Source organism: Allobosea minatitlanensis, from assembly GCF_964020775.1.
The window spans coordinates 1,512,583-1,568,904 of record NZ_OZ224509.1 but is presented as its reverse complement, the minus strand read 5'-3'; the positions used below and the strand labels follow the sequence as shown (position 1 = coordinate 1,568,904).

The window sequence follows — 56,322 nt, the reverse complement described above, 5'->3', positions numbered from 1 at the left end:
GCGCGATGTCGAGACGCCCGACGCGATCTTTACGGACTACGCCTATTTCTCCGGCTTTTCGCCGAGCTGGCTCGCCCATAGCGAGCGCTACGCGGCCGGAATGATCGGCCGTTTCGGCCTGTCGCAGGCGAGCAAGGTCGTCGAGGTCGCGAGCAATGACGGCTATCTGCTGCAGTTCTTCCAGCGCGCCGGCATTCCCGTGCTGGGCGTCGAGCCCGCGGCCAATGTCGCAGCGGCGGCGGAGCGCTGCGGAATCCCGACGCAGGTCCGCTTCTTCGGACGCGCCGCGGCGCGCGAGCTTGCCGCACAGGGCCACCGGGCCGATCTGATCGCGGCCAACAACGTCGTCGCCCATGTGCCCGACCTGAACGATTTCGTCGCCGGCTTCGAGATATTGCTCAAGCCGGACGGCGTCCTGACGCTGGAATTCCCGCATCTCCTGCGGATGCTGGCCGAGAACCAGTTCGACACGATCTATCACGAGCACTTCTCCTATTTCTCCTTCCTGGTGATCGAGCGCGTGCTCGCAGCCCATGGCCTCGCCGTCTTCGACGTCGAGCGCCTGCCGACGCATGGCGGCTCGCTGCGCGTCTATGCCGGCCATGCGAACGCCGGCGGCCGGCAGGCTTCCGAGGCGGTGGCCGCCTTGCGCAGCCAGGAGAAGGCGGAAGGCTGCGATGAGCTCGATGTCTACACCCGCTTCGCGCAGCGCATCGCCCAGACCAAATTCGCCCTTCTGGAATTCCTGATCGGCGCCAGGCGGGCCGGCAAGCGGGTTGCCGCCTATGGCGCCCCGGCCAAGGGCAACACCCTGCTCAATTACTGTGGCGTCGGACCGGAGCTGATCGATTTCACCGTCGATCGCAGCCCGCACAAGCAGGGCCGGCTCCTGCCCGGCACGCGCATCCCGGTGAAGGCGCCGGACGAGATCCTGAAGGCGAAGCCGGACTACCTGCTGATCCTGCCGTGGAATCTCAAGAACGAGATCATGGAGCAGATGGCGCCGCTGCGGAGCTGGGGCGGGCGCTTCGTCGTCCCGATCCCGGAGGTGGAGATCCTGGCGTGATCCTGACCGAGAGCCGCATCGCCGGCGTCTTCGTCGTCGACATCGCGCCGCAGGCGGATGAGCGCGGGCATTTCGCCCGCTGCTACTGCGCCGAGGTCTTCGGCCGGCATGGCATCCGCTTCGCGCCCGTGCAGTGCAACCTGTCCTTCAACCCGTATCGCGGCACGCTGCGCGGCCTGCATTACCAGGCCCCGCCGGTTCCCGATGCGAAGCTCGTCCGCTGCACGCGCGGCGCGATCTTCGATGTCGTGGTGGATCTGCGCCCCGGCTCGCCGACGCGGGGGGAATGGATCGGCGTCGAGCTCTCCGCGGATGACGGCCGGGCCCTCTTCGTTCCCGAAGGCTGCGCTCACGGCTTCCAGACGCTGCGTCCCGAGAGCGAGGTCTTCTACATGATGGGCGCTCCCTATCGCGCCGAGCTGGCCCGCGGGGCCCGCTGGAACGATCCGGCCTTCGGCATCGCCTGGCCCGAGCCGGCGCCGCGCCTGAACGCGCGGGACGCCGCCTACCCTAACCATCGCGCCTGACCTTCCTCCATCAGCGGCAATGCGAGACATGACGGAAATCCAGAACGCCGGAGCGAGCGACGCCGATGCCGGCCCCGCGACGCCCGGACATCCCGGCATCCTGCGCGCGCTCCTCGGGCGCCAGGCCGGGGTCCCCTTCTACCCGGCGGGGAAGCTGCGGCCGGACGTGACGGCCGGCCATTGGCGAAGCGACGGCTTCGATTGCTATTTCTACGCTCCGCTGCGCGCTCCGGCCGGCCTTCTTTCGATCCGCTTCGCGGCGACCCTGCCCGACGCCGGCGAAGACCATCACGATCGCTGGCGTCTGTATTTCGACATCGGCGAAGGGTTTCGCGAGGAGGACAGCCTCGCCATCCCCTTCAGCGGCGGCCGCATCGAGATCGCGACGATCATCGACCTGCCCGCCCCGGCGCGGGCCTTCCGGATCGACCCTTGCGAGACCCCCTGCCGTTTCGTGCTGCACGCGCTGGGGCTGTCCCCGCTCGCCGCGGCACCCTCCCATTCGCCGACGGTCCTCAACCAGATCGCGGATCTCCACCGCCGCGGCGTGCTCGGGCAAAAGCTGCTGCGGGCCGGCGGAATGCTGCTGCGGGGCGACTGGTCGGGCTTGCGGCAGCGGCTGGCGCCGGGCCGTCTGGGAGAGGCGGCCGCCTATGGCGATTGGCTGCAGCAGCGGGTGATGACGGAGGATCTGCGCTGGCGCTTCGTCGCCAAGAGCGCAGGGTTTCCGCTCAGGCCGTGCTTTTCCGTCATCATGCCGACCTTCAATTCGCCGCCGGCCTTTCTCGAAATGGCGATCGAATCCGTGCTGGCCCAGACCTATCCGGATTGGGAGCTGCTGGCCGTCGACGACGGCTCGACCGACCGGACCACCCGCCGCATCCTGGACAGGTTTTCCGCGCGCGATCCGCGGATCCGGCCGATCTTCCTGCCGGAGAACGGCGGCATAGCCCGCGCCAGCAACGCCGCCCTCGCACAGGCGGGCGGCGACTATGTCGCCTTGCTCGACCATGACGACCTGCTCGCCCCGCACGCCCTGCACGCCTTCGCCGCTGCGATCAACCGCGATCCGCGCGCCGACTGGCTCTATTCCGACGAAGACAAGATCGACGAGAAGGGCCGCCGCTCGGCCCCCTTCTTCAAGCCGGACTGGTCGCCGGCCTATTTCCTCTCCTGCATGTATAGCTGCCATCTCGGCGTCTACCGCACCAGCCTCGCCAAGAGCCTCGGCGGCTTCCGCCCGGACTATGATTTCGCGCAGGATTACGATCTGGCCCTGCGCTTCGCCGCGGCGACGCGGCATGTCGTCCACATCCCGGACATTCTCTATCACTGGCGGACGCTGCCCCAGTCGACCGCCTCCGGCAGCCAGGCCAAGCCCCGGGCCGAGCTGGCGGCCCGCAGGGCGGTGCAGGATTTCGTCGATCGCAGCCGCTATGGCGGCAGCGTCGTCGCCGGCCCGCTGCCGGGCACGCATCGCGTCCGCTTCGGCATCGTCGGCCAGCCGCTGGTCTCGATCGCCATTCCGACGGCGGGCCATCGCAGCGGGACCGCCGGCGAAAGCTGGTACGTGCTCGATCTCGTCCGCTCGATCCGCGAGAGGAGCACCTATCCCAACATCGAGATCGTGGTCGCCGAGAACGGCGATCTCGCGCCGGATCTGGAGCGCGCCCTCCGCAGCGAGAACGTGCGGCTCGTCCGCTACGAGAGCCAGCTCTTCAACCTCTCCGACAAGATGAACCTCCTGGCCGAGGCGGCGCGGGGCGACTATCTGCTCCTGCTCAACGACGACATCCGCGTCATCTCGCGCGGCTGGCTCGAGGAGATGCTGATGTGGTGCCAGCAGGACGGCATCTCCGGCGCCGGCGCAAAGCTGTTCTTTCCCGACGGGCGCATCCAGCATGCCGGCGTGCTGCTTCTCGGCCAGGGCCCCTCGCATCCCTATTACCTGCACCCCGCCTCGGAGATCGGCCAGGTTTGCTCGGCGGTCGTTCCGCGCGACTACAGCGCCGTCACGGGCGCCTGCGTAATGGTGAGGCGCGCGGATTTCCTTGCCATCGGCGGTTTCGATCCCGCCTACCGGATCAACTACAACGATATCGATTTCTGCCTGCGGTTGAACGTCCATACCGGCGGGCATTTCGTCTTCACGCCCTATGCCTGCCTGGAGCACCACGAGTCGGTCAGCCGCCCGGAACCCGCGCCGGACGAGCTGCGCAGGTTCAACCGGCAATGGGCGCATCTCGTCGGGCTGGACCCCTTCTACAATATCAACCTGTCGCAGAATGCGGCCTGCTTTCGGGTGAATCACCAGAGCCCGCCGCTCGAGGCCCTGTACGATCTGTAGGACGGGAACGGGCCCGCTCCGCAACCGATGCCCCGGCGGGCCGGCTCCCGGGAGGAGAGCATCGGAGCGGCCTGGATTACGGGCGCAGCCGGGCCTTTTGTCGCGCGCGCGGGCGACAGCCGCGACCGCGGTTTCGGCATGTCCCGGCCGCGCCGGATCTGGCGGACCGGATCAGGGCGACGCTCGGCGGCCCGCGCACCGTCGAGCCTGGCGAAGCCGAGGCTCCGGGCCGATCAGAACTGCGTGCCGCCGGAGAAGCGGAAGGCCTGCAGCTTGTCGCCGCCGTAGCGGATGCCGGTCGCCGGGTCTTTCCAGCCATCGTCCTTGGTCAGCGCATAGGCATAGTCGAAGCGGATCGGACCCAGCGGCGACTGCCAGAGGATGGAAGCGCCGATCGAGGATCGGATCGTCTTGCTGTCGCGCACGCAGGCGACGCTGGACTGATAGCTCGAATTCGTCGTGACATTGAACTGGCGGGCCTGGGAGCCGCTCGGACAGCCGGCATAGCTGGAGCTCGAGCCGCCGTCGTAATCGAACAGCGTGCCGGCATCGGCGAAGATCGCGCCGCGCAGGCCGATGTCGCGCGGCAGGCCCCAGATCGGAAACTGCACCTCCAGCGTGCCGCCGACATAGGTCGTGCCGCCGAGCGCCGTGCCGGTCAGGACATCGCGCGGCCCGATACCGCTCGACGCGAAGCCGCGCACCAGGGACGGCCCCATGGAATAGTGGTCGACCATCCGCAGATTGCCGCTCGTCGCCTGGACATGACCGCCCTGCAGCCGGACGAAGCCGACGACGTCGTCCATCAGCTCGCGGTAATAGCGGGCATCCGCTGCGACGCGCAGGAACTTGGAATCGCCGCCGAGGCCGGCATATTCCGGCTTCAGCTCGGCGATGAAGCCGTTGCGCGGGTTCAGCCGGTTGTCGAGCGAATTGTAGTTCAGGTTGAGGCCGACGAGCGAGGTCAGGGAACTGCCCTGCGCTTCCTTGATCGCGACCGAGGCCTCGCCATTGGTCACGCAGTTGTAGACCGAGCTTTCCGCGGTCGCCCCCGCGGTGCCCGGGGTGATGCCCGTCAGCGCATTGGTGCAGTCGTTATAGGGATAGCTGCTGGTATTCGGCACCTTGATCTGCGTGGTGTAGAGCGCATAGCGCGGCGTGATCGAGAACTCTTCCGTGATCGGGAAGGTGAAGCGAACCTGACCGCCGGTCACGCGGCTGGCATAGCGGTTGGTGCTGTAATAATCGTTGTATTTCGAGAACAGGTCGATGCCCGCCGCCACGCGGTAGCCGAGGAAATACGGCTCGGTGAAGGAGAAATCGATGCCCTTGGTCCGTTCGCCCAGCGTCCCGGCGATGCGGACGAACTGACCGCGGCCGAGGAAGTTCGATTCCGACAGCGAGACCTCGCCGATGATGCCGTCCGAGGTCGAGTAGCCGCCGGCGATCGAGAAGGAGCCGGTCGCCTTGTCCTCGACGTCGATGTCGATCACGACGCGGTCGGGCGCCGAGCCCGGCTCGTTGGTGATGCGGACCTTGCTGAAGAAGCCGAGATTGTTCAGGCGCCGCTCGGCGCGGTCGATCATCACCTTGTTGTAGGCATCGCCCTCGCCGAGATCGAGTTCGCGGCGGATGACGTCGTCGCGCGTCCGCGTATTGCCGCGGACATTGATGCGCTCGACGAAAACCCGCGGGCCCTCGTCGACGACATAGGTGATGCCGATCAGGTGGCCGGCCGCGTCGCGGTCGCCGCGCGGGCGGACCTGCGCGAAGGGGTGGCCGCGGCGGGAGAGGTCCGTCGTGATCGCGACGAGCGATTTCTCGACCGCCTCGTTGTCGTAGATGTCCCCGCCGGAGGTCGCGACGTAACGGCGCAGGGCCTTGTCGTCGACGCCCGGCACCGAGGACACCACGCTGACCTCGCCGACCTTGTATTGCGGGCCTTCCTCGACCTGGATGTCGACCACCCAGCCGCCGGCCGCCTCGTCGAAGCGGGCGCTGCTGTTGACGATCTGGAAGTCGGCATAGCCGTTCTTCAGGTAGAAGCGGCGGATCAGGTCGAGATCGGAATTGATCCGGTCCGGATCGTAGACGTCGGAGGTCTTGACCCAGCTCAGGAAGTTCGACTCCGTCGAGCTCATCAACCCACGCAGGCGCCCCGCCGAATAGGCGCTGTTGCCGGTGAAGTTGATCGACTTGATGCCGGTCTTGCCGCTCTCGCTGATGGTGAAGACCACGTCCTGGCGGCCGTTCGGCAGCGGGACGGTGCGGCCGCTGACGGAGGACAGACCGTAGCCGGCGCGGCGATAGGCCTCGTGCAGGCGCTCGACGTCCGAATTGATGAGGTCCTGGCTGAGCGGGCCGCCGGCCTTGGACTGCACCAGCGGCGCAAGCTGGTCGCCCTTCAGGCGCCGGTTGCCCTCGAAGGCGACGCGGTTGATCCTGTTGTGCTCGCTGATCGTGACGACGGTCCGGCTGCCCTGCCGCTTCACCTCGACGCTGCCGAACAGGCCGGTCGCGTTCAAGCGTTCCCGGATCTGGTCAGGCGTCTCCGCCTGCCAGTCCCCCGCCATCTGGCGGATGGCTTCGGCATCGACGGTGCGGTTGCCCCGAACGACGATCGACTGCGCCGACGCCGCGGCAGGCCCGCAAACGGCCAGGATGCCGGCGAGGCCGCAGCGCGGAAGGCCGGGATAACGGTGTTTGCGCGGAGCGGAGGATGTCATCGGCAAGGCCCACGTATCGGCGACGTTGGCCTCTGCTAATATACCGAGCAGGTCGGGATGATGGCAGGCTCATTTCCATTTGTATCCCGATAAAATACATATCAATCTGAGTTTTCATAAATCAGAGCATTCCGTTACTCTATTGATCGCACGATATCGAAGCCGGTCTCGGCGCATTGCGCCACCGGGGTCGCCCTTCAACCATTTTCCCGGCGGCGTAACCGTTGCGAAACAAATCGACACAGCCGCGAAACCTTTACCCGCTACGCCAGAAACACATCGCGGCTATCAGGCATCCTGCGGTCGCCGGTCTCAACGGCGATGCCCGCCGCCATGCCGGGTTCGATGGTCCCGCCGGGGCCGGAAACGGGGCATCGGCGTTGTGCCTGTTGCGGCGAACGGCCTTGGCGTTGCCTGTCCTGCAATTCCTTGATGACGAGCGACCCTGTTTCACGGTGAGATTGCGAGATTGATCGAGCTTTTGGACAGGACAGTGAGCACAACCGCGCATATCCTCATCGTCGAGGACGACCACGAGATCAGCGCGCTGGTCTCGCGCTATCTCTCCCAGAACGATCTGCGCAGCGCGATCGCGCGCGACGGCGCCGAGATGGACCGTGCCCTTCAGGCCAATCGCTTCGACCTGATCGTCCTCGACCTCAACCTGCCCGGCGAGGACGGGCTGTCGATATGCCGGCGGCTGCGGGCGAGCCATTCCGTGCCGATCATCATGCTGACCGCGCGCAGCGAGGATGTCGATCGCATCATCGGCCTCGAAATGGGCGCGGACGACTATCTCGGCAAGCCCTTCAACCCGCGCGAGCTGCTGGCGCGGATCCGCGCGGTGCTGCGCCGCCGGCAGGGCGGCCGGACGGAACCGGACGAGCATCCCGGCAGCTTCGTCTTCCAGGGCTGGACGCTCAACGCCGGCAGCCGGCAATTGACCAATCCCGACAATGTCCGCGTCGCCGTCACCGGGGCGGAGTTCGACCTGCTGCGCGTCTTCTGCGAGCGGCCCGGGCGGGTTCTGTCGCGCGACATCCTGCTCGACCTGACGCAGGGGCGGACCGCCGCGCCCTTCGAACGCAGCATCGACATCCTGATCAGCCGCCTGCGGCAGAAGATCGAGAAGGAGCCGCGCGACCCCGAGCTGATCCGCACGATCCGCTCGGGCGGCTACCTGTTCACCCCTGCGGTCGAGCGGCGATGAGGCGATTTCTCCGCCTGCCGGGACGCATCGGCAGCCAGATCGCGCTGCTCGTGGTCTGCATCATCGCCGTGCTCCACCTGATCCTCGGCGTCACGCTGTTCCTGCAGGCGCCGCGCGAAAGGCCCGGACCGCCAATACTGGAGACGATGTCGACCATCGTCCGGGTCATCGCCCGGACCGCGCCGGAGCAGCGCCCGGACGTGATCGCCTCCGCCAACGCGGCCGATGCGCGCTTCCGCTTCGGGCTCGACGGGCAGGGCCGGCCCGAAGCGGCGGAAGGCACGTTTCGTCCCGAGGACGACGCCTTCGCCCGAAGGCTCGGCCCCGGCTTCAGCGTGGCGCTGCGGGAGGCTCCGGCGCCCGGCAGCCCGCCGCGCCGCTTCCTGATCGGGCTGCCCGACGGCGCGGCGCTGAACGCCGAGATCGCCGCGGGCGAGGCGGAGATGCTGCCGCCCCGCCCCGTCTCGATCCTGCTCGTCGCGACCGTCATCCTGATCGGCCTCAATGTCGGCGCGCTGTCGCTCTGGGCCTCGCGCGGGATCACGGCGCCGCTCGCCCGCTTCGCCGCGGCCGCGGAAGAGTTCTCGATCGACCGCGACCCCTCCCCCCTGCGCGAGGAGGGGCCGGAGGAGGTCCGCACCGCCGCCCGCGCTCTGAACCGCCTGCGCGACCGCATCCATGCGATGTTCGCCGACCGCACGCGCATGCTGGCCGCGGTGGGCCACGACCTGCGCACGCCGATCACGCGGATGCGGCTGCGCGTCGAGTTCATCGAGGACGAGGCGCTGCGCGCCCAGTTCACCCGCGACCTCGAGCATATGGACGCCATGGTGCAGGGCGCGCTCTCCTATCTGCGCGATGCCAACCACAGCGAGCAGCACGCGGCCTTCGATCTTTCGAGCCTGCTGCAGACCGTCGCCGACGAATTCGCCGATATGGGACACGACATCCGCTACGAGGGGCCGCGGCAGGTCGTCGCCATCGGGCATCCGCAGCAATTCGAGCGGGCTCTGACCAATCTCGCGGAGAACGCGGTCCGCTACGGGCGGGAAGCCGTCATCCGGCTGCGCCGGGAGGACGGCGCGACCGTGATCGAGGTGGCCGATGACGGGCCGGGCATTCCGGAAGCGGACCGGCAGCGGCTGCTCGAACCCTTCATGCGCGGCGACGATGCGCGCGGACGGGTCGATTCCGAGGGATTCGGCCTCGGCCTCTCGATCGCCCAGGCCGTCGTCGCCGGGCACCGGGGCAGCCTGACGCTGACGCAGAACCAGCCGCGCGGCCTGCTCGTGCGCATCACCCTGCCGCAGCCCGAAGGCTGATCCGGCGGAACCGCGCCGGCATTCCGGGGCGATGCGCGGGCTCCGAGGCCTACAACTTTCTATACACCCGAAACATTCGGCAACATTGGCGCCGGCATTTCGCCGAACAGCCTCTGCACGGTCCCGCCCATCACAACGGGAATGCCATGCTTGCCATCCTTCGCAACCCCCGCGGGCCGGTCCCTGCCGCGGCGTCCGCCGCCATGCTCGCGGCGCCCGGCCGGGCCGCCATGAGCCGTGCGGAGGCTCCTGAAACCCGCGAGCCTACGATGCCGGCCGCGCCGCAGGACGGCGCCTCGGGAAAGCGCGCGGCGACCCGATGACTCCGATCTCCGCCGCCTTTTCCTGCCGCTGCGCGGCACAGCCGCGCGTTGCCGCCCGCTCGCCTTTGCCGGCGGGCTGGCGGCTGGCCGGCCTCCTGCTTTCGGCCGCCCTTCTCGCCGGCTGCGTCGTCGGTCCCGACTACCAGAAGCCCGTGCTCGCGCTTCCGTTGGCCTGGGGACAGGCGAAAGCCGCCAAGCCGGCGAAGCCGCCGGCCCTGGCCGCGTGGTGGCGCCGTTTGAACGACCCGCTGCTCGACGCGCTGATCCGGGAGGCGGTCGCCGGCAATCTCGACGTAGCGACCGCCAAGGCGAAGATCCGCGAGGCCCGGGCGAGCTATCGGCAGGCGGTCGGCGCCCTGTTCCCCACGGTCGACGGGTCGGGTTCGGCGACGCGCGCCAAGAGCGTTTCCGCCGGCTCGGGCTCGATCGCGACCGGCAACCAGTTCCAGGCCGGGCTGGATGCGAGCTGGGAGCTCGATCTCTTCGGCGCCAACAAGCGCGCCGTCGAAGCCGCGCGCTACGGCATGGACGCCTCCGAGGAGGAGCTGCGCGCGACGCTGCTGACCCTGATCGGCGACGTCGCCTCCAACTATGTCCAGGCACGCGGCTATCAGGCCCGCATCGCGCTGGCGCGCCGGACCGCGGCCTCGCAGCGCGAGACGGCGGCGCTGACCCGCACGAAATTCGAGGCCGGCGCCTCCTCGGCCGTCGATGTCGCCAATGCGGCGGGCCAGGCGGCGACGACCGAGGCCAACATCCCCGATCTCCAATCCGCCCATGCCGAAGCCGTGCACCGGCTTTCCGTCCTGACCGGCCGGGCCCCGGCCGCGCTGAGCAGGCGGCTCGGCAAGCCCGGCGCCATTCCCCGGCCCCGGCTGCCGATCCCGACCGGCGTCCCCGCCGACCTTCTCGCCAGCCGGCCCGATATCCGGCTGGCCGAGCGGCAATATGCGCAATCCACCGCCAAGATCGGGCAGGCGCAGGCGGCGCGCTATCCGAGCGTCAGCCTGACCGGCAGCATCGCCACCACCGGCACCCGGCTCGGCGATCTCGGCAAGAGCTCCTCGATAAGCTGGTCCTTCGGGCCGACGCTCACCGTGCCGATCTTCAATGGCGGCCAGCTCAAGGCGGCCGTCGAGGTCGCCGAGGCGCAGCGGGACCAGTCCTTCCTGGCCTATCGCTCATCCGTGCTGAGCGCGCTCGAAGACGTCGAGAACGCGATCGTGTCACTGGCGCAGGAGCGCATCAAGAGCGCCAGGCTCGCGGTCTCGGTCGCGAATTATCGCGAGGCGGCCTCGCTCGGCCGCTCGCTCTACCGCGCCGGCACGCAAAGCTTCCTCGACCTGCTCGAGGCGGAACGCTCGCTCTATTCGGCCGAGGATTCGCTGATCGCGAGCCAGGTCGCCGTCGCCACCGACTACATCGCCCTGAACAAGGCCCTCGGCGGCGGCTGGAGCGGGACGATCGACAGCGGAAAGCCGGAGATCGTCGACATCGCCACAGGCCCGCATCTCGCGACCCCCGAGCAGTTCGGAGCGGCGGCGGAAGCCTCCCCGCCGCACGGTGCGGACCGGTGACGCCCACCCGCATGCTGATCGCCCTCGCCGGTCTGGCCGCCCTCGGTTTCGGCGGCTCCCTGGCATGGCAGCGGCTCGGGGCGAGCCCGGCGCCGGCGCAGATGACGGCGCCGGTCCAGCGCGGCGACGTCGAGGAGACGGTGCTGGCGACCGGTACCCTGAAGCCGGTCAGGCTGGTCGCGGTCGGTGCGCAGGTGTCCGGCCGGATCACCGCCGTCAAGGTCTCGGCCGGCCAGTCCGTCAGGGCCGGGGATCTGATCGCCGAGATCGATTCCGTGACCCAGAGGAACAGCCTGCGCACGGCGGAGGCCGCCCTGGCCAATGTCAGGGCTCAGCTCGCCGAGAAGCAGGCCACGCTGGTCCTCAACCGCCAGACATTGGCGCGGCACACCCGGATGATCGACCGACGGGCGGTCTCGCAGGCGGATTTCGAGAGCGCGGACGCCGCGGTCAAGGTCACGCAGGCCCAGATCGAGGCGCTGCAGGCCCAGATCATCGAGGCAGAGGTCGCGGTCGAGACCGCGCGGGCCAATCTCGGCTATACCCGGATCACCGCGCCGATCAACGGCACGGTCCTGTCGCTGGTCAGCCAGCAGGGTCAGACGGTGAACGCCGCACAGTCGGCGCCGACCATCGTCATTCTCGGCCAGCTCGACACCATGACGGTGCGCACGGAGATCTCCGAGGCCGACGTCACCCGGGTCAAGCCCGGCCTGCCGCTCTATTTCACTATCATCGGGGAACCCGGACGCCGCTACGAGGCGAGGCTCACCTCCATCGAGCCGGCGCCGGAATCGATCCGCAACGACAGCAGCTTCAGCGCGTCCACCACTTCCGGCTCCTCGACCTCCTCGAGCAGCAGCTCGGCCTCGTCGAACGCGATCTACTATTACGGCCTGTTCGACGTCCCGAACGGCGACGGAAGGCTGCGGACCTATATGACGGCCGAGGTCCGCATCATCCTCGGCGAGGCCAAGAACGTCCTGACGGTCCCCTCCGCCGCGCTCGGCGCGGCCGATGCCGAGGGCCGCTACCCGGTCACCGTGCTGGGGGCGGACGGGACGGCGGCGATCCGCAAGGTCGAGATCGGCCTCAACAACAAGATCACCGCCGAAGTCCGGGCCGGCCTCGCCGAGGGCGAGCGGGTCGTCACCGGGGAACAGCCGGCGCAGGCCGCTTCGGCCGCCGCGCGCGGCCCGGGCGGCCCGCCGCCGATGGGGCTCTGAGAGCAGTTTCGAGCGAAGTGGACACCGGTTCGCGTGAAGACGATGCGACACAGCGAGATCCTGGAGGAGTTCCGCGATCCGGAGATCCCGGCGGCTGCCCCGGGCATGGCCGCGCCGCTCATCGCCCTTGCCGGCGTCGGGCGCGACTATCCCTCGGGCGATGCACGGATCGCCGTGCTGAAGGCTATCGATCTCGTCATCCGGGCCGGCGAGAAGGTCGCGATCGTCGGCGCCTCGGGCTCCGGCAAGTCGACATTGATGAACATACTGGGCTGCCTCGACCGGCCGACGGCGGGCCGCTACAGCATTTCCGGCCGCGAGACCGCCGCGCTGGACGGCGACGCGCTGGCCGCGCTCAGGCGCGAGCATTTCGGCTTCATCTTCCAGCGCTATCACCTGCTCGACGAGCTGACGGCCCTCGGCAATGTCGAAATCCCGGCGGTCTACGCCGGCCGCAGCCGCGACGACCGGCGCCGCGGCGCGCTCGCCCTGCTGGAGCGCCTCGGCATGGCCGACCGCACCCATCACCGGCCGGGGCAGCTCTCGGGCGGCCAGCAGCAGCGCGTCAGCATCGCCCGCGCCCTGATGAACGATGCCGAGGTCATCCTCGCCGACGAGCCGACCGGCGCGCTCGACAGCCATAGCGGCGAGGAGGTGCTGCGCATCCTCGACGCGCTGCATGCCGAAGGGCGCACCGTCGTCATCGTCACCCACGACATGGCGATCGCGAGGCGGGCCGAGCGCATCATCGAGATCGCCGACGGCGCGATCGTCTCCGACACGGTCAAGGGGGCTGCGCCGGCGCCGCGGACCGCCGCGGCGAGCCCGAAGCCGGTGCCCGCGGGGCGGGCGCCGCTCAGGGCGAGGCTCGACCGCTTCCGGGAAGCCTTCCGCATGGCGCTGTTCGCGATGCGGGCGCACAAGCTGCGCACCTTCCTGACCATGCTCGGCATCATCATCGGCATCGCCTCGGTGGTCAGCGTCGTGGCGCTCGGGCAAGGCTCGCAGCAGCGGGTGCTGGCCAATATCTCCAGCCTCGGCACGAACACGCTGGAGATCTTCGCGGGCAAGGATTTCGGCGATCTGCGGTCGGGCAAGATCACCACGCTCGTCGCCTCCGACGCGGCCGAGCTGGCGAAGCAGCCCTATGTCGCCGCCGTCACGCCGACGGTCTCGACCTCCAGCACCATCCGCTTCGGCGCCACCGAGACGAGCGCGCTGGTCAACGGCGTCGGCGAGCAGTATTTCGCGGCAACCGGCATGACGCTGTCGCAGGGGCGCTTCTTCGACGCCGCGAGCGTGGGCGACATCGCGCAGGTCGCCGTGATTGACCAGAATGCCCGGACGGCGCTGTTTCCCGGCGGCGCGGCGAGCCCCGTAGGCCAGGTGATCCTGGCGGGAAAGGTGCCGGTCCGCGTCATCGGCGTGGTGCAGGCGCGGCAGGGCGGCTTCGGGTCGAGCCAGAACCCCTCGCTCTACATCCCCTACACCACCGCACAGACCCGCTTCCTGGGAAGCAGCTCCCTGCGCAGCATCACGGTCAGGGTGAGCGACGCGGTCACGACCGCCCTCGCCGAGCAGGCGGTGACGCGGTTCCTCACCCAGCGGCACGGGACGAAGGACTTCTTCATCCTCAACACCGACGACATCCGCCGGACCATCACCAGCACCAACCGGACCATGACCCTGCTGATCGCGGCGATCGCGGTCATATCGCTCATCGTCGGCGGCATCGGCGTGATGAACATCATGCTCGTCTCGGTCACGGAGCGCGTCTCGGAGATCGGCGTGCGCATGGCGGTGGGCGCCCGCCAGAGCGATATCCTCCAGCAATTCCTGATCGAGGCCGTCCTCGTCTGCCTGATCGGCGGGGTGCTCGGCATCGTCGCGGCGCTCGGGCTGGGGGTCGTTCTCGACGCTCTCGGCACCGGCTTCTCGCTGATCTATTCGACCGCCTCCATCGTGATCTCGTTCCTCTGCGCCTGCCTGATCGGCGTGGCCTTCGGCTTCCTGCCGGCCCGCAACGCCTCCCGGCTCGATCCGGTGGCGGCGTTGGCGAAGGGTTGATCGCGATGCGGGAAATGGTGGGCCGGGCCGGACTCGAACCGGCACCGGCGCTGTTATGAGCAGCGAGCTCTAACCATTGAGCTACCGGCCCGCTCCTCGCCTAGCATCGCCATTCTTCGGCAGCAAGCATCGTCCGATGCCGCCGGCCGGAACGGAAAAGGCCCGCGGACGCGCCGCGGGCCTTCCTGGTTCGATCGGGCTCGGGGACGGAAGCTCAGGCCGCCTCGGAAAAGCCCTGCCCGGCCTCCTGGCCGCCGCCATGCCCCTCGCGGAAGCGGAAGCGGGCGAGGTGCTCGGTCAAAGCGCGGGTCTGCTCGTCCGTCAGCGCCAGCGCCGCGTTGGTCTGCTCGACCAGCGCCGCGTTCTGATGCGCCATGGTGCCGATGCCGTCGATCTCGGTGTTGATCGTCGAGACGTCGCTGGCCTGGCTCTTCGCCGTCTGGGCAATGCCGTTCATCAGCTTGGTCAGGTCGTTCACCGAGCCCATGATCGCGCCGAACATCGCCGAGGTCTCCTCGACCAGCTCGACGCCGACCCGGACGTCGCCATGCGCCGCCTCGACCAGCTTCTTGACGTCGTTCGAGGCGTCGGCCGAGCGCTTGGCGAGGCTGCGCACCTCGGTCGCCACCACCGCGAAGCCCTTGCCGGCGTCGCCGGCCCGCGCCGCCTCGACCGCGGCGTTGAGCGCCAGCAGATTGGTCTGGAAGGCGATCTCGTCGATCATCGCGATGACCTCGGAGATCTTGCTCGAGGACTGGCGGATGCGCTGCATCGCTTCCAGCGCCGACGCGACGACCTTCTCGCCCTGCTGCGCCCGCTCCTCGGCGCCCTGCGCCATGCCGGTCGCCTGCGCCGCCTCGCTCGCGGTCTTCCTCACCGTGCCGGCGAAGGCGCCGAGCTGGTTCGTCGCCATCGAGACGGCGTTGCTCTCCTCGCTGGTGCGTTCGGCGAGGTCGGTGACGCCGTCGAGGATCTCGCTGGTGGCGCTGCGCACGGCCGAGACCGTCTCGGAGAGCCGCGCCAGCGTGCCTTCGAACTCGTCGGCGAGCGCGTTGGTGCCGTCCTTCAGCTCGGCGAAGGCGCCCTGATAAAGACCCTCGATCCGGGTCGAGAGATGGCCGGCGGAGAGCTCGGCGAGCACGTCGCAGGTTTCCGACAGGCCGGTCTGCACCGTCTCGAGCAGGGTGTTGACCGATTCCGCCAGCGCATTGAGCTCGGCATCGGCGAACTGCGCCGCGACGCGCTGGGTGAAGTCGCCGGCGGCGGCCGCCGCCACGACGACGCCGAAGGCCTCGCCCAGTTCCTGCATCATCTGGCGGCGCTGCTCCTGCGCCCGCTTCTGGTCCTCGACCTTGGCTTCTTCGGCGGCGCGCAGGGCAACCGCGTTGTCGCGGAACAGCAGCACGCTGCGGGCGATGTCCGAGATCTCGTCATTGCCCCTGGTGTCGACCGTGGTCTCGAGCGCGCCGTCGGCGATCGCCCTGGTCGCGCCCCAGAGCCGGTTGAGGCGGCCGACGATCATCGGCCGGACATAGAAGAAGCTGAGGGTAAGCGCGATCAGCAGCGAGCCCGCGCCGATGCCGCCGAGCCAGAGCCGGCTCTGGCCGATCAGCGCGGCGGTCGAGACGCCGGCGGCCTCCGCGCCGCTGCGCGCCGAGGTGACGAGCTCGCCGACCTGGCGGCGCACCGCCTCGGCCGCCTGCTGCGTCTCCTTGAGCCCGGCCTGGATCGCGGCGCGCGTGGCGAGGTCGCGCTCGCGGATCGCGATCAGGCTGTCCTCGCCCTGGCCGAGCGCGATCACGGCGTTCACCGCATCGACGCGCGCCGGATTGGCCTGGAGCTTCTCGGCCTGCGCCAGGAAGCCGCGCACCTGGTCCAGCGTCGCGGCGAAGCGGGCCTTGCCCGTATCGAGCGCGGGACGGTTCTCGATCTGCGAGATCTCGCGCAGCAGGCCGACCATCTCGCTGATCTGGAGCTGCAGCGCCTGGGCGGCCTGCAGCGTCGCCAGATCCTTGTCGATGATATTGGCGAGCGCGTCCTCGACCTCCTTGCCGGTGAGCTGGGTCGCGCTGGCGATGCTCATCTTGACGGCGAACTGGGCATCGCCCGTCTCGAAATCGGCGAGCGCGTTGAAGCCCTCGCGCGCCCTGGAGAGCTTCTCCAGCGCCTTGCCCTGCTCGGCCGCGTTGCGCAGCCGGTCGCCGGTCAGGTCGTTGATGTCGTTGATCTGGCGCGAGAGCTCGTCGATCGCCTTCTGGGCGGGGGCCTGGTCGACCTTGCCCTGCTGGCCGATGCGGCGCAGCAGCTCCATTTGCCGGCCCTCGACCTTGTCGAGATCGGCCGTCAGCGCCGAACGGTCCTGGACGGTCTCGACCTCGCTGAAGCGGGCGGCCAGCGCCGTCGACTGCGTCGCGGCCTGCGACAGCTCCAGCGCCAGCTCCACCACCGGCATCTTCTGGGTGACGAGATCGTCCACCGTCGCGCCGACCTTGCTGTAGGAGAACCAGGCCACCGAGGACGACACCAGAGTCAGCGCCGTCAGCGTGCCCAGTGCCGCGTAGATCCGGGCGGCGATGCCGATCCGCCTCGTCTTGCGCTCACGCGCGGGTCTGGCTTTCGTCATGAAGTCTTACTCCGGGAAACACGCGACGCGGGAGGAGGATTTCAGAAACGGAAGCCGGATCCGACGGGCGTCGCCGCGGTGCCTACCGCGCGGAATCCCCGGCCCGGCCGGCCCGAAGGACCGGTGGGCAGGCAGGCCTGGCGAAGTCGGACGGACATGCGTTCACCCCGGACCGGTTTGTTCCGATCTTGTCGGGCGCCACTATCGCCAGCGCCGTTTAAGGAACGCTTAAAGTGGATTCTTTTGAATCACCCCGCCGACGGGCGGGTTCATCAGCCGTTAGGATATTCGGCCGGGCGCGGCACCGGCCGCGGCCGGCCCTCCTCGTCGATGGCGACGAAGGCGAAGGTCGCCTCCGTCACCTTCTCGTGGAGGGTGGTGCGGAAGCGCTTGGCCCAGGCCTCGACATGGATGCGCATCGAGGTCCGGCCGATCGACTCGATCTCCGTATAGACGCTGAGCACGTCGCCGACCTTGACCGGGCGGATGAAGGTCATCGCCTCGACCGCGACCGTGACGACGCGGCCCTGGGCCCGGTCGACCCCGGCGATGCCGCCAGCCTGGTCCATGCGCGACATCACCCAGCCGCCGAAGATGTCGCCGTTGGCATTGGTGTCCCCCGGCATGGCGATGGTGCGGACGGTGAGCTCGCCGCGCGGCTCCTCGGCGGGGATGTCGGCCGTATGGGTCATGATCGCTCGTCGTCTCGAGAGGGAATCCGGCGGCGATGATGGCCGGCGCCGGCCGCCCCGGCAAGCGAAGGCGCGGCGCCCCGCTATCGCACCGCGGCCTCGGCGCCCTGCTCCGGCCTCGCCCGCGTCCGCAGCAGCAGCCAGCAGACGATGGCGAGGTTGACCAGGTTCCAGGCGAGCCCGTTGAGGAAGGCCATCCGGTAGGAGCTGAAATAGTCGAAGATCACGCCGGAGAGATAGCCGCCCGTCGCCATGCCGAGCACCGTCACCGACATCACCAGCCCGATCCTGACCCCGGCCTGCCGCGCCGGCAGGTATTCGCGGATGACGACGGCGTACATCGGCACGATGCCGCCCTGGAACAGGCCGAACAGGCCGCTGACGACATAGAGCGACGAAAGCCCGTCGAACCAGAGATAGAGGAACAGCGCCACGCCCTGCATCAGCGCGCCGAGCAGCAGCGTCGCCGTGCCCCCGATGCGGTCGGCGACGAAGCCGGAGCCGATGCGGCTGACGATGCCGAGCAGCATCATCAGCGACAGCATCTCGGCGCCGCGCGCGACGCCGTAGCCGAGGTCGCCGCAATAGGCGACGATATGGACCTGCGGCATCGCCATCGCCACGCAGCAGGCGAAGCCGGCGACGCAGAGCAGCGCCTGAAGCTGGTTGGCGCTGAGGCCGAGATCGCTGCGCGCCCCGGCGCTGCGGCTGTCGGCATGGGCGAGCGTGGCCGCCGCCGGCTGGCGGCGGAAGAACGGCGCCAGCGGCAGCATCACCACCAGCGCGGCGATGGCGATGCCGAAATGGGTGGCGCGCCAGCCGTGATGGGCGAGGCCCCAGGTGATGATCTGCGGCCAGACCACGCCGGCGAGATAGCTGCCCGAGGCGCCGCAGACCACGGCGAGCCCGCGATGCCGGCGGAACCAGTGCGACAGGTCCGAGATCAGCGGCGAGAAGCCGGCGGCGCTGCCGACGCCGATCAGCAACCCGTGCGCCAGCGCGAACTGCCAGAGCGAATGCGACAGGCCGGCGGCGGCATAGCCCGCGGCGAGCAGCAGGGCGCCCATCACCACCGGCACCGTGATGCCGTAGCGGTCGGCGATGCGCCCCATCACGATATTGCCGGCGCCGAAGCCGAGCATGGCGCAGGTATAGGGCAGCGAGGCGCCGGAACGCAGCGTGTCGAACTCGCCCTGCATCGCCGGCAGCACCACGACCACCGACCAGGAGCCGACGCAGGCGACGGTGCCGATCACCAGCGCCACCGCCAGGCGCAGCCAGGCATAGGGGGAATCGGGCTCGTAGCGCGCCGCGGCGCGGATGCGGTCCTGGGTCATGCTTCCTCGGCGGCCGGCTTGGAAGCGGCCTTCCGAGCCAGCATTAGAGCATCGTGCCGGAAAGTGGGATGCGGTTTTCGGGGGCTGCCGATGCAAGGGCGGCGCATCGAGCCGCCCGCCGCGGCGGGCGCTCAGCGGAAGATGCGCTCGCCTTCCATGTCGACGATCTGCTGGCCCTTGATCAGCGTGAAGTCGGCGGCCTCCGCCAGCCCGGGGAAACGGTCGGCGCGGATGAAGCGGTGGCTTCTCGTCTCGCCGTCGACCACCTTCTCGATGACCCCGCAGAGCTGGTACTGGCCGCCCTCCTGATAGGGCGTGGCATGGATGGCGAAGCCGTTGTGCTCGATGCTCTTCACTGGCCCGGCCGGCTTGTCCTCGGCCGGCTTGCGGCCGCCGAACAGCGATTTCAGGAAGGACATACGGCTCTCCTCCAGCGGCGATGCTGCGATGCCGGAGCAGTAGCCGCCCCGCCCGCCTCTGCCAAGTCGGGCGCGCATTGCCGGAGCGCACATCCCCCCGGCGCGCCCGCCCGGGCACCCTTGGCAATCCGCACCCGATCGACTATGGAGCGGCCATCGGGCTTCGTCCCCGTTCGTAAGCGTCTCACGTCAGGCAACGCATCCACCGGCCAAGGCCGCCCCGGATGCTCCGAACGGCCTGCCACTTGCGAAAGCCTGAATCATGTCTCGCCTTGCCTTCCGTCGCCTCCCGGCCCGCTACGCCGCGGTGGTGATGCCCTTCATCCTGTCCGTGCTGATGACCTTCGTCGTCTCCGGCATCTCCACGCTCAAGGCACTCGGCCCGACGGCCGCGTTCCTGTGGACCTGGCCGGAATCCTGGGCCCTGTCCTGGATCGTCGCCTTTCCGACGCTGCTGCTCGTGCTGCCGCTCGTCCGGCGGCTGGTCGCCGTCGTCGTCGCGCCGCCGGCCTGAGCCCCGCGCCCCGGCCCCACCACGAAAAAGGGCGCCGGAGGCGCCCTTTTCGCTCTCAGTTGTCGAGGAAGCTGCGCAGCTTCCGGCTGCGGCTCGGATGCTTCAGCTTCCGGAGCGCCTTCGCCTCGATCTGGCGGATGCGCTCGCGGGTGACGCTGAACTGCTGGCCGACCTCTTCCAGCGTGTGGTCGGTGTTCATGCCGATGCCGAAGCGCATGCGCAGCACGCGCTCCTCGCGCGGGGTCAACGACGCGAGCACGCGCGTCGTCGTCTCGCGCAGATTCGACTGAATCGCCGCGTCGATCGGCAGGATCGCGTTCTTGTCCTCGATGAAGTCGCCGAGATGCGAATCCTCCTCGTCGCCGATCGGCGTTTCGAGCGAGATCGGCTCCTTGGCGATCTTCAGGACCTTGCGCACCTTCTCCAGCGGCATGGCGAGCTTCTCGGCCAGCTCCTCCGGGGTCGGCTCGCGGCCGATCTCGTGCAGCATCTGGCGCGAGGTGCGCACGATCTTGTTGATCGTCTCGATCATGTGGACCGGGATGCGGATCGTGCGGGCCTGGTCGGCGATCGAGCGGGTGATCGCCTGCCGGATCCACCAGGTCGCGTAGGTCGAGAACTTGTAGCCCCGGCGGTACTCGAACTTGTCGACCGCCTTCATCAGGCCGATGTTCCCCTCCTGGATCAGGTCGAGGAATTGCAGGCCGCGATTGGTGTACTTCTTGGCGATCGAGATCACGAGACGCAGGTTCGCCTCGATCATCTCCTTCTTCGCCTGCCGCGCCTCGCGCTCGCCCTTCTGGACCATCAGCACGATCTTGCGGAATTCCTGGATCTCCAGCCCGGTCTCGGAGGCGAGCGTATGCACCTCCTCGCGCAGATCCTTGATCCGGTCCTTCTCGGCCGCGACGAATTCCTTCCAGCCGCGCGAGCCGAGCTTGGAGACGCGCAGCAGCCATTTCGGATCGAGCTCGCCGCCGACATGCTGCTTGAGGAAGTCCTCGCGCGCCACGCCATAGCTCTCGGCGAGGCGCAAGAGGCGCGTCTCGTGGCCGATCAGGCGCTTGTTGATGTCGTAGAGCTGCTCGACCAGCGCCTCGATGCGGTTGTTGTTGAGCGAGAGCGACTTCACCGCGGTGATGATGTCGTCCTTGAGCTTCTTGTACTTGCGGTCCTGCGAGGGCGAGAGCTTGGTGTTCTCCAGCCGGTTGGCGATGTCCTGGTCCTGCAGGCGGCGCAGCTTCTTGTAGTCGTCGGCGATGGCGTTGAAGGTCTCGAGCACGCGCGGCTTCAGCTCGGATTCCATGGCCGAGAGCGACACGTTGTTCTCCATGTCGTCATCTTCCATCTCCGGCTGGCTTTCGCCTTCCGCAGCCTCGGCCTGGGCGGCCTCCTCGCCCTCCTCCTCGGCGGCGACGGCCGGGTTCTTGCCGTCCGGCCCGGCATAGGTCGCCTCGAGGTCGATGATGTCGCGCAGCAGCACCTTGCCGTCGACGAGCTCGTCGCGCCAGATGATGATGGCCTGGAAGGTCAGCGGGCTCTCGCAGAGCCCGGCGATCATCGCCTCGCGGCCGGCCTCGATGCGCTTGGCGATGGCGATCTCGCCCTCGCGCGAGAGCAATTCGACCGAGCCCATCTCGCGCAGATACATCCGCACCGGATCGTCGGTGCGCTCGCTCGGCTCGAGATTGCGCTTGGTCTCGGTCGGCAGGGTCTGGCGCGAGGCGTCGACCAGATCGCCGCCCTCCACCTCGTCCTCGTCGGCGGCCGCGGCATTCTCCTTGCGGTTGGCGCGATCCTCGCCGGCCGCTTCCGAATCCTCGTTGTCGACGACGTTGATGCCCTGCTCGCTGAGCTGGCCGAGCACGTCCTCGATCTGCTCGGAGGAGAACTCCTCCGACGGCAGGACCTCGTTCAGCTCGTCATAGGTGACATAGCCGCGCTTCTTGGCGAGCTTGATCATCCGCCTCACGGCCTGATCGGTCAGGTCGAGCAACGGGCCGTCGGTAGTCGGGGGGGCATCCGGCACGACCTGATCGGTCTTTTCCCGTTCGCTCGCTTTCGTCGCCATCAATCAGCGCTCCGCACTCGCGCCGGCCATGACCGCGAAGCCATCTACCGACGCATAAAAGGGCGGCGCGACCGCAGGCCCGGCGCGCTCACCCACCCAAATCACTCACCTGCAGATGGCACGCAACGTCGTTGACGAATCGTGAACCACCCGGCAGCTTGCACGCGCATCGGACGGCTCCCGCCATTCGCTGGGCTTCAATCCTCGGACATGGCCTCGGTGCCTTCGATCGTCTCGAGGCGGGCCTTCACATCCTTGATCCAGGCGAAATTGGCTTCGGTCGCTTCGTCAGCCAATGCGCGCTCGGCTGCTCTCAACTCGCTATTTAGCGTCCGTGCGCGATGATGCAAGACGAGCGCCTGATGAATCGAGTCGAAAACCGATTCAGGATCAGCATCTTGCGCCAGTTTCCTCCGCTCCGCAGGCCCGGTCACGGCCATGAGCTGGTTGTAGGCCTCGCGCACCCGTGGCTGGGCGAGGCGATTCGCCAGCGTCTCGCGGTCGAGCGTGTCCTCCACCGCGTCGAGCAGCGCCTGCCGCAGGCGCTCGGCCGCCGGACCGTCGAGCGACAGTTCCGCGATCTCGTCGACACAGCGCAGGATGAGCGCGGGATGGCTCGCCAATGCCAGCAGGATGAAGGCCTCGCGCGCATCCTCGCCGCGCAGCTTCGTCACCAGCCGCGACTGGGTCAGCGCGCTCGACGCCCTCAAGGGTCCGGCGAGCCAGGGCGGGACCTGCCGGAAGCCGCCGCGCCCCGCGCCGCCGCGCGCGCCGCGCTGGAAATGGCCGTCCCGCCCGCCGCGCTCGCTCCGCGCCGGGGCGGCGCTGGCGAAGAGCTGCGCCAGCCGCTCGTCCATCTCGCGGCGATAATGCTTGCGGGTGGTCTCGTCGCGGATCTGCGCCAGAGGCTCCTTCAGCCGCCGCTCGAAGGCGGCGCGGCGCTCGGGCGTGTCGAGCGGGCCGGCCTCGACCTCGCGCTGCCAGAGCATGTCGACCAGCGGGCGCGCCGCCGCGACCACCTCCGCGATCGCCTGCCGCCCGCCGGAACGGGCGAGATCGTCCGGGTCCTGCCCCTCCGGCAGCAAGGCGAAGGAGAGCGACTTGCCCGGCTCCAGCAGCGGCAGGGCCAGGTCGATGGCGCGGCTCGCGGCCTTGCGCCCGGCCTTGTCGCCGTCGAGGCAGATCACCGGCTCGTCGGCCATGCGCCAGAGCAGGCCGAGCTGGTCCTCGGTCAGGGCCGTGCCGAGCGGCGCCACCGTCTGCAGAAAGCCCGAGAGCGACATGGCGATGACGTCGACATAGCCCTCGACGACGATCACCTGCCCGGTGTCGTGCGAGGCCTTGCGGGCATTGTGGTGGTTGAACAGCAGGCGGCCCTTGTGGAAGAGCGGCGTCTCCGGCGAGTTCAGGTATTTCGCCGCGACCTCGGCGCTCATCGCCCGCCCGCCGAAGGCGACGACGCGGCCGCGCGCATCGTGGATCGGGAACATCACGCGGTCGCGGAAGCGGTCATAGGGCACCGCGATCTCCTCGCCATGCACGAGCAGCCCCGCCTCCATCATCAGCTCGGCCGGGACGCCCTTCCCCGCCAGATGGTCGCGCAGGGCGAAGCGGTCGGCCGGGCCGTAGCCGAGGCGGAAGCGCGCGCGCGCCTCGCCGTCGAGCCCTCTTGAGGCGAGATAGCGCCGGGCGGCGGCGCCGCGCTCGCCCATCAGCTCGGCCTCGAAGAACTGCGCGGCGAGCTCCACCACCTCGTGCAGGCCCTTGCGCTTCTCCTCCTGGACCTGCGCCTCCTGCGTGATCCGCGGCAGCGTCACGCCGGCCTCGGCGGCGAGCTTCTCGACCGCCTCCGGGAAGGAGAGCCCCTCGGTCTCCATCACGAACTTGAAGATGTCGCCGTTCTTGCCCGAGGAGAAATCGAAGAACGAGGCCTTCTGGTCGTTGACGAAGAAGGAGGGCGTCTTCTCCGCGTTGAAGGGCGAGAGCCCCTTCCATTCGCGCCCGGCCTTCTGCAGGCGCACGCGCTTGCCCACGACCGCCGAGACCGGCAGCCGCGCCTTGATCTCCTCAAGGACGGAGGGCGGGAATTTCATGGGGTTCTATCTGGTCCTTGCGACGCCGCTTGCCAACCGCCGGGACGTCCGGAGCCGGGCTTATGGACGATATCCACAGCGCTCCCCATCTGGTAAAGAAAATCGGAGAAAAGGAAGAAAGCCATGGCGCTCAACATCAAGGACCGCGAGACCGAGGAGGCGGTACGCCTGCTCGCGCGCCGCCGCGGCCTGAGCTTGACGGAAGCCGTGCGTCAGGCCGTCAGGAGCGAGCTCGACAAGGACGAATTGTCCGAGGAGGAGAAGGCGCGGCGCGTGGCGGAAGGCAGAGTTCGTATGGCGGAATTCTACAGGAAGTATGGCATCAAACCGACCGAGCATTCCATGACCAAACCGGAGATGGATGATGCTATCGGTTATGACGAGAATGGCTTCTGGTGAATCTCGTCGTCAATGCCTCTGCCGTCGTGGCCATAATCGCGCTGGAGCCGGAAGCGGATGCATTCGTCGTCGCACTGTCATCGGCAACGCGACGCATCATCACCAGCGTGAATGTGCTTGAAGCCCGACTGGTCCTGAGCTTCACCAAGAGCATGGCACCGGAAACGGTCCCCGATTTCCTGATGCGGGAACGCATAGACATAATCCCCTTCGACGAAGCTCTCTCCGATCTCGCCTTCGAGGCCTATGGCCGCTACGGCAAGGGCCGCCACCCCGCCCGCCTCAGCATGGGCGATTGCGCCGCCTATGCCCTGGCAAAGGCACGCGGCTGGCCATTGCTCTACAAGGGCGACGACTTCGCCGGGACGGATATCGAGCGGGCCTGAAGCCCGCCCGTTCCCGCCCGCTCAGCCGCCGAGCGCCGCCTTCACCAGCGGGCTCGCCTTGCCGAAATCCATCTGGCCGGCATAGGCCGCGCGCAACACGCCGATGACCTTGCCCATGTCCTTGACGCCCGCCGCGCCGGTCTCGGCGATGGCCTTGTCGATCGCGGCCTTGACCTCCTCCTCCGACATCTGCCTGGGCAGATAGGCGGAGATCACCGCGACCTCGGCGCGCTCGCCCTCGGCCAGTTCCGGGCGGCCGTTGGCGTCGTAGATCGCGATCGATTCCTGGCGCTGCTTGATCATCTTCTGCAGCATGGCGAGGATCTCGTCGGGCGTGGCCTCGCCCTTGCCGGCGCCGCGGGCCTCGATGTCCTTCTCCTTCAGCGCGGCGCTGATCAGGCGGATCGCCGCGACCTTCGCCTTCTCGCCGGCCTTCATCGCTTCCTTCATGTCGGCCGTGAAGCGCTCGCGCAGGCTGGTCATGGTGAGATGTCCTTTTCTCTTGCTTCTTGTCCTGTCCGGCCTGCGAGAGCAGGCCCGGATCAGGTCGATGAAACCTGATCGGTGAATCCGCCTCCCAATTCAAGACGGAGACCGTTTCGCCGGCCGGCTTGCAATGCAAGCAGACCGGAACGGGCTCCGCCTCGATTGACGGGCCGCGCCCGTCTCTTTATGGCTCGCGTTCCAGACCGGCGGAGCGGATTTCAGCAGCCCCGCCCCCGCATTCTGCCGCTGGCGCGGCCTGGACCGAGACATAGACATGACCGCTCCCGAAGGAAACCCCGCCGCAGGCGGCTGGACCGAACCGCGCGCGACCGCGCTCCTCGTGCTGGCGGACGGCACGGTGCTCGAAGGCTTCGGCCTCGGCGCCGTCGGCGAGGCGCCGGGCGAGGTCTGCTTCAACACCTCGATGACCGGCTACCAGGAGATCCTGACCGACCCCTCCTATGCCGGGCAGATCATCACCTTCACCTTCCCGCATATCGGCAATGTCGGTGTCAACGAGGAGGATACCGAGACGGTCAACGCCGCGGCGTCCTCGGGCGTGCGCGGCTGCGTGCTCCATGCCGCCATCACCGATCCCTCGAACTGGCGGGCCGCCAAGTCTCTCGACGCCTGGCTGAAGGCCCGCAACATCGTCGGCATCTGCGGCGTCGACACCCGCGCGCTCACCGCCCTGATCCGCGACAAGGGCATGCCGAACGCCATCCTCGCCCACGATCCCGACGGCGTCTTCGACGTCGCGCGGCTGAAGCGGCAGGCGGCCGAACTGCCTTCCATGGCCGGGCTCGATCTCGTGCCCCTGGTCACGGCCGCGCAGCGCTACGACTGGGACGAGACGCCCTGGGTCTGGCCGACCGGCTACGGCAAGCGCGAGGCCAGCGCCTACAAGGTCGTCGCCGTCGACTACGGCGTGAAGCGCAACATCCTGCGCCTGCTCGCCAAGGCCGGCTGCGACGTCACCGTCGTGCCCTCCACCGCCTCGGCCGAGGACATCCTGTCCTTGAAGCCGGACGGCGTCTTCCTCTCCAACGGCCCGGGCGACCCGGCCGCGACCGGCGCATACGCCGTGCCGGTGATCAGGGAGCTGCTCGACAGGAAGGTCCCGACCTTCGGCATCTGTCTCGGCCACCAGATGATGGCGCTCGCCATCGGCGGCCAGACCGTCAAGATGAAGCAGGGCCACCATGGCGCCAACCATCCGGTGCAGGACAAGACCACGGGCAAGGTCGAGATCGTCTCGATGAACCACGGCTTCGCCGTCGACCCGGCGAGCCTGCCGGCGAACGCGGTCGAGACCCATGTCTCGCTCTTCGACGGCTCGAACAGCGGCATCGCGCTCACCGACCGCCCGGCCTTCAGCGTCCAGCACCATCCGGAAGCCTCGTCGGGCCCGCAGGACAGCCATTATCTCTTCGACCGCTTCGTTGCGTTGATGGCGGCCGAGAAGGCGAAGCAGGCGGCCTGAACGCCGTTGCGAGCGGAGCGAAGCAGCCCGGCGGGACCGGTCCGAACCGCTCGACCTCACGGCTCCGGATCGCTTCGCCGCTTCGCTCCCGGCCATGACGGCCGGGAGCAACGGGACGGGAGGCAGCGATGATCCACCAGTTGCGCATCTACGAGATCTTCGAGCGCAACAAGGCGGCCTTCCATGCCCGCTTCCGCGACCATGCCGCGCGCATCATGGACCGCCACGGCTTCAGGATCGTGGCGCTGTGGGAGACGGCCAGCGCCGGGCGCACCGAATTCGCCTATATCCTCGCCTGGCCCGACCTCGAGACCAAGACGGGGGCCTGGGCGAGCTTCATGGCCGACCCGGAATGGAGCGAGATCAAGCGAGTCACCCGGATCGAGCATGGCGACATGGTGGGCGCGATCGAGGACCGCATCCTGACACCGACGGACTATTCCCCCAAGCTCGATTGACAGCGCCGCCCCCGCGGGCTTTAAGCGGGCCATGACCAGCCTGATGGCCTCCTTCCGCAGCTATTACGCCCCGTCCTCATAGAGGCGGTGGCATTCCCATGTTCAACCGCCGCGCTGGCGGTTGAAATCAGGCTCTCATCCGACATCGCGGCTCCTACCGGATCAAAGCGATGTCCTCCCCGATCAGAACCGTCACCAGCATCGGCATCATGGGCTTCGGCGCCTTCGGGCGCCTGATGGCCCGCCATCTCCAGCCGCATTTCGCGCTGCGGGTCTGCGACCCGGCCCGGCCGGCCGAACCGGACCCGTCGGGCAAGGGCCTGCGGCCGGCCGATGCGGCCGGGGTCGCCGCCTGCGACCTCGTCGTCCTCGCCGTGCCCGTCCCGGCCATCCCCGCGGCCATCGCCGCCCTGCGCCCGCATCTCAAGGCCGGCGCCGTCGTGCTCGATGTCGGCTCGGTCAAGCTCGGCCCGGCCCGCGCCATGCAGGAGAGCCTGCCCGCGGATGTCGAGATCATCGGCACGCATCCGCTCTTCGGCCCGCAGAGCGCCCGCGGCGGGCTGGCCGGGCTCAAGATCGCGCTCTGCCCGATCCGGGGCGGCAGCACGCCGCGCATCGCCGCCTTCCTGCGCCATGTGCTGAAGCTCAGGGTCGTGGTGACGACGGCCGACGCCCATGACCGCGAGGTCGCGATGGTGCAGGGCCTGACCCATCTGATCGCCAAGATCCTGGTCCGCATGGAACCCCTGCCCCGGACCATGACCACGGCGAGCTTCGACCTGCTGATGCAGGCGACCGAGATGGTCCGCTACGACGCGCCCAACGTCTTCATGGCGATCGAGCGCGCCAACCCGCACGCCAAGGCGGTGCGCGACCGCTTCTTCGCGCTGGCCGAGGAGATGCGGCTTTTCCTCGAGAACGGCGACGTCCCGCGTGCCGATGGCGCCGCCCCGTCCGCGGCCGGGCGGCGCCTGGCCGTCTGAGCGCAAGCGCGCATCGTCCCGGGCGCCTGCAGGGAGCCCCGGGATGGCGCCGGGCCTGCCCGGGCCGGCAGGCGGGGCGCTGCGGCAATGGCGGCCCTATCCAAACCGGCCCGCATCCGCCATATCGGGTGCAGTCACTCCCTGATCGCGCGACGATGACCGACAATCCCCTCCTGCGCCCCGGCGCCGCCCATCCCGATCTGCGCGAGCCGACGATCGGGCTGCTCGTGCGCACCTTCTACGAAAGGGCGCGGCGGGACGACGTGATCGGCCCCGTCTTCGAGGCGGCCGTCGAGGATTGGGACGACCATATCGCCAAGATCACCGATTTCTGGAGCAGCGTGATGCTGCGCACCGGCCGCTACAACGGCCGGCCGATGCGTCCGCATCTGATCCTGCCGCTCGAAGGCAGGCATTTCGACCGCTGGCTCGACCTGTTCGAGGCGACGGCGCGGGAGCTCTGCCCGCCGGACATCGCCGAAGCCTTCATCGTCCGGGCGCGGCGCATCGCCGACAGCTTCGAGATGGCCCGCGCCAGCCAGCGCGGCGAGATCGCGGCCCCGCGCCACAGCCTGCGCTGAACGCCGCCAGCCCCTCCCGGGAGATGCCCGGGCCACGCCCTCGGGCTTGCCGAAGGCAGGACGCGGGGGCTCGCAATGACGGAATGCTGCGTTAGAGCATCGGACTGAATATCGTACGCGGCACGGAACCGCCATTCCGGTTCCGTACGGAACCATGCGTCGATACCGACAGCCCGGGCGAAGCGCGTACGATAGTCAGTCCGGCGTTCTAGAAGCCCTTCGCCGCCAGCGCCTTCTCGTCCTGCGTGACGTAGTCGCGGATGACCGGGACGGCGCTCTTGTGCTGGCCGAGCAGGAGCTGGAACACCATGTCGCCGCCGATGTCGAAGGAGATCGAGCAGGCGCAGAGATAGAACTCCCACATCCGCGCGAAGCGCTCGCCCATCATGGCGACGACCTCGTCCCGCTTCGCCATGAAGCGCCCGCGCCAGGCTTCCAGCGTCCAGTGGTAGTGCCGCCGCCAGAATTCGCAGTCGGAGGCCCAGAGCCCGGTCTGCTCCTGCGCCGCGAAGACCTCGGAGAGCGCCGGCGCATAGCCGCCCGGGAAGATGTACTTGTCGAAGAACGGGCCGGTGAAGCCGGGCGGCCCGGCCCTTCCGATGCAGTGCACCAGCGCGATCCCGTCCGGCGTCAGCAATTCGCGGATCTTTCCGAAATACTCGCCGTAATGCGCGACGCCGACATGCTCCATCATGCCGACCGAGACGATGCGGTCGAAGCTCCCGCCGAGCTCGCGATAGTCCTTGTTGACGAAGGTCACGGCATCGCCGACGCCGGCGGCCTCCGCCCGCTTCCGCGCGGCGGCCATCTGCTCCGGCGAGACGTTGAGCCCCGTCACCCTGGCGCCGCAGGCCCTGGCCAAATAGATCGCCAATTCCCCCCAGCCCGAGCCGATGTCCAGCACGCGCATGCCGGGCTCGATCCTCAGCTTGGCGGCGAGATGCCGGAGCTTCGCCTGCTGCGCGGCCTCCAGCCCGACATCCGGCGCATGCCAGTAGCCGCAGGAATAGGTCATCGTCTCGTCGAGCCAGAGCCGGTAGAACGCGGTCGGGATGTCGTAATGGTGCTTGACCTTCTTCCCGGCGACGCCGAGCGGATTGTGCATGCGCCAGCGCCGGATCCGGAAGCGGAGCTGCCGGATCGCCTTCTGCAGCGGATGCTTGCGCAGCTCCTTGCGCTGCAGCCAGAACAGGGTCAGCAGGTCGTGGATCGTGCCCTCCTCGAACTCGATCCGCTGGTCCATATAGCCTTCGGCCAAGGCGAGCTCGGGGTTGAGGAAGAGCTCGCGCTCGATGCGGTCGTCCCGGAAGCGCACCGTGACCGAGGGCGCGGTCTTGACGACGCCCGCGAACGGCATCTCGGCCGGGCCCGGCCCGAAGACATGGCGCTTCCCGTCCGGCGTCACGACGGTCAGGCGTCCCTGCCGGACGAAGCCCTTGAGAAGTCGTGGCAGCAGAAGCATCGGCATCTCCGTCCCGCCCCGGAGATCGGGGCGACGCGCGCGAGTTAAGCGGAAACGCGGCCGTCCCGAAACCCCGGGCCTCGGCGCCTCACCCGCTTGCGCGCGAAACCGGAGCGGATACAGGATATCCGCGACGAACCGGCCCGGCTTCGCCGGCCGCACGCCCCAAGAGCCTCGCTTCCCGGAGAATCGATCCCCCATGTCCTGGCGCGATTTCTGGAACGGTGAGCACGCGATCTATGTCTCGCCGCGCCACAAGACCTTGCATTACCGGCAGATCGCGAGCGATCTGATCGCTCATATCCCCTCCCCCGAGGCGACCGTCCTCGACCATGGCTGCGGCGAGGCGCTCGACGCTGCCCGCGTCGCCGCCGCCTGCGGCAGGCTCTATCTCTGCGAGGCCGCGCCGAATGTCCGGGAGAAGCTGCGCGGACAGTTCGACAGGCTGGATTCGGTCGCGGTGGTCTCGCCGGAGGAGGTCGCGGCGCTGCCGGAGGCGACGCTCGACCTCGTCGTCGCCAATTCGCTGATCCAGTATCTTTCCCGCGACGAGCTGAAGGAGCTGCTGGCGACCTGGCGGGCCAAGCTCAGGCCCGGCGGCGCCCTGGTCCTCGCCGATGTGATCCCGCCCGATGTCAGCCCGCTGACCGACGCGGCGCAGCTTCTCGCCTTCGGCTGGCGCGGCGGCTTCCTCCTCGCGGCGCTGGCCGGCCTCGCCCGCACCGCCTTCTCCGACTACCGCAAGCTGCGGGCGCAATACGGCCTCTCGACCTATACGCCGGAAGCGATCGCCGATCTCATCCGCGAGGCCGGCTTCAGCGATGTCCGGCGCCCGCTCAACTTCGGGCACAACCCTCATCGCATGACGTTCAAGGCGTCAAAACCTGTATGAACATCTAGGTTATCTCGCCCACATCGGTCGATTTCTTCATTTTATCCGCCCGGATACGCTAGAATGACTTGATTCGAAGCCGCGGATATGGCTTTGAGCGCGACTTGCCGCGAGGTCCGGAACGGCCGTGCAAGATCAACTCACCTGTCCGTATTGCGACACGAAGCTCAATCGGGGCGTGCTGTCCTGCCGCTGCTGCGGGCGCGACCTGACGCCCGTGCTGCCGCTGCTCAGCCGCCTCGCCGCGCTGGAGGACCGCCTGACCGCCGCCGAGAGGAAGGCGGAGGAGGGCTGGGCGGCGCTCGCCGCGGCGCCGCGCCCGCGCGCCGCTGCGGCCGCATTCGTCGCGACGCCCTGGGAAGCGGTCGCGCCCGCTGAGGCGCCGGGCCAGCCGGCGGCGCGCCGGCGCTTCTGGATCCTGCCCTTCGGCTTCCTGCTGCTGCTCGGTGCCTATGGCTCGGTCGTGCTCTGGCTCGACCTGCCGCTCTGGACGCTGCGGCTCGCCTCGATCGCGATCCCGTTCGCGACGGGCCTGGTCTATTTCGGAATCCGCCCCCGCCTGCTCGCCTTCGACGGGGCGGTCGCGCTCGCCTTCGCGATTATTTCCGTCGCGACCATGAACGCATGGCTGGGCTGGCACGACAACATACCGCTCCTTCCGCAGGGGCCGGCGGCCTGGCGCGAGACCTTCTTCTACGCGCTGAGCATCGGCGCCTCCGTCTTCTCGGGGATGCTGCTGCGCGTGACGCAGGCGGCGCTCAGCGCGCGCGGCCTCGTCTCGCTGCCGGAGCTGCGGAAGGGGCTGCAGGCCGTCCACGGGAAGATCCCGCTGGATACGTTGAAGACCATCGAGACCGCCATCCTGATGGCCAGCACCGCCATCTCTGCCATTGCCGGCCTGATCGCCGGAATTCTGGGAGTGAAATAGGAAGAATGATCAAATCCGTGCTGATCCGCGGCATCCTGCCCGCAGCCCTCGCCTTCGCCGCCCTGTCCGGCCCGGCCCGCGCCGCCGAGCCGCTGCAGCTCATCACCCGCGAGGAGGCCGGGCTGCCCTCCGGCGCGATCCAGACCGCGAGCACCCGCAACCTGACCCGCGGCCCCGCCATCGACACCCTGCCCACGCCCGGCAAGGGGGTCGACGGCAAGCCGTTCCGCCTGTCCGTGCGCTTCATGGCGAGCAATGGCGTGCCGGTCGACCCCGCGACGGTGCGGGTTTTCTACCGCAGCCAGCCGCCGGTCGACATCACCGAGCGGATCAAGCCCTACATCACCCCGGCCGGGATCGACGCCCCGTCCGTGATCGTGCCGACGGGCGAGCATGTCCTCGAGATCGAGGCCGCCGACAAGGAGGGCCGCGTCGGCCGGCGCCAGCTCACCCTCACCGTCGCGCCGCAGCCGTGAGCCCGGCGCCGCCTGGCGGAACGCCGTCAGGCGGCGCGGTCGGCGAAGCTGAAGAATTTGTGGCCGAGGAAGGAGAACACCATCACGACCCCGGTGGTGACGAGCTGCATCGGCAGATAGGGCAGCCCGAGCCGGCCGACGAACAGATGCATCAGCAGGCCGGTGAGCACGAAGCCGCCGGCCGCGATCAGCGCGAAGCGCCAGCCCGCCTGGGCATGGCTGCGCGTCGCATCGAAGGTCATCCGGCGGTTGAGTCCGTAGGAGACCAGCGCCCCGACCACGAAGCCGGCGAGCGTCGCCGGCACGGGGTCGAGCTTGCCCCCTTCGACCAGCCCGATCAGCAGGCCGTAATGCGCCAGCGCCGTGAGCCCTCCCGCGAAGGCATAGCTCACGAGCTGGCGGAATTGACGCGGATAGCGGCGCAGCGGCATCCGCGCTTCCTAGAGCATCGGACCGAAAAGTGGAATCCACTTTTCGGAAAAATCCGATGCACTAACAATAAGATAGATCATCGTTACCGCGTCCGAAAGGACGCGCGATGATCCAGAGCATCGGACCGAAAAGTGGAACGCGGTTTTCGGGAAAAGCCGATGCAGAATCAAGGAGCTGGACGATGCGCGGGGGCGTCGGGGAAGACGCGCCCGCCCGGACGGGCGGCGAAAGCCGCGCCGCCCGCAGCGCCTCGTCAGCCGGCGTCGCTTGCGGCCAGATTGGCCGGCATGCCGCCGACCGGCATGTCGAGGCCCTGCTTCAGCGTGTCGAGATGGTATTCGCGGATGCGGCCGTTCGTCGGGTCGCTGACGAAGGCGCTGCTCCCGAGGACGGCGAGGCCGGGCGTCGGGGTCTTCGCGCCATAGGCGCAGTCGAAGGGCGCGACCGCGTCGAAGGCGGCGAGCTCCTTCCAGGCCGGCGCCACCTCGTAGATCCTGAGCTTGCCGTCCGGCGTCAGATTGGCGAGCCGGCTGGCATTGCCGTTGAGCTCGAACTGGCAGACGGCCTGCCCGCCAGGCACCGGCAGGATGTCGGCGGCCGTCAGCGCCCTGGCCTCGGGATCGATCCGCAGCAGCGCGTCATAGGGCGCCTTCAGCCCGTAATTGCCGACGAGATGGCGCCCGCCTTCGCGCGACTTGAGCGCGCTCACGCGGCGCTCGTCGGGATAGGCCAGCTTGCGCGCGCTCCAGCCGACCGCGACGCCCTTGCCCGCCCGCGAGAGCACGAACAGCCCGCCATCCTCGCCCTCGGCGCAGCCGAGGATATGGCGCCCGCCGCGCGCCGGCGCATAGCCGTGATAGAGCTTGCAGGAGGCGTCGGCCCGCGCCGGATCGTCGAGGCGGGCGACCTGCTTCCAGCCGGCCGCCTTCTGCGGGCCGCCGCGCTGCTCCAGGATCTCGAAGCCGTTCGGACGCGGCGAGGCGCTGCGGTCGTCGCCCCTGGCATAGGCCGGGTTGGGCACCGACATCAGCCATTGCCGCCCGCCGAGCGGCACGGCGATGCCGTGCTGCGGCGCCGGGCTCGGCCAGACCGTCACGTCCGGCTTGTCCCTGGCGAGGCTGTCGATCGCGATCAGCACCGCCTTGGGCTCGCTCTTGCCCTCCCAGGGGCGCAGGCCGTCATAGAACAGCGCAAGCTGCCCCTGGCCCGAGATGACATGGGCCGGCCGGTCGCCCCGGGTCGCGAAATCGAGGAGCTTCGGCGTCGCCTTGTCGAGATCGACATGGTCGCCATGCGATTCGGCGATCAGCCCCGTATCGAGGATGCGCAGCGTGCCCGCCTCGTCGCCGGTCTTGACCACGACATAGCGCCCGCCAGCCACTCCCGCGAAGCCCGGATTGGCCTTCGGCACGTCGAAGCTGTGCGTCACCTCCCCGCTGTCGAGATCGAGGATGCGGACCACCGGCTTCTCGTGATCGGCGAAGACCAGCCGGCCGCGCAGCGGCGCGTGATCATGCGCGGCGGCGGCCGAGGCGAGGAAGCAGGCGAGGACGCCGAAACCGGCGCGGCGGAGGGAAGAAGGCATGAAGCGGTCCCGCGAGATGATTGCAACAATATAACATTACATCCAGACCGCGAGAACTCAACCCGCCTCCGCACGGCGCCGCGGAGGCGTCCGGCGCCAGCTTCAGGCGTCGACCATCTCGGAGAGGGCGCGGCTCAGCCGCGGCAGGTTCGGGTCCCGCCGGGCGGTGTCGATCACGCTGTCGAGCAGCCCCGGAAAGCGCTGGTTCATCTCGTCGCGGCGGAGGCTGAGATAGCGCGAGGTGCCTTCCACCCGCATGCGGGTGATGCCGGCCTCGCGCAGCTTGGCGAGATGATAGGACAGGAGCGAAGGCGAGGCGAACTCGGTGAAATGGCTGCAGCGCGCCTTGTCGCCCTCGGCGATCTCGGCCAGCGCCACGAGGATGCCGAGCCGAATCGGATCGGCCAGCGCCGCGAAGACGTTGGCCGGCGCGACATCCTCGATATCGGGGTGGAAGACCGGTTTCATCCCTGCCGGGATAGGCGAAACCGTCGCGCCTGACAAGTTTCAACGATCGTTGAAATTATGCTTGCGGCCCCCATGCGGCGATTTTAAAATTCAACAATCGTTGAAATTTTGAAGATCTCCTTCCAACGCAGGGATCGACCTCATGGATATCCGCCTCCTCTCGCTCGCCGGCGGCGCCTTCGCCATCGGCACGGGCAGCCTGATCGTCACCGGCATCCTGCCCCATCTCGCCACCGGCCTCGGCGTCTCGATCGACGCCGCCGGCCTGCTCGTCTCGATCTTCGCGCTGGCCTATGCGATCGGCTCGCCGATCCTGTCGGCCGTGCTCGGCGACGCCGACCGCAAGCGCGTCCTGATCGGCGCGATCGCGGTGTTCGGCCTCGCCAATCTCGGCGCCGCCCTCGCCACGGACTTCACCCTCGTCGTGCTGGCGCGAATCGTCATGGCGCTGGCCGCCGGCGTGTTCATGCCCGCCGCCAACGCCGTCGCGGTCGCGATCTCGCCGCCCGAGCGGCGCGGCCGCGCCCTCGCATTCGTCACCGGCGGCATGACCGTCTCGCTGATTCTCGGCATCCCGATCGGCACCGCCATGGTCGGCCTCGGCGGCTGGCACCTCGCCTTCCTGATCGTCTCCGGCTTGAGCGCGCTGTCGCTGGCGGGCCTCCTCGCCAAGCTGCCCGGCGGCCTGCCGCGCGGCACCAACACGCTGCGCGAGCGCTTGCGGGTCGCCGGCCGCGGCGACGTGCTGCTGGCGCTCGGCACCACCATGCTCTGGATGACCGGCGTCTTCGTCCTCTACACCTATATCGCTCCCTTCCTGACCCGCCATGCCGGCATCGCCGGCCCCTGGCTGGCCGCGACGCTCGTGCTCTCGGGCATCGGCGCGGCGCTGGGCAACCAGTTCGGCGGCGTGGCGAGCGACCGCTTCGGCCCCGAACGCTCGCTTTCGGTGGCGCTGGCGCTGCTGGCCGGCACGCTCCTCGCGGCGTCGCTGATCGCCGTGGCGCTGCCCCCCGCGGCAGCGGTCTATCTGCTGCCGCTCGTCGTCATGGCCTGGAGCGGGGCGGGCTGGGCGGGCAATCCCGCTCAGATGTCGCGGCTGGCGGCGATGGCGCCGGATGCGGCGGTCATCGCGCTCTCGCTCAACGCCTCGGCGCTCTATTTCGGCATCGCCGCCGGCGCGGCATTGGGCCAGCAGGTGATGCTCAGGGCCGGCACCTGGCCGCTCGGTTTCGTCGGCGCGGCCTGCGAGGTCGCGGCGCTCGCCCTGCTCGTCCTCGCCATGCGGCGCAGGCAGCGCCCGCGGCGCCCGCTGGAGGTCGATCTGGTGCTGCCGCCGCCGCGCCCTGTGCGTTGAGGCCGGGCGGGCGCGCTTTTAGCTTCCTTCCGCCGCCTTGCCCGTCTATAGCGAGCGCCTAGCATTCATTCAGACGCTCGCCTCGGCCCCGCTCGCCTGATCGGACCGGCCTTGCGCGCGCCTGCCCAAGACCGGTCGAGACCATGCCCAAGCGCACAGACATCAAGTCCATCCTGATCATCGGCGCGGGCCCCATCATCATCGGACAGGCCTGCGAGTTCGACTATTCCGGCACCCAGGCCTGCAAGACGCTGAAGGCCGAGGGCTACCGCATCATCCTGGTCAACTCGAACCCGGCGACGATCATGACCGATCCGGAGCTGGCCGATGCGACCTATGTCGAGCCGATCACGCCCGAGATCGTCGCCAAGATCATCGAGAAGGAGCGCCATGTTCTCGACGGCGGCTTCGCGCTGCTGCCGACGATGGGCGGCCAGACCGCGCTGAACTGCGCGCTTTCGCTCAAGAAGATGGGTGTGCTGGAGAAGTTCGACGTCGAGATGATCGGCGCCACCGCCGACGCCATCGACAAGGCCGAGGACCGCGAGCGCTTCCGCGAGGCGATGACCAGGATCGGCCTCTCGACCCCGCGCTCGCATCACATCAAGACGCTCGGCCAGGCGCTCGACGCGCTCGAGGATATCGGCCTGCCGGCGATCATCCGCCCCTCCTTCACCATGGGCGGCACGGGCGGCGGCATCGCCTACAACAAGGGCGAGTTCATCGACATCGTCGAGCGCGGCATCGACGCCTCCCCGACCAGCGAGGTCCTGATCGAGGAGAGCGTGCTCGGCTGGAAGGAGTACGAGATGGAAGTCGTCCGCGACAAGGCGGACAACTGCATCATCGTCTGCTCGATCGAGAACTTCGATCCGATGGGCGTCCATACCGGCGATTCGATCACGGTCGCGCCGGCGCTGACGCTGACCGACAAGGAATACCAGATCATGCGCGACGCCTCGCTGGCGGTGCTGCGCGAGATCGGCGTCGAGACCGGCGGCAGCAACGTCCAGTTCGCGATCGACCCGGCCACGGGGCGGATGATCGTCATCGAGATGAACCCGCGTGTGTCGAGGTCTTCTGCCCTGGCGTCCAAAGCCACCGGCTTCCCGATCGCCAAGGTCGCGGCGCGCCTCGCCGTCGGCTATACGCTCGACGAGATCGAGAACGACATCACCGGCGGCGCCACGCCTGCCTCCTTCGAGCCGACGATCGACTACGTCGTCACCAAGATCCCGCGCTTCGCCTTCGAGAAGTTCCCCGGCTCGGAACCGACGCTGACCACCGCGATGAAGTCGGTCGGCGAGGCGATGGCGATCGGCCGCACCTTCCAGGAATCGCTGCAGAAGGCGCTGCGCTCGCTGGAGACCGGGCTCGACGGGCTCGACGAGATCGAGGTCGAGGGGCTGGGCCTCGGCGACGACCGCAACGCCATCAAGGCCGCGATCTCGACGCCGACGCCCGACCGCATCCTGCATGTCGCGCAGGCGATGCGGCTCGGCTTCAGCGACGAGCAGATCCACGAGAGCTGCAAGATCGACCCCTGGTTCCTCGCCCAGATGCGCGAGCTGGTCGAGACCGAGGAGAAGATCCGCCGGTTCGGCCTGCCGCAGACGCCCGGCGCCTTCCGCCGGATCAAGGCGATGGGCTTCTCCGACAAGCGCCTCGCCGCCGTCTCCGGCCGGAGCGAGGCCGAGGTCCGCGCGCTGCGCAAGTCTCTGGAGGTGCGCCCGGTCTACAAGCGCATCGACACCTGCGCCGCCGAGTTCGCCTCGCCCACGGCCTATATGTACTCGACCTACGCCATGCCCTTCGGCGGCGAGGCCGCCGACGAGGCCAACCCCACGGACCGACGCAAGGTCGTCATCCTCGGCGGCGGCCCGAACCGCATCGGCCAGGGCATCGAGTTCGACTATTGCTGCTGCCACGCCTGCTACGCGCTGGGCGAGGTCGGCTACGAGACCATCATGGTCAACTGCAACCCGGAGACGGTCTCGACCGACTACGACACCTCCGACCGGCTCTATTTCGAGCCGCTGACGGTCGAGGACGTGCTGGAGATCCTGGAGACCGAGAAGCAGAACGGCACGCTGCACGGCGTCATCGTCCAGTTCGGCGGCCAGACCCCGCTGAAGCTGGCGAACGCGCTGGAGGAGGCCGGCATCCCGATCCTCGGCACCTCGCCCGACATGATCGACCTCGCCGAGGACCGCGACCGCTTCAAGCGCCTGCTCGACAAGCTCGGCCTGAAGCAGCCGAAGAACGGCATCGCCTATTCGGTCGAGCAGGCCCGCATCATCGCCGGCGAGCTCGGCCTGCCCTTCGTCGTGCGGCCTTCCTATGTGCTGGGCGGGCGCGCCATGGCGATCATTCGCGACGAGCCGATGTTCGAGGACTACCTGCTCGGCACCCTGCCCTCGCTGATCCCCTCCGAGGTCAAGGCCAAGTACCCGAACGACAAGACCGGCCAGATCAACACGGTGCTCGGCAAGAACCCGCTGCTGTTCGACCGCTATCTGTCGGACGCCATCGAGGTCGATGTCGACTGCCTCAGCGACGGCCGCGACGTCTTCATCGCCGGCATCATGGAGCATATCGAGGAGGCCGGCATCCATTCCGGCGATTCGGCCTGCTCGCTGCCGCCGCGCTCGCTCTCGCCCGCCATCGTCGCCGAGCTGGAGCGCCAGACCCGCGCCATGGCGCTGGCGCTCGATGTCGGCGGGCTGATGAACGTGCAATACGCCATCAAGGACGGCGTGATCTATGTGCTCGAGGTCAATCCGCGCGCCTCGCGTACGGTGCCCTTCGTGGCCAAGGTCATCGGCCAGCCCATCGCCAAGCTCGCGGCGCGCATCATGGCCGGCGAGGCGCTCGGCAGCTTCGGCCTGAAGCCCGCAGCCCTCGGCCATGTCGGCGTCAAGGAGGCGGTCTTCCCCTTCGCGCGCTTCCCGGGCGTCGACGTGCTGCTCGGGCCCGAGATGCGCTCGACCGGCGAGGTCATCGGCCTCGACCGCTCCTTCGACGTCGCCTTCGCCAAGAGCCAGCTCGGCGCCGGTTCCAAGGTGCCGGTCAAGGGCACGGTCTTCGTCTCGGTGCGCGACGACGACAAGCCGCGCATCGTGCCGGCCGTGCGCATCCTCGCCGATCTCGGCTTCCGCATCCTCGCCACCGGCGGCACACTCAGGCTGCTCCAGGACGAGGGCATCGACGCCGCCCGGATCAACAAGGTGCTGGAAGGCCGCCCGCATGTCGTCGACGCGATCAAGAACGGCGAGATCCAGTTGATCTTCAACACCACCGAAGGCCCGCAGGCGCTGGCGGACTCGCGCTCGCTGCGGCGCTCGGCCCTCTTGCACAAGGTGCCTTATTATACCACCCTCGCGGGCGCGATCGCCGCTGCCGAGGGAATCAAGGCCTATTGCAGCGGCGATCTCGAAGTCCGGTCGCTGCAATCCTATTTCGAGCAGGCGGCTTGACGGAGCTCACCGCTCCGGGTTCAGATATTGAGCGAAAGCGCGGCAATGCCGGCGGCCAGGAGGCCGACGGCACCCGCGCTTTCTAAGCTTTATGGGACGGAAAGAATGGAAAAGGTTCCAATGACTGCGGGCGGCTTCGCCGCTCTGGAGGCGGAGCTCAAGCACCGCCAGCAGGTCGAGCGCCAGCGCATCATCACGGCGATCTCCGAGGCCCGCGCGCTGGGCGACCTCTCCGAGAACGCCGAGTACCATGCGGCGAAGGAGGCCCAGTCGTTGAACGAAGGCCGCATCATGGAGCTGGAGTCGCTGATCGGCCGGGCCGACATCATCGACGTCTCCAAGCTCGGCGGCGACACGGTGAAGTTCGGCGCGACCGTCAAGCTGATCGACGACGACACCGAGGAAGAGAAGAGCTACCAGATCGTCGGCGAGCCGGAATCCGACGTGAAGTCGGGCAAGGTCTCGATCGGCTCGCCGATCGCGCGCGCCCTGATCGGCAAGAAGGTCGGCGATTCGGTGCAGGTCAACACGCCCGGCGGCGGCAAGTCCTACGAGATCGTCGGCGTCGATTTTCGCTAACCACGGCAGCGCGGCGCCGGTGAAAACCGGCGCCGAACCCCCTACATTGTCGCCGAAGGCCTTCGGAGACGCCGCCATGACCACACGCCGCCAGTTTCTCGCATCCACCCTGGCCGGAGCAGCGCTCGCCCTGCTGCCGGCCGGATTGACCCGGGCCTATGCCCAGGCCGCGCCGATCGGCTCGATCCGCGTCGAATTCACCCGCACGGTCGCCGAGGCCTGGGGCGACAATGTCGGGCTGGTCCGCGCCGAGATGGAAAAGACCCTCGCCGAGATCCTCGGCCCGGGCTTCCAGCGCGGCGCCGGCAACCGCCTGGTCGTCACGGTCCGCAGCCTCTGGCTGGCGAGCTATGCCGGCGGCGGTGGCGGCGGCAAGCCGTCCGACGGCGGCGCCTCCAACGACTATCTCGAAAGCACCGCGACGGTCTACGACCGCGCCGGCCGGCAGATCGCGAGCTGGCCGATCATGTCGACCGAGCTCTCCGGCGGCGCCGGCGCCTGGTACCTACCCGATGTCGACCAGCGCCGGCTGAAGGCGCTGGCGCGCAACAACGCCTGGTGGATCAGGCGCTACCTCGCGGGCTGAGGCCCGCGCCGGGCCTCGCCGGCCGCGAGCGGGCTGGAGCGGCGTCAGCCGAAGGGGACGATCGGCTCGTCCTTGACGCGGTCGAGCGTCAGCGCCGTGCGGACATTGCGGACGTTCGGCATGGCGGTGAGGTCGGCGACGAAATCCTGGAACGCCTTGAGATCGGGCGCGACGCATTTCAGCGCGAAGTCGATGTCGCCGGAGAGCGTCCAGCATTCGCGCACCGTCGCCCAGTCGCGGATCCGCTTCTGGAAGGCGGCCAGATCGGCCTCAGCCTGGCTCGCCAGATGCACGAAGGCGAAGCAGACCACCTCGTAGCCCAGCTTCCGCTCGTCGAGATCGGCATGGTAGCCGCGGATCAGCCCGGCCTCCTCCAACGCCCTGACGCGCCTGAGGCAGGGCGGCGGCGAGATGCCGACGCGGCTCGCCAGCTCGACATTGGTCATGCGACCATCGGCCTGGAGCTCGCGCAGGATGCGCAGGTCGATATCGTCGAGTTTCGGCGGCAATGAACGTCCTCTGAGGCAGGTGGCGCTGGTGTAGACGGCGGCGGCAGGCGATACAAGGCGCATGCCACGCGCACCGACCAGCCCGGCCCCGAAAACCGCCCCGACGATCTGGGTCCTGACCGACGGCAAGGCCGGCGACGAATCGCAGTGCCTCGGCGTGGCCGAGCGGCTGGGCGTGGAGCCGGAGATCCGCCGCGTCGCCCCGCGAAAACCCTTCGCCTGGCTGATGCCGCGCGGCCCGATCGACCCGCGCGAGGCGCCCGACCGGCCGGGTAGCCCGATCCGCCCGCCCTTCCCCGACATCGCCATCGCCTCGGGCCGCCGTGCCGTCGCCTATCTCAGGGCGGTGAAGAAGGCCTCGAACGGCCGAACCTTCACCGTCTTCCTCAAGGATCCGCGCACCGGCCCCGGCACGGCCGACCTGATCTGGGTGGCGGAGCACGACCGGCTGCGCGGCGACAACGTCCTCGTCACCACGACCTCGCCGCACCGGCTGACGCCGGAGAAACTCGCCGCCGCCCGTGCCGCGCCGCCCGCCCCGATCGCCGCGCTGCAGGCGCCGCGCGTCGCAGTGCTGGTCGGCGGCGACAGCCGGCACCACCGCTTCACCGCCGCCGACAATGAGCGCCTGGTGCGGCAGCTCGACGCCCTGGCCGCCTCCGGCGCCCGGCTGATGGGCTCGCCCTCGCGCCGCACCGCGCCGGCGCTGTCGGCGGCGGTCGCGGCGGTCGTTGCCCGCCATGGCGGCTGGTGGTGGGACGGCCGCGGCGACAATCCCTATCTCGCCCTGCTCGCCAATGCCGACGCCGTCGTCGTCACGGCGGATTCCACCAACATGGTCGGCGAGGCGGCGGCGACCGGCGTGCCGATCCTGGTCTTCGAGCCGCAGGGCGGCCATCCCAAGATCGCGGCCCTGCTCGCCTCGCTGGCGCGGCAGGGGGCTGTGCATCCTTTCCGTGGACAGCTTGATGGCGAGCGCTACCAGCCGATAGACTCCACCCCGATCATAGCCGATGCGATACGCGAAGGCTGGCTGCGCCGCCGGGCGGCGCTCGGCCTCGCGGGTCCCTGACGGGGCCTCGGCTCTTGTTTCGGCGCGCCGGCGCCGTATCTGACGGTTCGAGCGCGGCGCGCCGCGGAGAAGGAAGCGAGACGATGGCCCACACCCATGCCCGCGTCATGATCATCGGCTCCGGCCCGGCCGGCTACACCGCCGCGATCTACGCCGCCCGCGCCATGCTGGAGCCGGTGCTGATCTCCGGCATGCAGGCCGGCGGCCAGCTCATGATCACCACCGATGTCGAGAACTATCCCGGCTTCGCCGACGTCATCCAGGGCCCCTGGCTGATGGAGCAGATGCGGGCCCAGGCCGAGCATATGGGCACGAGGATGGTCTCCGACCACATCGCCCGCGTCGATCTCTCGCAGCGCCCCTTCCGGCTCTGGGGCGATGGCGGCGAAACCTATTCCTGCGACGCGCTGATCATTGCCACCGGCGCCCAGGCGAAATGGCTCGGCCTGCCCTCCGAGCAGAGCTTCCAGGGCTTCGGCGTCTCGGCCTGCGCCACCTGCGACGGCTTCTTCTTCCGCAACAAGGAGGTCGCGGTCGTCGGCGGCGGCAACACCGCCGTCGAGGAGGCGCTCTACCTCGCCAACCTCGCCAGCAAGGTGACGCTGATCCATCGTCGCGATTCGCTGCGCGCCGAGCGCGTGATGCAGGAGCGGCTGTTCAAGCATCCCAAGATCGAGGTCATCTGGGACAGCGAGATCGCCGAGATCTGCGGCGGCACCACCCCGCCCAGCGTCACGCATCTGCGCCTGAAGAACGTGAAGACCGGAGCGGAAAGCGAATTGAAGATCGACGGCGTCTTCATCGCCATCGGCCACAAGCCGGCGACCGAGCTCTTCGCCGGCCAGCTCGCCATGCGCGAGAGCGGCTATCTCGAGGTCGAGCCCGGCACGACTCAGACCAACGTCCCCGGCGTCTTCGCCGCCGGCGACGTCACCGACGAGCACTATCGCCAGGCCGTCACCGCCGCCGGCATGGGCTGCATGGCCGCTCTCGACGCCGAGCGCTGGCTGCTCGCCAGCACGCTCGACCAGCGAGAAGCGGCCGAATAGGGCCTTTTTGGCGATTCATCACTGAGTTTGATGAATCCCCTCACCAGATTCAGTACCAAAAAGGACAATCTCTGCTGTCCAGGCATTGACGCACAAGGACTTTATCCTCCAACATGCGCAAAACGCATAGCGGGGGAAGCGCGGTGGATTGGGACCGCATTCGTATTTTTTATACCGTCGCAGAGTCAGGCAGTTTCACAAAAGCTGGCGATGTTCTGGGGCTGAGTCAATCGGCCGTAAGTCGGCAGATCGGGGCGCTCGAGCGTGAGCTGCGGGCTCCGCTGTTCCACCGTCATACGCGCGGGCTCATCCTCACCGAGCAGGGCGAATTGCTCTGGCGCGCCGCGCGCGAGATGACGCAGCGGCTGGAGCGCACCCGCTCGCAGCTCTCCGAAACCCGCGAGCATCCCTCGGGCGAGCTCAAGGTCACCGCGACGCGCGGGCTGGGCGGCCACTGGCTGACGCCGCGCCTCGCCGAGTTCCTGGATCTCTATCCCGACATCAAGGTCGACCTCATCCTCACCGACGAGGAGCTCGACCTGTCGATGCGCGAGGCCGACATCGCCATCCGCCTGCGCCAGCCGCAGCAGCCGGACCTGATCCAGCGCAAGCTCTTCACCGTGCACTATCACGTCTACGCCTCGCCGGCCTATGTGAAGCGCTTCGGCGAGCCGAAGAGCTACGAGGATCTCGACAACCACCGGATCGTCTCCTTCGGCGGCACCTCGCCCTCCTATCTGACGGCGGTGCACTGGCTCGGCACGATCGGCCGCGACCAGCGCAATCCGCGCCCGATCCACCTCGTCGTCAACAACATCACGGCGATGAAGCGCGCGGTCGATTCCGGCGCCGGCATCGCCGTGCTGCCGGACTATCTGATCGAAACTGGCTCGCCGCTCGTGCAGCTCATGCGCGAGACCGAGATGCCGCAGCTCGAGAGCTATCTGGTCTATCCGGAAGAGATGAAGTCGGTCGCGCGCGTCCAGGTCTTCCGGGACTTCCTCATCCAGAAGGCCCAGCGCTGGACCTATTGACGGCGCGGCGGGCGGGGCTGCCGCGAGAGTTGCGGCGGACCGCCGGCGCCGCCGGACCGCATCGCCGCGCCTCCGCAGCGTTTTCATGGAAGCGCGGAGCGCCTTCGACAGAGCCCTCGATTCCGGCCCTCGCCCGGCTCAAGGGCGGAAATCCGGCATCCATGCCTGAGCCTTTGCCGGAGAGGTTCCGGCATGGATGCCGGGTCAAGCCCGGGATGCCCCTGTGGTTCAGCCTGAAATCGGCGTGTTCGTCCCCCGCCGAGGAAGCGGCATCCGCTATTCCCCGCCCCGCTGAGCGATTCGAAGGCATATTCCGCCCTCGCCTGCGGAGAAATCCTGCAAAAGCATGACGTCCGCGGCGCCAGCGCGCACGCCACGCGCGCAACGCCGGCCAATATGCGCCTCAAGCGGGTTCGGGCGCGGATTCCAACTTGCGCTCAATGCATATTTCTCAGTCATTTAGGCTTAAATTGGTCGCATATGAGAATGAGATATGCAGTTCGCGCATGGCGGCTCCAAGATATGCTGCATTGCAAAATGGCAGGTCCTGGACGATATTGAACTCACGGTTGTTCGGAACGGGCTCCGCAATCTCCTCCCGGCGTTGAGTTCGTTTCAGCCGTTCCCCTCTGAGATGTTTGGCGTCTCGCCAAATGTTTCAAACTTACAAAGCCGGCTCCCCTCGGGGATGCCGGCTCTTTTTTTGGCCGGGCCGCGTCGCGCCGGAGCCGAGAAAAAAGGCACCGCCCGGAAGCCGTGCCTTTCCTGTTAGCGAACTGCCCGCTCAGGCCGCGAGCTTGCCGGCGGTCTTCGCGAAGCCGTCGACGAAGCCCTTGAGGAAGCTGCGGGTTCCCTCATCCGTCACATTGTGCCCGGCGTCGATCAGGCCTTCCTTGAAGGTGATGAACACCTGGCTGCCGACCACGACGCCGGCGAGATTGGTCATGATCATGCGCAGTTCGTTCTGCGCCACCGCCGTGCCGACACCGCCGCCGCTGGTGCCGGTCACCGCGACCGGCTTGCCGGCCCAGGAGTTCCGGCCATAGGGGCGCGAGGCCCAGTCGATCGCGTTCTTGAGCACGGCCGGGATCGAGCGGTTGTGCTCGGGCGTGACGATCAGGATGGCGTCGGCCGCCTCGATCTCGCGCTTCAGCCGCAGGGTCGGCTCCGGCCGGTTCGGCTCGAGATCCTGGTTGAACAGCGGCAGGTCGTCGATCTGCACGAAGGAGGGTTCGAAGGAGTCACTCGCGAGCTTCGCCAGCGCCTGCGCCAGCTTGCGGTTGATCGATTCGCGGCGGTTGCTGCCGACGACGATGGCGAGCTTCAGTTTGGCCATGACGGTCCCTCGTTGCTGGGTGCGTGTGGCGCGACAGTAGAAGGCGCGGAGAACCCGGCGCAAGGCGCCGCGCTGCAAGCAACGGATTGCAGCGCATCAAGGTCCCGGAACGCCCCCTCCCCGGCTCAGGCGGCCGGGTCAGCCCCGCGCCGGCCGGGCCGCCAGCGGCAGCGCTCCGAACAGGCTCGGCTCGGCGCTGGTGCGTGCCTTCTCGATGGTCAGGATCCTGAGCTTCGTCTCGATGCCGCCATCGGCCGAGAAGCCGCCGGTTCCGCCGCCGGCCGCCAGCACGCGGTGGCAGGGCACGATGATCGGCCAGGGGTTCTGCCCGAGGGCGACGCCGACCGCCCGCGCCGCGCCCGGCTCGCCGATGCGCTGCGCCACCGCGCCATAGGTCAGCGTCTCGCCCGGCGGAATGGAAAGCGCGACCTCGTAGACCCGGCGGTTGAAGGCCGGCACGGTCTCGATCGCCAGCGGCAGATGCGACAGGTCGATCGCCTCGCCGGTGAACAGGGCCCGGATGCCGGCGACGGCCTCGGCGACGAAGCCCTGCGCCCCGGCCTCCGCGGCCGCGGGGAAGCGCCGCGCCAGCCGCCGGCGCGCGCCGGCCTCGTCGCCCTCGGGAAGCTGGGCGCCGATGAAGCGCTCGCCCTCCCAGGCCAGCGCGCAGACGCCGATCGCCGTCTCGAAGAGATGGAAATGCTGGGTGGCCATCCTCGCTCTCCCGGCGCCATGGTGGGGACCTGACCGGTTTAGCATCAGGCTGACGCCCTGGGCACCCGAAAGCTGGCAGCAGGGCCGCCCGCTCACATGAACAGCGCCTCGCCCTCCAGCCCCTTGTAGAGCCCGGCGACCTGATCGCCATAGCCGTTGTAGATCAGCGTCGGCCGGCGCTCGCGCGAGCCCAGCACCTGCTCGCTCGCCTGGCTCCAGCGCGGATGCGGCACGGCCGGGTTCACATTGGCCCAGAAGCCGTATTCGCTGGCCTGCAGCGCCTGCCAGAAGGTCTTGGGCCGCTCGGCGACGAAGCTGATCCTGCGGATCGACTTCACCGATTTGAAGCCGTATTTCCACGGTGTGATCAATCGGATCGGCGCGCCGTGCTGCGTCGGTAGCGGCTTGCCGTAGATGCCGGTGACGAGCAGCGGCAGCTCGTTCGTGGCTTCCGCGATCGTCAGCCCCTCGACATAGGGCCAGGGATACCAGCGCTGGTTCTGCCCCGGCGCGACGCGCGGGTTCAGGAAGGTCTCGAAGCGGATGTATTTCGCGCCGGAGAGAGGCTTGGCCAGCGCCACGAAGGATTTGAGCGGGATGCCGGTCCAGGGCACCGCCATCGCCCAGGCCTCGACGCAGCGGAAGCGATAGAGCCGCTCCTCCAGCGGCAGCCTGCGCACCAGATCGTCGAAGCCGATCTCGAAGGGTTTTTCGACTAGGCCCTCGACCTGGATCGACCAGGGCCGCGTGGCGAGCCGCTGCGAGGCGTCGACGATGTCCTTCGACATGCCGAATTCGTAGAAATTATTGTAGTTCGCCGCGTCCTCGGCCTTGGTCAGCGGCACGTCGAGCGCGTAGCGCTCATTGCGCCTCGCCGGATAGAGATCGAGCGTCGGGTCGGGCGTCCCGGCCGCCGCGCTCCGCGGCAGCGCCGCCCCTGCGATCAGGCCCGCTCCCGTCGCCAGCAATTGGCGGCGGTCGAGAAAGGCCCGCTCGGGCGTGGCTTCGCTCTCCGGCATTTCCCAGCCGGCGCGGCGCTTGATCAGCATGACGGACATACTCCGCTTTCGATGCGTTGTTAGGCCACGAAAGCGGAATCACGGCAATTCACGAGGCGGAGAGGGGAAGGGCAATAGGCAATCGGCAGTAGGCAGTCGGGCTGTCTTCGACTGCCGATCGCCGACCGCCTGCTGCCGCAAACGTCACCCCCGCGCTTCGAGCGCCTTGATGATCGCCTGGCCCATCTCGCCGGTCGAGACGGCGTTGGCGCCGGGCGCGGCGATGTCCTTGGTGCGGGTGCCGGAGCCGAGCACGTTGGCGATGGCGCCTTCGAGCCGGTCGGCCGCCTCGCCCGCGCCGAACGAGTAGCGCAGCGCCATGGCGAAGGAGCCGATCATCGCGATCGGGTTGGCGAGGCCCTTGCCGGCGATGTCGGGCGCCGAGCCGTGGACCGGCTCGTAGAGCGCCTTGCGCTTGCCGGTGGCGGGGTCCTCGGCGCCGAGCGAGGCCGAGGGCAGCATGCCGAGCGAGCCCGTCAGCATCGCCGCGACGTTGGAGAGGATGTCGCCGAACAGGTTGTCGCAGACGATGACGTCGTATTGCTTCGGCCAGCGCACGAGCTGCATGGCGCAGTTGTCGGCCAGCACATGCTCGAGCTCGACATTGGCATAGTCCTTGGCGTGCAGCGCGGTGACCGTCTGCTTCCAGAGCACGCCGGTCTTCATGACGTTGTGCTTCTCGGCCGAGGAGACCTTGTTGCGGCGGGTGCGCGCCAGCTCGAAGGCGACCTGGGCGATCCGCTCGATCTCGGGCGTGGTGTAGAGCTGCGTGTCGACGCCGCGCTTGGAGCCGTCCTCCAGCGTGACGATCTCCTTCGGCTCGCCGAAATAGACGCCGCCGGTGAGCTCGCGCACGATCAGGATGTCGAGGCCCTCGACGACCTCCGGCTTCAGCGAGGAGGCCGAGGCCAGCGCCGGATAGCAGATCGCGGGGCGCAGGTTGGCGAACAGGCCGAGATCCTTGCGCAGGCGCAGCAGCCCGGCTTCCGGACGATGCTGATAGGGCACGTCCGCCCATTTCGGGCCGCCGACCGCACCGAACAGCACGGCATCGGCCTCTTGCGCGAGCTTCATGTCGCCTTCGGAGATCGCCTGCTTGTGCGCGTCATAGGCCGCGCCGCCGACGAGGCCCTTCTCGATCTCGAAGGAGGCGAGCCCCTGTTTGCCGAACCAAGCGACGATCTGCTCGACCTGGCCCATCACCTCGGGGCCGATGCCGTCGCCGGGGAGCAGCAGGAGCTTGTGGGTCGCCATGGTCGTCGCCTCGCCTTGTCGCGTGTTTGCGTTGGCGGGGTGATTACGGGCGACCGGCCGCAGGCGCAAGCACCGCGACGCAGCTCTGCCTTGTGCGGGGCGTACCGCCCGGTCCCGGAGGCGGCTCGAAGACGGCAGGCGCGACGGAGGCCTCTGGCCCTATCCTTTCGGCAGCCGCGCCGTGATCTCGATCTCGAGCTTCATCTCCGGCTTGAGCAGGCCGGCGACGACATAGATGCCGGCCGCCGGGCGGATCTCGCCGAAGACCTCGCCGCAGACCCTGAGCACCGGCTCGCAATAGCTGCGGTCGGTGACGAAATACTGGGCCCTGACGACATGGGCGAGCGAGGAGCCCGCCTCCTCCAGCACGGCGCCGACCGTGCGGAAGATGTTGCGCGCCTGCTCGGCCGGATCGTCGGGCAGGGTCATGCTGGCGTAGTCGTAGCCGGTCGTGCCGGAGACGAAGACGAGGTCGCCGTCGATCACGGCGCGCGAATAGCCGAAATCGCGCTCGAAGGGCGAGCCGGTGGAAAGCAGGCGGCGCATGGCGAAGTCTCCGAATGAAACACTGGTCATCCCGGACAAGCCGCGCCAGCGGCGCCGATCCGGGATCCATGCCGGAACGGTTCAGGCATGGATCCCGGGTCTCCCTTCGGTCGCCCGGGATGACCCGGTTCTTCGCTCTACCGAAAAAACGGTGCCACCCGCTTTCTGTGAAGAGTATTTGCTAGACCCGCCCGCCCTTCAGCGCGCGCAGCACCTTCTCGCCCGGCCGGCCGGTCTGCGGCATGCCGAGCCTGGCCTCGATCTCCTTGATCGCCGCCCGCGTCAGCGAGCCGACGGCGCCGTCCGGCTCGCCGACATTGTAGCCGCGCGCGATCAGCAGGCGCTGCAATTCGCGGCGCTGCTCGCGCGAGAGCGGCAGATCGTCGGTCGGCCATTGCCCCCGCACGCCGGGCTTGCCGCGCAGGCGGTCGGAGAGCAGCGAGATGGCGAGGGCGTAGGAATCGGCGCCGTTGTAGCTATAGGCGGCATCGTAGTTCTTGAAGACGAGGAAGGCCGGGCCGGTGCAGCCGGCCGGCATCAGCAGGCCGGCATTGCCATGGCCGTCGAGCCGCGAGCCGTCATATTTGACGATGCCCTGCCCGGCCCAGTGCGACAGCGGGCGCTTGGGGTTGCGGCCGGTCGCGCCGCGATAGCCCTCCGGCACCCTGACCTCGTAGCCCCAGGTGGCGCCGGTGACCCAGCCGGCCTTGCGCATGAAGTTCGCGGTCGAATGCAGCGCGTCGGGGATGGAATCGACGAGGTCGCGCCGGCCGTCGCCGTCGCCGTCGACGGCGAGCCTGAGATAGGTCGAGGGGATGAACTGGGTGTGGCCGAAGGCGCCGGCCCAGGAGCCGAACAGCCGCTCGGGCCTGACGTCGCCGCGCTGGATGATCTGCAGCGTCGCGATCAGCTCGCCCTTGAAGAAGGCGTTGCGGCGCGGCGCCAGGCAGGCGCCGGTCGCCAGCGACTGCACCAGCGGCCATTTGCCCCGCGCCTTGCCGAAATCGCTCTCGACGCCCCAGACGGCGGCGATGGTGTGGCGGTCGACGCCGAAGCGCTGCTCGGCGGCGGCGAAGACGGAGGCGTATTGGCGCAGCATGCTGCGCCCTTCCGCCACCTTCTCGTCATCGACCAGCGTGCCGAGATAGTCCCAGATCGGCGTCTTGAACTCCGGCTGGTTGTTCATCGCCTCGATGATCTTCATGTCCGGCTCGACGCCGGCCATGGCGCGGTCGAAGGTCGCGCCCGAGACGCCCTTGGCCGCCGCCGCGGAGCGCAGGCCGGCGAGGCAGGACTGGAAGCCCGACTGGGCCGAGGCCGCCGAGGCAATGAGGATGAAAGGCAGGGCCAGCGGAATGGCCAGTCGATATGCGCGCATGCTCTCCACCGAATCGCAGGATTGACGCGAAACTACGGCGCGGGCGTTAACGGAGGTTAACCCTGCTTGATTTGGCGATCCGGCCGTGGAACTGCGATCCCGCTCGCCCTCGCCCGAAGGCCTCCCGATGCCAGCCCTCACCGCCGCCCACATCCTGCCGATCGTGATGCTGTTCGCCTCGAACATCTTCATGACCTTCGCCTGGTACGGCCATCTCAGCTACAAGAGCAGCGCGATCTGGCTCGCCATCGCCGCGAGCTGGTCGATCGCGCTCTTCGAATACATGCTGGCCGTGCCGGCCAACCGCATCGGCTCCGCCGTCTATTCGACCGCCGAGCTCAAGACGATGCAGGAGGTCATCACCCTCGCCGTCTTCGCCGGCTTCTCGGTGTTCTGGCTCAAGGAATCGCTGAACTGGAACCACGCCATCGGCTTCGCGCTGATCGCGGCCGGCGCCTTCTTCATCTTCCACGCCAGGGGCTGAAGCCCTCCGGTTGCAGCGCAATGCGGCTGCGCGCGGACGGCGCTTGGCCTTCCGCGCGGCGCGGTCGATATCGCTCGCCCCGCTCGCTTCCGATTCGAAGGATTCCCGCCGTGAGGCTTCCCTTGATCGCCGCCTGCCTCGTTGCCGGCGCCCTGCCCGCTCTGGCCGGCCCGACCTGCAGCCCGAGCGACTCGAAAGCAAGGGTCCTCGGCTCCGCCACGATCGACGACATCCACCCGGCCTGGCAGGGCCGGAAGGTCGGCTATGGCTGGTCGCTGCAGGTCAAGCGCGAGGACCATGACGACGCCGGCATGACCTATTATGTCGGCGACCTCTACGACACCCATGGCAAGCTCGCGACGCGCAACGTCTTCGCGCTCGACAGCGAATGGGATTGCGGCCCGTAAGGCACCCGCGTTACTGCGCCGGACGCACCCGCAGCAGCTTGCCGTCCTCCTCGTCGGTGAGGAGATAGAGCAAGCCGTCCGGCCCCTGCACGACATCGCGGATGCGGGCGCCGATATCGGTGAGAAGCCGCTCCTCGCCGGTCACCTTCTCGCCCTCGGTCGACAGCCGGGCCAGCAGGCTCCCGGCCAGCGCGCCGACGAAGAGCGAGTTCTTCCATTGCGGCCAGGCCGACCCCGTATAGAAGGCCGCCCCCGAAGGCGCGATCGACGGATCCCAGTAGAACAGCGGCTGCTCCATGCCGGGCTTGGCCGTGCCCTCGCCGATCTTGGCGCCGGAATAGTCGACGCCATAGGTGATGACCGGCCAGCCATAGTTCAGCCCGGCCTTGGGCGTGTTGATCTCGTCGCCGCCGCGCGCGCCGTGCTCGGCCGTCCAGAGCTGGCCGGTCTGCGGATGCAGCGCCGCGCCCTGGACGTTGCGGTGGCCGATCGACCAGATCTCCGGCGCCCAGCCCGGCTTCTTCGGATTATCGGCCGGAATTCCGCCATCGGGGCGGATGCGGATGATCTTGCCGAGATCGTTGGCCGGGTTCTGCGCCTGGTCGCGCTGCGTGAAGCGCTCGCCGACCGTGACGAAGAGCGCCCCCGTCCGGTCGAAGACCAGCCGCGAGCCGAAATGCAGGTTGGAAGCGACCGTCGGCATCTGCCGGAAGATCACCTTCACCTCCGTCAGCGCGGTGCCCTGCTCGTTCAGCCTGCCGCGGGCGACGCTGGTGCCGTTGCCGCCGCTGCGCGGCTCGGCGAAGGAGAGATAGACCAGCCGGTTCCGCGCGAAATCCGGGTCGAGCGCGATGCCGAGCAGGCCGCCCTGGCCGCGCGCCATCACGCTCGGCACGCCGGCGATCGGCCGGGACAGCGCACCCTTCGCATCGACGATCCTGAGGCGGCCGGGGCGCTCCGTCACCAGCATGCGCCCGTCCGGCAGGAAGGCGAGGCCCCAGGGATGCTCGAGCCCGCCGGCCACGGTCTCGACCGCAAGCGCGCCCGCGCTCGAGGGAAAGCGCTTCTGCGCGAGAGCGGGCGCGACCAGGCCGAACAGCGCCAGCCCCGCCCCCAGTCCCAGAACCATGCCGAGCCGCCGCATCGTATCCGCCTCCATCGCCGCTCCGGGCAGAGTGAAGGCAACGCGGCCGATCACCAAGCCGTTGCGGCGAGCTCACGACGAAGTGAAACGATCGGCTGGCTTTCGTCCAGCGTCACATTGGCCTCGGTCACCGGCTGCCCGGCCGCGACGTCGCGCGTCAGCCTGACGCCATGGGCGAGGCCGATCGGCAGGCCGCCGCAGGATTGGCTCGCCGCAGCCGGCATCAGCCGGCCATAGACGGTGTAGCCGCCCTCCCCGTCGAGCATCTCGCCGGCCTTGAGCGCGCGCTTGGCGACGGCGACGGCGTCGCCCCGCCAGCCCCGCGTCATCCCGGTCGGCTCGCCCCGCAGCGCCGCGTTCAGCACCGAGATCGACAGCTCCAGCCCGATCAGGTGGAACGGCTTGTACATCGCGGCATAGCGCCCGGTCGCGTCGGTCGGCAGGCCGTACTGCTTGAAGCAGGCGGCGGCATAATCGTTCGGCGCCTTCAGCACGACATAGACGCCCCAGCGCAGGTCGCGGAAGACCGGGCGCCCGTCGCGCTCCAGCGAGGAGACGACCTCGACCATGCCATCGCGCTCGAGCTGCCCGCCGACCGCGCGCGGACGCAGCACCTGGGCGAGGTCGTCGACGCCGCAGGGCGGGAAGGCGAGCCCCGCCTCGGGCACGTCGAGACCGCAGGCATTGGCGATCGCCGCCATCTCGATCGCCGACTTGGTGCCGTCGAGGAAGGAGTTGAACATCTGCGGATTCATCCCCGCCGCCTTCGCCGCCTCGGGCGTCAGCCCGTAATGGGTCCAGACGTCGTCGGGCGTGACGTTGTGATAGGCCGGCAGGTATTTGGTGCCCTTGCCGGCGGCGGCGACGGTGAAGCCCGCCGCCCGCGCCCAGTCGACCATCTCGCTGACCAGCGCCGGCTGGTCGCCATAGGCCATCGAATAGACCACGCCGGCGGCCTGCGCCTTGCGCGCCAGCACCGGCCCGACCAGGACGTCGGCCTCGACATTGACCATCACGACATGCCGCCCGGCCTCGATCGCGGCCAGCGCATGGCGGGCGCCGGCGGCGGGATGGCCGGTCGCCTCCAGCACCACCTCGACCCCGTCCGCGCGGGCCGCGGCGGCGCCGTCGTCGACGAAGCGGGTCCGGGCGATCCGCGCCTCGTCCCAGCCGACATTGCGGCAGGCCGTCTTGGCCCGCTCAGGATCGAGATCGGCGATCACCGCGACCTCCAGCCCCTCGATATGCGGGACCTGCGACAGGAACATCGAGCCGAACTTGCCGGCGCCGATCAGCGCGGCAGGGACGGGCTTTCCCGCCTCGCGGCGGGCGGTGAGCATGGGCATCAGATTCATGGGACAGGCTCCTGCGCATCGCGCCCCGCAGCCCTCGTCCCGATGAGCGCCCGACAGGAGCGCATCTCGAAGGATGTTTCAGGAAGCTGCGGAGATCGCTGGATCATCTTTCGAGAAGCCCGCCGATGCGGCCTCCTCGGGATGAAGGTTGAGCGAATGTCTCGCCCTATTCCGCCTTCACCCCGGCATCGGCGATGATCTGCTTCCAGGTCGCGATTTCCTGGAGGTGATAGGGCCGGAAGGCATCGGGCTCGCGCACCTTGAGGGTGAAGCCGAGCTTGATGATGGCGTCGCGCGTCTGGGGCTTGTTCAGCGAGGCGATGATCGCCTTTGAGAGCACGTCGAGCACAGGCTGCGCCGTCTTGGCCGGAGCGAAGAAGGCCGCCCAGGAATCGGCGTCGGCATTGCTCACGCCCTGCTCGCGCAAGGTCGGGATGGCCTTGGCCTGCGGGTTGCGCTCGGGGCTGGCGATGGCGAGCGCGCGCAGCGCCCCGCCATTGATCTGCTCCAGCACGCTCGGCAGCGTCGAGTTGGCGATGTCGATGCGCCCGGCGACGATCTCCTGCACCAGCGGCGCGGCGCCGCGGAAGGGCACATGCGTCATCTTGATGCCGGTGCGCTGCATGAACAGCTCCATGGCGAGATGCGAGCCGGACCCGACGCCGGTGGAGCCGTAGTTGAGCTTGCCGGGCTCGGCCTTGGCGAGCGCGATCAGCTCGGGGATGGTCTTGGCCGGCAGGTCGTTGCGGACGACGAAGGCGTGCTCGAAGGCGCCGACGCCGGCGAGCGGCGCGAAATCCTTGACCGCGTCGTAGCCGGGGTCCTTCAGCAGGAACATGTTGTTGCCATGCGTCTGGTTGTTGCCGAAGACGATGGTGTAGCCGTCCGGCGCCGCATGGGCGACGGCGCGCGTGCCGACCGCGCCCGAGGCGCCGGCCCGGTTGTCGACCAGCACGTTGTGGCCGAAGGCGACGGAGAGGTCCTGCGCCACGAAGCGCGCGATCGCGTCGGTCGGCCCGCCCGCCGGATAGGGCACGACCAGGGTGACGACCTTGCTCGGAAAGCTCTCGGCCCGGGCGACGGCCGGAGCGAGGACGGCGCCGGCCATCAGGCCGAGCGTGGAGCGGCGGGTCAGAGACATGAAATTCCTCCCGGATACCCGTCTGCGTAGCGGGCGTTCCCGTCCTTTAGGGGCAATAGCGCAAGCCGTCCAGCGATCCGGCATGCGCCTCGGACCCTGTTTGAAAAACTCCAAGCCCGCGTGCTGAGGAGCAAGCAAAGCTTGCGTCTCGAAGGATGTTCCAGATGTCTCCGGAGGCTTCTGAAGCGTCCTTCGAGACGCGGCTGACGCGGCTCCTCAGGATGAGGCCTCACTATCCAAACAGGCGCCCTAGCCCAAACCGGCCCGCTTCAGCCGCTGGATCGCGAGGTCGAGCGCCTGCAGGAAGGCGGAGCGGTCCTTCGGCGAGAACGGCTTCGGCCCGCCGCCCGCCACGCCCATGGCGCGCAGATCCTCCATCATGTCGCGCGTCGCCAGCGCCATGCCGATCGAGGCCTCGGTGAAGGGCCTGCCGGTGGGGCCGATGACCTCGGCGCCGGCCTTGATGCAGCGATCCGCCAGCGGGATGTCGGCTGTGACGACGATGGCGCCGCGCGAGGCGCGTTCGGCGATCCAGTCATCGGCTGCGTCGAAATTGCCGGGAACCACGACCCGCTCGATCCAGGGCTCGCGCGGCAGGTTGAGGAAGCTGTTGGCGACGACGAAGACATGCAGGCGATGGCGGCCGGCGACGCGGTAGACCTCGTCCTTCACCGGGCAGGCATC

Annotated in this window: 50 protein-coding genes and 1 tRNA gene (2 of these 51 cut by a window edge); 27 read left to right on the top strand and 24 right to left on the bottom strand. The window is 68.7% G+C overall.

Annotation, left to right across the window (positions count from 1 at the left end):
* The 3 genes in view from ACWH43_RS07700 to ACWH43_RS07690 are tightly spaced (at most 28 nt apart) and all read left to right on the top strand, a layout consistent with a single transcriptional unit that may run on beyond the window.
* Positions 1-1,066 carry the 3' portion of a class I SAM-dependent methyltransferase gene (locus tag ACWH43_RS07700; protein ID WP_158445175.1) on the top strand. The gene continues 170 nt to the left of window position 1, outside the view, so the window shows 1,066 of its 1,236 coding nt (coding positions 171-1,236); the start codon falls outside the window, past its left edge; it ends in the stop codon at positions 1,064-1,066.
* Positions 1,063-1,593, top strand: a complete 531-nt coding sequence (locus tag ACWH43_RS07695) for a dTDP-4-dehydrorhamnose 3,5-epimerase family protein (RefSeq protein ID WP_158445176.1) — start codon at positions 1,063-1,065, stop codon at positions 1,591-1,593. Before ACWH43_RS07700 ends, ACWH43_RS07695 begins: the two co-directional genes overlap by 4 nt.
* Before the next feature lie 28 nt (positions 1,594-1,621).
* Positions 1,622-3,940 (top strand): glycosyltransferase family 2 protein, encoded by a 2,319-nt coding sequence (locus ACWH43_RS07690; RefSeq protein ID WP_260347725.1) that lies wholly within the window; start codon positions 1,622-1,624, stop codon positions 3,938-3,940.
* Positions 3,941-4,173: 233 nt separating this feature from the next.
* Here ACWH43_RS07690 and bamA read toward each other — a convergent pair whose 3' ends face one another.
* Entirely contained in the window at positions 4,174-6,666 is a 2,493-nt protein-coding gene (gene bamA / locus ACWH43_RS07685) for an outer membrane protein assembly factor BamA (protein ID WP_158445178.1), read from the bottom strand.
* A gap of 481 nt (positions 6,667-7,147) precedes the next feature.
* Between bamA and ACWH43_RS07680 the strand changes: the two genes are divergently transcribed.
* The 5 genes from ACWH43_RS07680 (at position 7,148) to ACWH43_RS07660 (ending at position 14,391) form a co-directional block, all read left to right on the top strand.
* Complete coding sequence (locus tag ACWH43_RS07680; RefSeq protein ID WP_158445188.1) at positions 7,148-7,876, top strand: response regulator; 729 nt, start codon at positions 7,148-7,150, stop codon at positions 7,874-7,876.
* Positions 7,873-9,198: an ATP-binding protein gene (locus ACWH43_RS07675; RefSeq protein WP_260347723.1), complete on the top strand. Its 1,326-nt coding sequence runs from the start codon at positions 7,873-7,875 to the stop codon at positions 9,196-9,198. The genes ACWH43_RS07680 and ACWH43_RS07675 overlap by 4 nt, the downstream gene beginning before the upstream one ends.
* Before the next feature lie 319 nt (positions 9,199-9,517).
* Positions 9,518-11,098 (top strand): efflux transporter outer membrane subunit, encoded by a 1,581-nt coding sequence (locus tag ACWH43_RS07670; protein WP_158445180.1) that lies wholly within the window; start codon positions 9,518-9,520, stop codon positions 11,096-11,098.
* Positions 11,095-12,324: an efflux RND transporter periplasmic adaptor subunit gene (locus ACWH43_RS07665; RefSeq protein WP_260347722.1), complete on the top strand. Its 1,230-nt coding sequence runs from the start codon at positions 11,095-11,097 to the stop codon at positions 12,322-12,324. The genes ACWH43_RS07670 and ACWH43_RS07665 overlap by 4 nt, the downstream gene beginning before the upstream one ends.
* Before the next feature lie 105 nt (positions 12,325-12,429).
* A complete protein-coding gene (locus ACWH43_RS07660; RefSeq protein ID WP_158445190.1) occupies positions 12,430-14,391 on the top strand; it encodes a MacB family efflux pump subunit in 1,962 nt (653 codons plus the stop codon).
* Between the two features lie 15 nt (positions 14,392-14,406).
* Here ACWH43_RS07660 and ACWH43_RS07655 read toward each other — a convergent pair.
* The 5 genes from ACWH43_RS07655 to ACWH43_RS07635 all read right to left on the bottom strand — a co-directional run bounded on the left by ACWH43_RS07655 (position 14,407) and on the right by ACWH43_RS07635 (position 19,462).
* Positions 14,407-14,482: transfer RNA gene (locus tag ACWH43_RS07655), tRNA-Ile, on the bottom strand.
* A 123-nt stretch (positions 14,483-14,605) separates the two neighbouring features.
* Positions 14,606-17,014, bottom strand: coding sequence for a methyl-accepting chemotaxis protein (locus ACWH43_RS07650; RefSeq protein ID WP_158445181.1), 2,409 nt, complete (start codon positions 17,012-17,014; stop codon positions 14,606-14,608).
* Between the two features lie 272 nt (positions 17,015-17,286).
* A complete protein-coding gene (locus tag ACWH43_RS07645) occupies positions 17,287-17,706 on the bottom strand; it encodes an acyl-CoA thioesterase (RefSeq protein ID WP_158445182.1) in 420 nt (139 codons plus the stop codon).
* An 83-nt stretch (positions 17,707-17,789) separates the two neighbouring features.
* Positions 17,790-19,043, bottom strand: coding sequence for an MFS transporter (locus tag ACWH43_RS07640; protein ID WP_158445183.1), 1,254 nt, complete (start codon positions 19,041-19,043; stop codon positions 17,790-17,792).
* A gap of 131 nt (positions 19,044-19,174) precedes the next feature.
* Entirely contained in the window at positions 19,175-19,462 is a 288-nt protein-coding gene (locus tag ACWH43_RS07635; protein WP_158445184.1) for an HlyU family transcriptional regulator, read from the bottom strand.
* 262 nt (positions 19,463-19,724) lie between these two features.
* On the opposite strand from ACWH43_RS07635, the gene ACWH43_RS07630 reads away from it, so the two are divergent.
* Positions 19,725-19,976, top strand: coding sequence for a DUF2798 domain-containing protein (locus tag ACWH43_RS07630; protein WP_158445185.1), 252 nt, complete (start codon positions 19,725-19,727; stop codon positions 19,974-19,976).
* Positions 19,977-20,031: 55 nt separating this feature from the next.
* Here the strand turns inward: ACWH43_RS07630 and rpoD are convergent, their stop codons facing one another.
* Both rpoD and dnaG read right to left on the bottom strand, forming a co-directional pair.
* Positions 20,032-22,047, bottom strand: a complete 2,016-nt coding sequence (gene rpoD, locus ACWH43_RS07625; RefSeq protein ID WP_158445186.1) for an RNA polymerase sigma factor RpoD — start codon at positions 22,045-22,047, stop codon at positions 20,032-20,034.
* Between the two features lie 197 nt (positions 22,048-22,244).
* Positions 22,245-24,140, bottom strand: coding sequence for a DNA primase (gene dnaG / locus ACWH43_RS07620; RefSeq protein ID WP_158448243.1), 1,896 nt, complete (start codon positions 24,138-24,140; stop codon positions 22,245-22,247).
* 123 nt (positions 24,141-24,263) lie between these two features.
* Here dnaG and ACWH43_RS07615 point away from each other — a divergent pair, with 123 nt between their 5' ends.
* Both ACWH43_RS07615 and ACWH43_RS07610 read left to right on the top strand, forming a co-directional pair.
* A complete protein-coding gene (locus tag ACWH43_RS07615; protein WP_158446498.1) occupies positions 24,264-24,539 on the top strand; it encodes a type II toxin-antitoxin system VapB family antitoxin in 276 nt (91 codons plus the stop codon).
* Positions 24,536-24,925: a type II toxin-antitoxin system VapC family toxin gene (locus ACWH43_RS07610; RefSeq protein WP_260347721.1), complete on the top strand. Its 390-nt coding sequence runs from the start codon at positions 24,536-24,538 to the stop codon at positions 24,923-24,925. The genes ACWH43_RS07615 and ACWH43_RS07610 overlap by 4 nt, the downstream gene beginning before the upstream one ends.
* A gap of 21 nt (positions 24,926-24,946) precedes the next feature.
* Here ACWH43_RS07610 and ACWH43_RS07605 read toward each other — a convergent pair whose 3' ends face one another.
* Positions 24,947-25,408, bottom strand: coding sequence for a GatB/YqeY domain-containing protein (locus ACWH43_RS07605; protein ID WP_158446500.1), 462 nt, complete (start codon positions 25,406-25,408; stop codon positions 24,947-24,949).
* 277 nt (positions 25,409-25,685) lie between these two features.
* Between ACWH43_RS07605 and carA the strand changes: the two genes are divergently transcribed.
* From carA to ACWH43_RS07585, 4 genes are all read left to right on the top strand, one after another.
* Complete coding sequence (gene carA / locus ACWH43_RS07600) at positions 25,686-26,894, top strand: glutamine-hydrolyzing carbamoyl-phosphate synthase small subunit (RefSeq protein ID WP_158446501.1); 1,209 nt, start codon at positions 25,686-25,688, stop codon at positions 26,892-26,894.
* A 128-nt stretch (positions 26,895-27,022) separates the two neighbouring features.
* Complete coding sequence (locus tag ACWH43_RS07595; protein ID WP_158446502.1) at positions 27,023-27,352, top strand: NIPSNAP family protein; 330 nt, start codon at positions 27,023-27,025, stop codon at positions 27,350-27,352.
* Positions 27,353-27,522: 170 nt separating this feature from the next.
* On the top strand, positions 27,523-28,335 hold the full coding sequence (locus ACWH43_RS07590) for a prephenate dehydrogenase (RefSeq protein ID WP_158446503.1): 813 nt from the start codon (positions 27,523-27,525) through the stop codon (positions 28,333-28,335).
* 155 nt (positions 28,336-28,490) lie between these two features.
* Positions 28,491-28,916: a group III truncated hemoglobin gene (locus tag ACWH43_RS07585; protein ID WP_260347720.1), complete on the top strand. Its 426-nt coding sequence runs from the start codon at positions 28,491-28,493 to the stop codon at positions 28,914-28,916.
* Positions 28,917-29,124: 208 nt separating this feature from the next.
* On the opposite strand, the gene ACWH43_RS07580 is transcribed toward ACWH43_RS07585, so the two are convergent.
* Positions 29,125-30,378 (bottom strand): SAM-dependent methyltransferase, encoded by a 1,254-nt coding sequence (locus ACWH43_RS07580; RefSeq protein WP_158446505.1) that lies wholly within the window; start codon positions 30,376-30,378, stop codon positions 29,125-29,127.
* Between the two features lie 199 nt (positions 30,379-30,577).
* Between ACWH43_RS07580 and ACWH43_RS07575 the strand changes: the two genes are divergently transcribed.
* The 3 genes from ACWH43_RS07575 to ACWH43_RS07565 all read left to right on the top strand — a co-directional run bounded on the left by ACWH43_RS07575 (position 30,578) and on the right by ACWH43_RS07565 (position 32,674).
* Positions 30,578-31,270: a class I SAM-dependent methyltransferase gene (locus tag ACWH43_RS07575; protein WP_158446506.1), complete on the top strand. Its 693-nt coding sequence runs from the start codon at positions 30,578-30,580 to the stop codon at positions 31,268-31,270.
* 127 nt (positions 31,271-31,397) lie between these two features.
* On the top strand, positions 31,398-32,198 hold the full coding sequence (locus tag ACWH43_RS07570) for a hypothetical protein (RefSeq protein ID WP_158471796.1): 801 nt from the start codon (positions 31,398-31,400) through the stop codon (positions 32,196-32,198).
* 5 nt (positions 32,199-32,203) lie between these two features.
* A complete protein-coding gene (locus tag ACWH43_RS07565) occupies positions 32,204-32,674 on the top strand; it encodes a hypothetical protein (protein ID WP_158443646.1) in 471 nt (156 codons plus the stop codon).
* A gap of 26 nt (positions 32,675-32,700) precedes the next feature.
* Here the strand turns inward: ACWH43_RS07565 and ACWH43_RS07560 are convergent, their stop codons facing one another.
* The 3 genes from ACWH43_RS07560 to ACWH43_RS07550 all read right to left on the bottom strand — a co-directional run bounded on the left by ACWH43_RS07560 (position 32,701) and on the right by ACWH43_RS07550 (position 35,159).
* A complete protein-coding gene (locus ACWH43_RS07560; protein ID WP_158443647.1) occupies positions 32,701-33,105 on the bottom strand; it encodes a GtrA family protein in 405 nt (134 codons plus the stop codon).
* Between the two features lie 254 nt (positions 33,106-33,359).
* Positions 33,360-34,691: a hypothetical protein gene (locus tag ACWH43_RS07555; RefSeq protein ID WP_158443648.1), complete on the bottom strand. Its 1,332-nt coding sequence runs from the start codon at positions 34,689-34,691 to the stop codon at positions 33,360-33,362.
* A 102-nt stretch (positions 34,692-34,793) separates the two neighbouring features.
* The gene (locus tag ACWH43_RS07550) at positions 34,794-35,159 is read right to left on the bottom strand and encodes an ArsR/SmtB family transcription factor (protein WP_448153430.1); all 366 of its coding nucleotides are present in this window, start codon (positions 35,157-35,159) and stop codon (positions 34,794-34,796) included.
* Positions 35,160-35,301: 142 nt separating this feature from the next.
* On the opposite strand from ACWH43_RS07550, the gene ACWH43_RS07545 reads away from it, so the two are divergent.
* The 4 genes from ACWH43_RS07545 (at position 35,302) to ACWH43_RS07530 (ending at position 41,157) form a co-directional block, all read left to right on the top strand.
* Positions 35,302-36,516, top strand: a complete 1,215-nt coding sequence (locus ACWH43_RS07545) for an MFS transporter (protein WP_260347719.1) — start codon at positions 35,302-35,304, stop codon at positions 36,514-36,516.
* Positions 36,517-36,659: 143 nt separating this feature from the next.
* A complete protein-coding gene (gene carB / locus ACWH43_RS07540; protein ID WP_158447038.1) occupies positions 36,660-39,992 on the top strand; it encodes a carbamoyl-phosphate synthase large subunit in 3,333 nt (1,110 codons plus the stop codon).
* A 105-nt stretch (positions 39,993-40,097) separates the two neighbouring features.
* On the top strand, positions 40,098-40,571 hold the full coding sequence (gene greA / locus ACWH43_RS07535; protein WP_158447039.1) for a transcription elongation factor GreA: 474 nt from the start codon (positions 40,098-40,100) through the stop codon (positions 40,569-40,571).
* A 76-nt stretch (positions 40,572-40,647) separates the two neighbouring features.
* A complete protein-coding gene (locus ACWH43_RS07530; RefSeq protein ID WP_158443522.1) occupies positions 40,648-41,157 on the top strand; it encodes a hypothetical protein in 510 nt (169 codons plus the stop codon).
* A 44-nt stretch (positions 41,158-41,201) separates the two neighbouring features.
* Here the strand turns inward: ACWH43_RS07530 and ACWH43_RS07525 are convergent, their stop codons facing one another.
* On the bottom strand, positions 41,202-41,666 hold the full coding sequence (locus ACWH43_RS07525; protein WP_158443521.1) for an Lrp/AsnC family transcriptional regulator: 465 nt from the start codon (positions 41,664-41,666) through the stop codon (positions 41,202-41,204).
* A 61-nt stretch (positions 41,667-41,727) separates the two neighbouring features.
* Here ACWH43_RS07525 and ACWH43_RS07520 point away from each other — a divergent pair, with 61 nt between their 5' ends.
* The 3 genes from ACWH43_RS07520 (at position 41,728) to ACWH43_RS07510 (ending at position 44,821) form a co-directional block, all read left to right on the top strand.
* Positions 41,728-42,738: a mitochondrial fission ELM1 family protein gene (locus ACWH43_RS07520; protein ID WP_158443520.1), complete on the top strand. Its 1,011-nt coding sequence runs from the start codon at positions 41,728-41,730 to the stop codon at positions 42,736-42,738.
* An 83-nt stretch (positions 42,739-42,821) separates the two neighbouring features.
* On the top strand, positions 42,822-43,787 hold the full coding sequence (gene trxB, locus ACWH43_RS07515) for a thioredoxin-disulfide reductase (protein WP_158443519.1): 966 nt from the start codon (positions 42,822-42,824) through the stop codon (positions 43,785-43,787).
* A gap of 143 nt (positions 43,788-43,930) precedes the next feature.
* Positions 43,931-44,821: a LysR family transcriptional regulator gene (locus ACWH43_RS07510; protein ID WP_038359069.1), complete on the top strand. Its 891-nt coding sequence runs from the start codon at positions 43,931-43,933 to the stop codon at positions 44,819-44,821.
* Positions 44,822-45,605: 784 nt separating this feature from the next.
* Here the strand turns inward: ACWH43_RS07510 and ACWH43_RS07505 are convergent.
* The 6 genes from ACWH43_RS07505 to ACWH43_RS07480 all read right to left on the bottom strand — a co-directional run bounded on the left by ACWH43_RS07505 (position 45,606) and on the right by ACWH43_RS07480 (position 51,107).
* On the bottom strand, positions 45,606-46,157 hold the full coding sequence (locus ACWH43_RS07505) for an NADPH-dependent FMN reductase (RefSeq protein WP_158443518.1): 552 nt from the start codon (positions 46,155-46,157) through the stop codon (positions 45,606-45,608).
* A gap of 138 nt (positions 46,158-46,295) precedes the next feature.
* The gene (locus tag ACWH43_RS07500) at positions 46,296-46,871 is read right to left on the bottom strand and encodes a methylated-DNA--[protein]-cysteine S-methyltransferase (protein ID WP_158443517.1); all 576 of its coding nucleotides are present in this window, start codon (positions 46,869-46,871) and stop codon (positions 46,296-46,298) included.
* 92 nt (positions 46,872-46,963) lie between these two features.
* Positions 46,964-47,920: a protein-methionine-sulfoxide reductase catalytic subunit MsrP gene (gene msrP, locus ACWH43_RS07495; RefSeq protein WP_158443516.1), complete on the bottom strand. Its 957-nt coding sequence runs from the start codon at positions 47,918-47,920 to the stop codon at positions 46,964-46,966.
* 153 nt (positions 47,921-48,073) lie between these two features.
* On the bottom strand, positions 48,074-49,183 hold the full coding sequence (gene leuB / locus ACWH43_RS07490; protein WP_448153429.1) for a 3-isopropylmalate dehydrogenase: 1,110 nt from the start codon (positions 49,181-49,183) through the stop codon (positions 48,074-48,076).
* A 159-nt stretch (positions 49,184-49,342) separates the two neighbouring features.
* A complete protein-coding gene (locus tag ACWH43_RS07485) occupies positions 49,343-49,729 on the bottom strand; it encodes a RidA family protein (protein ID WP_158443514.1) in 387 nt (128 codons plus the stop codon).
* Between the two features lie 181 nt (positions 49,730-49,910).
* The gene (locus ACWH43_RS07480; RefSeq protein WP_260347716.1) at positions 49,911-51,107 is read right to left on the bottom strand and encodes a lytic murein transglycosylase; all 1,197 of its coding nucleotides are present in this window, start codon (positions 51,105-51,107) and stop codon (positions 49,911-49,913) included.
* Between the two features lie 127 nt (positions 51,108-51,234).
* On the opposite strand from ACWH43_RS07480, the gene ACWH43_RS07475 reads away from it, so the two are divergent.
* Positions 51,235-51,591 carry a DMT family protein gene (locus tag ACWH43_RS07475; RefSeq protein WP_158443512.1) on the top strand — a complete coding sequence of 119 codons (357 nt, stop codon included), beginning with the start codon at positions 51,235-51,237 and terminating at the stop codon, positions 51,589-51,591.
* Between the two features lie 110 nt (positions 51,592-51,701).
* Positions 51,702-51,998 carry a hypothetical protein gene (locus ACWH43_RS07470; RefSeq protein WP_158443511.1) on the top strand — a complete coding sequence of 99 codons (297 nt, stop codon included), beginning with the start codon at positions 51,702-51,704 and terminating at the stop codon, positions 51,996-51,998.
* 10 nt (positions 51,999-52,008) lie between these two features.
* Here the strand turns inward: ACWH43_RS07470 and ACWH43_RS07465 are convergent, their stop codons facing one another.
* From ACWH43_RS07465 to ACWH43_RS07450, 4 genes are all read right to left on the bottom strand, one after another.
* The gene (locus ACWH43_RS07465) at positions 52,009-53,142 is read right to left on the bottom strand and encodes a PQQ-dependent sugar dehydrogenase (RefSeq protein WP_158443523.1); all 1,134 of its coding nucleotides are present in this window, start codon (positions 53,140-53,142) and stop codon (positions 52,009-52,011) included.
* Positions 53,143-53,192: 50 nt separating this feature from the next.
* Complete coding sequence (locus ACWH43_RS07460; protein WP_448153428.1) at positions 53,193-54,497, bottom strand: NAD(P)H-dependent oxidoreductase; 1,305 nt, start codon at positions 54,495-54,497, stop codon at positions 53,193-53,195.
* A gap of 166 nt (positions 54,498-54,663) precedes the next feature.
* Positions 54,664-55,638: a Bug family tripartite tricarboxylate transporter substrate binding protein gene (locus ACWH43_RS07455; RefSeq protein WP_260347715.1), complete on the bottom strand. Its 975-nt coding sequence runs from the start codon at positions 55,636-55,638 to the stop codon at positions 54,664-54,666.
* A 249-nt stretch (positions 55,639-55,887) separates the two neighbouring features.
* A protein-coding gene (locus ACWH43_RS07450; RefSeq protein ID WP_158443508.1) for a YaiI/YqxD family protein crosses the window boundary here: on the bottom strand, positions 55,888-56,322 show its 3' portion. Its footprint extends 42 nt past the window's final position; the window shows 435 of its 477 coding nt (coding positions 43-477); its start codon lies beyond the right edge, outside the window — the gene reads right to left on this strand; it ends in the stop codon at positions 55,888-55,890.

Bases quoted from the DNA above. Each gene is read 5' to 3' on its own strand.
- ACWH43_RS07585 (WP_260347720.1), top strand. From the start codon at position 28,491: ATGACCGACAATCCCCTCCTGCGCCCCGGCGCCGCCCATCCCGATCTG.
- dnaG (WP_158448243.1), bottom strand. From the start codon at position 24,140: ATGAAATTCCCGCCCTCCGTCCTTGAGGAGATCAAGGCGCGGCTGCCG.
- ACWH43_RS07530 (WP_158443522.1), top strand. From the start codon at position 40,648: ATGACCACACGCCGCCAGTTTCTCGCATCCACCCTGGCCGGAGCAGCG.
- ACWH43_RS07650 (WP_158445181.1), bottom strand. From the start codon at position 17,014: ATGACGAAAGCCAGACCCGCGCGTGAGCGCAAGACGAGGCGGATCGGC.
- ACWH43_RS07640 (WP_158445183.1), bottom strand. From the start codon at position 19,043: ATGACCCAGGACCGCATCCGCGCCGCGGCGCGCTACGAGCCCGATTCC.
- rpoD (WP_158445186.1), bottom strand. From the start codon at position 22,047: ATGGCGACGAAAGCGAGCGAACGGGAAAAGACCGATCAGGTCGTGCCG.
- ACWH43_RS07590 (WP_158446503.1), top strand. From the start codon at position 27,523: ATGTCCTCCCCGATCAGAACCGTCACCAGCATCGGCATCATGGGCTTC.
- ACWH43_RS07630 (WP_158445185.1), top strand. From the start codon at position 19,725: ATGTCTCGCCTTGCCTTCCGTCGCCTCCCGGCCCGCTACGCCGCGGTG.
- ACWH43_RS07480 (WP_260347716.1), bottom strand. From the start codon at position 51,107: ATGCGCGCATATCGACTGGCCATTCCGCTGGCCCTGCCTTTCATCCTC.
- ACWH43_RS07670 (WP_158445180.1), top strand. From the start codon at position 9,518: ATGACTCCGATCTCCGCCGCCTTTTCCTGCCGCTGCGCGGCACAGCCG.
- ACWH43_RS07615 (WP_158446498.1), top strand. From the start codon at position 24,264: ATGGCGCTCAACATCAAGGACCGCGAGACCGAGGAGGCGGTACGCCTG.
- msrP (WP_158443516.1), bottom strand. From the start codon at position 47,920: ATGCTGATCAAGCGCCGCGCCGGCTGGGAAATGCCGGAGAGCGAAGCC.
- ACWH43_RS07505 (WP_158443518.1), bottom strand. From the start codon at position 46,157: ATGGCCAAACTGAAGCTCGCCATCGTCGTCGGCAGCAACCGCCGCGAA.
- ACWH43_RS07595 (WP_158446502.1), top strand. From the start codon at position 27,023: ATGATCCACCAGTTGCGCATCTACGAGATCTTCGAGCGCAACAAGGCG.
- ACWH43_RS07465 (WP_158443523.1), bottom strand. From the start codon at position 53,142: ATGCGGCGGCTCGGCATGGTTCTGGGACTGGGGGCGGGGCTGGCGCTG.
- ACWH43_RS07690 (WP_260347725.1), top strand. From the start codon at position 1,622: ATGACGGAAATCCAGAACGCCGGAGCGAGCGACGCCGATGCCGGCCCC.
- ACWH43_RS07455 (WP_260347715.1), bottom strand. From the start codon at position 55,638: ATGTCTCTGACCCGCCGCTCCACGCTCGGCCTGATGGCCGGCGCCGTC.
- ACWH43_RS07580 (WP_158446505.1), bottom strand. From the start codon at position 30,378: ATGCTTCTGCTGCCACGACTTCTCAAGGGCTTCGTCCGGCAGGGACGC.
- ACWH43_RS07520 (WP_158443520.1), top strand. From the start codon at position 41,728: ATGCCACGCGCACCGACCAGCCCGGCCCCGAAAACCGCCCCGACGATC.
- ACWH43_RS07660 (WP_158445190.1), top strand. From the start codon at position 12,430: ATGGCCGCGCCGCTCATCGCCCTTGCCGGCGTCGGGCGCGACTATCCC.
- ACWH43_RS07635 (WP_158445184.1), bottom strand. From the start codon at position 19,462: ATGTCCTTCCTGAAATCGCTGTTCGGCGGCCGCAAGCCGGCCGAGGAC.
- ACWH43_RS07485 (WP_158443514.1), bottom strand. From the start codon at position 49,729: ATGCGCCGCCTGCTTTCCACCGGCTCGCCCTTCGAGCGCGATTTCGGC.
- ACWH43_RS07460 (WP_448153428.1), bottom strand. From the start codon at position 54,497: ATGAATCTGATGCCCATGCTCACCGCCCGCCGCGAGGCGGGAAAGCCC.
- ACWH43_RS07500 (WP_158443517.1), bottom strand. From the start codon at position 46,871: ATGGCCACCCAGCATTTCCATCTCTTCGAGACGGCGATCGGCGTCTGC.
- ACWH43_RS07475 (WP_158443512.1), top strand. From the start codon at position 51,235: ATGCCAGCCCTCACCGCCGCCCACATCCTGCCGATCGTGATGCTGTTC.
- bamA (WP_158445178.1), bottom strand. From the start codon at position 6,666: ATGACATCCTCCGCTCCGCGCAAACACCGTTATCCCGGCCTTCCGCGC.
- ACWH43_RS07605 (WP_158446500.1), bottom strand. From the start codon at position 25,408: ATGACCAGCCTGCGCGAGCGCTTCACGGCCGACATGAAGGAAGCGATG.
- ACWH43_RS07550 (WP_448153430.1), bottom strand. From the start codon at position 35,159: ATGAAACCGGTCTTCCACCCCGATATCGAGGATGTCGCGCCGGCCAAC.
- ACWH43_RS07675 (WP_260347723.1), top strand. From the start codon at position 7,873: ATGAGGCGATTTCTCCGCCTGCCGGGACGCATCGGCAGCCAGATCGCG.
- carA (WP_158446501.1), top strand. From the start codon at position 25,686: ATGACCGCTCCCGAAGGAAACCCCGCCGCAGGCGGCTGGACCGAACCG.
- ACWH43_RS07575 (WP_158446506.1), top strand. From the start codon at position 30,578: ATGTCCTGGCGCGATTTCTGGAACGGTGAGCACGCGATCTATGTCTCG.
- ACWH43_RS07555 (WP_158443648.1), bottom strand. From the start codon at position 34,691: ATGCCTTCTTCCCTCCGCCGCGCCGGTTTCGGCGTCCTCGCCTGCTTC.
- leuB (WP_448153429.1), bottom strand. From the start codon at position 49,183: ATGGCGACCCACAAGCTCCTGCTGCTCCCCGGCGACGGCATCGGCCCC.
- trxB (WP_158443519.1), top strand. From the start codon at position 42,822: ATGGCCCACACCCATGCCCGCGTCATGATCATCGGCTCCGGCCCGGCC.
- carB (WP_158447038.1), top strand. From the start codon at position 36,660: ATGCCCAAGCGCACAGACATCAAGTCCATCCTGATCATCGGCGCGGGC.
- greA (WP_158447039.1), top strand. From the start codon at position 40,098: ATGGAAAAGGTTCCAATGACTGCGGGCGGCTTCGCCGCTCTGGAGGCG.
- ACWH43_RS07545 (WP_260347719.1), top strand. From the start codon at position 35,302: ATGGATATCCGCCTCCTCTCGCTCGCCGGCGGCGCCTTCGCCATCGGC.
- ACWH43_RS07645 (WP_158445182.1), bottom strand. From the start codon at position 17,706: ATGACCCATACGGCCGACATCCCCGCCGAGGAGCCGCGCGGCGAGCTC.
- ACWH43_RS07560 (WP_158443647.1), bottom strand. From the start codon at position 33,105: ATGCCGCTGCGCCGCTATCCGCGTCAATTCCGCCAGCTCGTGAGCTAT.
- ACWH43_RS07565 (WP_158443646.1), top strand. From the start codon at position 32,204: ATGATCAAATCCGTGCTGATCCGCGGCATCCTGCCCGCAGCCCTCGCC.